The sequence below is a fragment of the Micromonospora sp. NPDC047527 genome (genome assembly GCF_040643015.1).
Taxonomy (GTDB): domain Bacteria; phylum Actinomycetota; class Actinomycetes; order Mycobacteriales; family Micromonosporaceae; genus Micromonospora.
Genome location: NZ_JBEYTK010000006.1, coordinates 226,203 through 282,628 on the forward strand (window position 1 = coordinate 226,203; position 56,426 = coordinate 282,628).

Below are 56,426 nucleotides of genomic sequence, written 5' to 3' on the forward strand. Positions count from 1 at the left end.
CCAGGCCGATGGCCCGCGCCGGGGTAGTGGCTACCATCCGAGCTGCGTCGGCCATCGGGATGCCGGCGTCCACGGCGTGCCGCAGCGCTGCGTCCATGGTCAGGGTGCTGCCGGCGATCGCGCCGTCGCGGGCGAGCCGGGCCACCCCGTCGGCCACGGTGACGGCCTGGCCACCCAACTCGTACTCGCCGTCGGCCATCCCGGCGGCGGCCATCGCGTCGGTGATCAGCGCCGCCCGGTCGGGGCCGACGGTCGCCGTGGCGAAGGTCAGGATGCCGTCGTGCAGGTGCACCCCGTCGGCGACCAGCTCACAGATCACGGTGGGCGCGTCGAGCAGGGCCACCACCGGCCCCGGCTCACGGTGGTGCACCGGCCGCATGCCGTTGAACAGATGCGTACCCACGCTCGCGCCAGCGGCGATCGCCGCGCGGGTCTGCTCGTAGGTGGCGTCGGTGTGGCCCACGGCGGCCACCACGCGCTGGGCGGTGAGCAGCTTGATCGCCTCCAGCGCTCCGTCGCGCTCGGGGGCGAGGGTGACCATCCGGATCGCGCCCCGGCCCAGTTCGATCAGTTCGGCCAGTTCGTCGGTGGACGGGTCGCGGAGGTGCTCCGGGTTCTGCGCGCCGCAGCGGGCATCCGAGAGGTACGGGCCTTCGAAGTGGACACCCGCCAGCACACCCTCGTCGACCAGCGGCGCGAACGCCTCGGTGGCCGCCCGCATCACCGTGAACGGTGAGCTGACCAGGCTGGCCAGCAGGGTGGTGGTGCCGTGCGCCAGGTGGAAGCCGGCCGCCGCGCGGGCCTGGTCGGCGTCCCCGGTGGTGAAGGTGTGCCCGCCGCCGCCGTGCGTGTGCATGTCGACGAAGCCGGGCAGGATCCAGTGCCCGTCGCGGACCGACGGATACTCGGCCACGGCGGTGATCCGGTCACCGTCCCACTCGACGCAGCCCTGCCGGATCACACCGGTCGGGCTCACCACTCGGCCGTTCACCCGTGCCGTCATCGTTCCTCCTGATGGTCACCGACGCCGGCGGCGTCCAGGGCGTCCAGGGCGAGCAGGGCAGCGCCGAGGCAGCCGGCCTCGTCGTCGAGGGCCGCCGCGACCAGCCGCGGCTCCCGGTGGAAGGTCATCCGATCGTGCATCGCCACCCGCAGGGGGCCGAAGAGCAGGTCCCCGGCCTGGGCCAGGCCGCCGCCGAGCACGATCATCGCCACGTCGAACAGCGCCTGCCCGCTGGCCAGGCCGTCGGCGAGCGCGTCGACCGCCTCCCGCCATACCTGCCCGGCGAGGGGTTCGCCGGCCGCCGCCCGTTCGGCCACCACGGCCGCCGTCACCGCCGGGTCGGGTGTTCCGCCGGCCAGCTCCGCGTACCGACGGCCGATCGCGGCGGCCGAGGCCACCGCCTCCAGGCAGCCGGGCCGCCCGCAGCCGCAGCGCGGGCCGCCGGGGCGTACCAGGATGTGGCCGATCTCCCCGGCCGCACCGTGTGCGCCGACGGAGGCCACGCCGTCGACGACGTGCGCGGCGGCGATGCCGGTGCCGATCGCCACGAAGAGCACGTGGCCGGTGCCGCGCCCGGCGCCGAGCCGGGCCTCGGCGAGACCCCCGGCGCGCACGTCGTGGCCGAGCGCCGTGGGCAGGCCGAGGCGCGTCGCCACCAGGTCCCGCAGGGGTACGTCCCGGAAGCCCACATTCGCCGACCAGACCGCGACCCCGCGCGCCTCGTCCACGACCCCGGGAACGGCGATGCCGACCGCGACCGGGGTGAGCCCGTCGGCACGCGCCTTGGCGGCCAACCCTTCGGCGACGTCGAGGATGGTGTCGACCACGGCAGCCGGGCCGCGGGCGGCGTCGGTGGGGTGTCGCTCGGTGCGTACGGCCACGCCGTCCGGCCGGACCAGCGCGCACTTCATGCCGGTGCCGCCGACGTCCAGCGCAACGACCACCCGGTCGGCGCCGTCACTCACGGCGTTATCCCGGTTCGCGACTGCGGGGCTCGCAAACCCGGCTCACTCCTCGCGCTCACGGCGCCATCCTGGTTCGCGACTGCGGGGCTCGCAAACCCGGCTCACTCCTCGCGCTCACGCCAGCACCACGGACCGGCTGAGGTGCCGGGGCGCGTCCGGGTCGAGGCCGCGGCTCGTCGCCAGCGCGACGGCGAAGCGCTGGGCCAGGATCAGGTCGGCCATCGGGTCGACCGGGGTGCGGCCTGCCGACCAGCTGCCGAGCGCCGTGCGCCAGCCGTGCGTACGGCTGTGCACGAAGGCCGCGCCGGTGGCCGCCACGTCCTCGGGCAGCCCGTCGGGCAGCTCGCCGAAGGCCCAGACCAGCCGGCCGGGGGCGGCGACCGAGATGGGGCCGTGCCGGTAGTCCATGGCCGGGTACGCCTCGGCCCAGAAGGTGGCCGCCTCGCGGCACTTCAGCGCGGCCTCCTGGGCCAGGCCGACCGTCCACCCCCGACCGAGGAAGGTGACCTGCTCGATGGAGGCCGGGTCGATCGGCAACGGGGAGCGCACCGCAACCTCCGCGTCGGCGGCGAGTGCGGTCACCGGGTCACCGAGGTGGGCCCGCAGCAGGGCCAGCGCGGTGGTCGCGAAGCGGGTCTGCACGACCGACCGCTCGTCGGCGAAGGGCATCGTCACCGCGGCGGTGGCCAGCTCGACCGCCGGGGACGCCGGGTCGCCGACGATGACGGTGGTGGGCGTCTGCCCGCGCAGCGCGGCGAGCAGTTCCAGCACCTCGGTGGTGGTGCCGGAGCGGGTGATGGCGATCAGCCGGTCGTAGCGGCGGCCGGCGGGGAACTCGGACGCCTGGAACGCGTCGGTCTCGCCCTGGCCGGCCTGTTCGCGCCGGGAGGCGTACGCCATCGCCATGAACCACGACGTGCCGCAACCGACGACGGCGACCCGCTCGCCGGGGCGCGGAAGGTCGCCGTGTACCTCGCTCGACAGTCGGGCGGCTTCCCGCCAGCAGTCGGGTTGGCTCGCGATCTCCGCGTCCACGTACGTCATGGGAAACTCCTCGCAGGCCGACCTGTGCGCAATACGGCTCGTTACACCCGTATTTCGCGCGTTATTCTGCGCGAACCGGGGTGGCCGTGGCAACCGACTGGCCGATCGCGCAGTCCAGTCTTTTGCGCCGACCCAGTTTCGCGCACTAGTGTGCACGCAATCAATCACCGTTCGTGCAGTCACTGGGAGGGCCCCCGCGGTGGACCGCTACGCCAGATGGAACGCCCTGCTGGAGATGCTGACCGACAACGGCCGGGTCAGCGTCGAGGCGGCCGCCGAACGGCTGGACGTCTCCCAGGCCACCATCCGGCGTGACTTCGACCAGCTCGCCCAGCAGCAGATGATCACCCGGACCCGGGGTGGGGCGGTCGCCAACGGTGTCTCGTACGACCTGCCGCTGCGCTACAAGACCGCCAAGCATTCGGCCGAGAAGCAGCGGATCGGCACCGCCGCCGCCGCGCTCGTCACGCCCGGCACGGTCGTCGGCCTGAACGGCGGCACCACCAGCACCGAGGTGGCGCGGGCGCTGGCCGTACGACCGGACCTGAACACCAGTGCCGAGGGTGCCCAGCTCACCGTCGTGACCAACGCGTTGAACATCGCCAACGAACTGCTCGTGCGGTCCCGGATGAAGGTCGTGGTGGCTGGCGGGGTGGTACGCCCGAAGTCGTTCGAGCTGGTCGGCCCGCTGGGCGGGGCGCTGCTGCGCGAGGTGACGCTGGACGTCGCCCTGCTCGGCGTGGACGCGATCGATCCGCAGCTCGGCGCAGCCGCCCACCACGAGGGCGAGGCGGCCATGAACAACTTGATGGTGGCCCGCGCGAAGCGAGTCGTGATAATTGCGGATTCGTCCAAGTTGGGCGGTCACGCCTTCGCCCGGATCTGCCCGGTCGAGCGGGTCGAGACGCTGGTCACTGACTCCGGCGCCGCGCCGGAGGTGGTGGAGGCGTTCCGCGCGGCCGGCGTGCAGGTCGTCTGCGCCTGACCGGTCACGTTCCGTCGATGAAACACATCGATCGGCGCGTCGGTGTATACCGAGTATTGCACCCTCCTGCATACCGCGTATGGTGTCGGCTGTCACGCCCACCCATCGGGGAGGTGCAGCTTGCCAGCTGTCCTGGAGATCGAAGGTCTACGTAAGACGTACAAGAGTCGTCGGCGCGGCACCCGCAACGCACTCGACGGCTTCGACATGCGGGTCGAGGCAGGGCAGGTGCACGGCTTCCTGGGCCCCAACGGGTCCGGTAAGACGACCACGCTGCGCACACTGCTCGGCCTGATCCGGCCCGACGGCGGCCGGATGGCGCTGCTCGGTCACGAGGTGCCCGACGCGCTGCCCACCGTCGCCGGCCAGGTCGGCGCGATCGTGGAGAGCCCGCAGTTCTTCCCGCACTTCTCGGCCCGGGACACGCTGTCCCTGCTGGCCGGTGCGGGCGAGGTGCCGCAGACACGGGTCGACGAGGTGCTGGCGCTCGTCGGGCTGCGCGACCGGGCCGGCGAGCGGGTCAAGACGTACTCGCTGGGCATGAAGCAGCGGCTCGCCGTCGCCTCCGCCCTGCTGAAGAACCCGAAGCTGCTCATCCTCGACGAGCCGGCCAACGGCCTCGACCCGGGCGGCATCCGGGAGATGCGAACCCTGATGCGGACGCTCGCCGAATCCGGGATGACCGTGGTGCTGTCCAGCCACATCCTCGGCGAGATCCAACTGATCTGCGACTCGGTCACCATCATCTCGCTCGGTCGACGGGTCGCCTTCGGCCCGGTCGACGAGGTGCTCGCCCAGCACTCGTCCGGCGCGGTCCGGATCCGGCTGGAAGCGGTCAGCGACCTGCCGGCCGCGACCGAGGCGCTCACCCGGGCCGGCGTCCGGGTCACCGGGCACCCGGACCACCTGATGCTGGCCGGCGTCGACAAGCCGGCCACGATCACCCGGCTGCTCGCCGAGCAGAACCTCTACGTCAGCGAGTTGGCCCCGATCGCGGTCGATCTGGAGAGTGTCTTCCTCGAACTGACCGCCACCGCGCCGGTCCCCGGCCAGCACCGGCAGGTCGACGAGTCCACGAAGGTCGGTGGGACGGGCCAGCCCGGCACCGCCGCAGGAGGGTGGGGCGCGTGAGCCTCTATCGTACGGAGCTGCGCCGGCTCGCCAAGCGGCGCTTCACCCGCTACATGTCGCTGCTCGGCCTGCTGGTGCTGGCCGCTGTGGTGGTCGGTGTCTTCTTCACCAACCAGAAGATCGATGCCGGTCAGCTCGCCAAGGCCGAACGCCAGGCCGACCAGCAGCACCAGGAGCAGGTGCGCTGGAGCGAGCAGGAGCGCACCGCGTGCGAGCAGGCCAAAACGGCCGGCACGCCGAACGACGGCCGCTACCCCGACGACTGCTCGGTGATCACGCCGCCGACCCGCGACCAGATCGACGCGAAGTGGTTCCTGCCGTCGTCGTTCGACTTCCGGAAGACGTTCGACGAGACGCTGATCCCGTTCGCGGCAATCCTCGCGCTGGTCGGGTTCGTGGTCGGCGCGTCCTTCATCGGTGCCGAGTGGAGCAACGGCGGCATGATGAACCTGCTGCTCTGGCGGCCGAAGCGGCTCACCGTGCTGCTCACCAAGCTGGCCGCGCTGCTCACCGGCATTCTGGCGGTGACGCTGCCCGCCGCAGTGCTCTGGTTCGCCGGGTTCTGGGCCGTCGCGACGCTGCGGGGCAGCACCGACAACATGACCTCCGGGGCGTGGCAGTCGTTCGCCCTGACCGGTCTGCGCGGCGTGGCACTGGTGCTGGTGATCACCACCATCGGGTTCGCGCTGGCCTCGCTGGGACGACACACCGCGATGGCCCTCGGCGGTGTCGTCGCGCTGATGGTGGTCGGCCAGTTCGGGCTGGGCATCCTGCTGACGATGGCGAACGTGCGCTTCGCCGAGGCGTGGCTGCTGCCCACGTACGCCATCGCGTGGATGACCAAGAAGGTCACCCTGGAGGACTGGAACGCCTGCAACGCGACCTACTACGGCGAGTGCAATCCGGCCACGCTGGACATCACCTGGCAGCAGTCGTCCGTCCTGCTCTCCGTCGGCCTGGTGGTGATCCTCGGGGCGGCGCTCTGGACGATGCGGCGGCGCGACATCTCCTGACCGGCATCGACACGGCAACGAGCGACAACGGCGCGGCCGGTCCGGCCGTCGGGTCTTCCGACGTGCGGGCCGGCCGTGCCGGCTGCTGCGACCTTGGTCATCCCTGGTTAGGCTGAGCGCCATGCCCGCCGACGCCGCCCCGGCCGCCCCCGAGCCGTCCACCGACGCTCGTGCGGACGAGGCGACCGGCGGCCGCGCGCCGAGCGTCCCGACCCCCCGGCCGGCGCCGCCCGTCGAGAGCACCGACGACGTCGGTCCGGACGACGAAGACGTGGCCGAGCCCACCGCGCCGCCCGTGGGACTGACCACGCGCGAACGGGCGATCCTCGCGTTCGAGCAGCAGTGGTGGCGGCACGCCGGGGCCAAGGAACAGGCCGTCCGGGACACTTTCGGGGTCTCCTCGACGCGCTACTACCAGCTGCTCAACGGATTGTTGGACAATCCGGCCGCGCTCGCGGCCGACCCCGTGCTGATCGGCCGGCTCCGCCGGCTGCGCTCGTCGCGCGCCCGCAACCGCCGCCGCTGACCGGCGGAGCCGGGCCTTCCATGCACCCGCAGTGATGACGTCGTCGTGCCCGTCCCGAACCTGCCCGCCTGAGGGCCCGCGTCCTCGGTGCCCGGTCCGCCGTCGCCGATCAGAGAATGTCGCCAGGCACGACGGGTAGGCACCCCGAACACGGAGCCGCCGCTCAGGCGGCTGCGGTCTGACGGGGGGAGGGGTCATGACGGGTGCCAACCCGAGCCGGCCATCGCAGGGTGCGACCGGCAGTGGCCAGCAGGCTCGGCAGGAGGCGTCCCGGGTCGGACACCAGGCCGCACAGGCCGGCGGCCAGGTTGCCCACACCGCGGCTAAGCAGGGTGGGCAGGTAGCGGCCGAGGCGCGTCAGCAGGCCCGGCACCTGACCGGGGAGGCCACCAACCAGCTTCGTGATCAGGCCCGGTCGCAACAGCAGAGGGCCGCCGACGGTCTGCGTGACCTGGGCCAGGGGCTCAACTCGATGGCCGAACGCGACGGCGACTCCGGGCTGGCCGGCCAGGCGGTCCGCCGGGCGGCTGACGCCGCTCAACGCGCCGCCGGTTGGCTTGACGGACGGGAGCCCGGTGAGGTGCTGGACGACGTGCGTACGTACGCCCGACAGCATCCGGGCACCTTCCTCGCCGGCGCGGCGGTGGCAGGGCTGCTGGTCGGGCGGCTCACTCGTGGCCTGACCGCCAGTGGCGGCGTGGAGATGTCCGGCGGCCCACCGCCTCCACAGGGACAGGCGGCCGGCGCCGGGCAGCAGCAGCCCGACCAGCCGTACAGCGGAGTGGCGCGGGCACAGAACGTCTCGCCGGTCGGTCGGCCGGAGCGTGACCTGCCGGGCGGGGTGGCACCGTGAGCGCCCCGGAGAAGGAGCGGGCCCAGGCATCGGTTGGCGACCTGCTGGGCGACGTGACCCGGGATTTCTCCACGCTCGTGCGCAAGGAGGTCGAGCTGGCCAAGGCCGAGCTGCGCGAGGAGGCGAGTCAGGCCGGAAAGGCCGGTGGCATGTTCGGCGGGGCGGGGCTGGCCGGGTTCCTGGCCGTGCTGTTCGTCTCGTACGCCGCGTGGTGGGGGCTTTCCAACACGATGGACCAGGGCTGGGCGGCGCTGATCGTGGCGATCATCTGGGCAGCCATCGCCGGTGGCCTCTTCATCAACGCCCGAGCCCAGGTGCGCCGATTGCGTGCCGTGCTGCCACGGACGAAGCAGAGCGCACAGGAATTGCCGAATGCCCTGCGGGGTCGATGATCGAGTCGCGAGGGAGCAGATCATGTCCAGTGATCCGGATCGGATCCGGCGGGAGATCGAGACGACCCGCAACGAGTTGAGCAATGATGTCGACGCGCTGACCGACAGGGTGAACCCGCGTCGGATCGCCGGTGACCGCGTGGGCGAGGCCCGCGGCGCGCTCACCCGAGCGAAGGAGAAGGTGATGGGCAGCACGAGCCACAATGCTCAGCAGTCCAGCGAGCGGATGTCGCACATGGCCAGCTCGGTACGCGACGAGGCGCAGGGCAACCCACTCGCGGCAGGGGTGGTCGCCTTCGGGGTCGGGCTGTTGGCCGCGTCCCTGGTCCCGCCGAGCGGGCGGGAGCGGCAGTTGGCCGGCCGGGCCCGCAGCATGGTGAGCGAACACTCCGGTGAGCTGCGCGAACAGGCGAGCCAGGTGGGCCACCAGGTCCGGGACAACATGCGGGAGCCCGCGCAGCAGGCGGCGCAGTCGGTGCGGTCGTCCGCCGAACAGGGGATGTCGGCAGTCCGGGAGCAGGGCCGGTCCTCCGCCGGACAGGTACAGGGGCAGGCGCATGCCGCCGTCGACGACATCCGGCAGCGGTGACCCGTTCGGCCAGGCGGGGTCGGCGCCGGTGATGCGGGTCCGTTCCGCGTCCGCGCCGGCCCCCGGTCGCCCGGTCAACGAAGATCTCGTCTTCCAGTTCGGCCCGCTGGTCGGCGTCCTGGACGGCGCGACAGTGCCGGAGGGCTTCGACACCGGCTGTGTGCACGGGCCGGAGTGGTACGTCCGGCACCTGGCCGCCCGGATCGCGGTGGCCGAGGCGGTGCGTCCGGCGGCCCGCCTGACCAGCAACCTGGCCGCGGCCATCCTCGCCGTCCGCGCCGACCACGGCGGGCAGTGCGACCTCGACCATCCCGGCACCCCGTCCAGCACCGTGTGCCTGCTGCGCGACTGCGGCGACCAGGTGGACTACCTGGTGCTCTGCGACAGCCCGCTGGTGCTCGACGAGGGCGGGCACATCAGCGTGGTCACCGACGATCGGCTGGACGTGGCGATGGCCGAGCTGCGGCAGACGGTCGCCATGGTGCCGGCCGGGGCGTCGGACCCGGTCACCCGGTTCCGGCACGCGGTCGGCGTACAGCGGGAGCGGATGAACCGCACCCACGGCTACTGGGTCGCGGCGGCCGACCCCGACGCGGCCTTCCACGCGGTGACCGGGTCGGCGCCCCGGCAGGGCCCGAGGGCTCTGCGGCGGGCGGCGCTGCTCAGCGACGGCGCGTCCAGCGCGGTCGAGCAGTTCGGGCTGACCGACTGGCCGGGGCTCATGGACCAGTTGAGCGCCGACGGGCCGGCGGCGCTGCTCGACCGGGTCCGGGTCGCCGAGCGCGACCACCCGGATCGGCTGCGCCGGCACAAGTCCACCGACGACGCGTCGGTGGTGTTCTGTGAGTTCGGGCTGACCGCCTGAGCATCGGGCCATCCCGACGGGTGACGACGGAGCGTGAGGAGGAACACTCAAGCGTCCGACCGGCCGGTACCGGTGGCCGGACCGCCAGTGCAAGCCCAATGGGGTGGACTTCGGCCGATGAGGACGGCAGACTGCGGCACGTGCCAGGTGCGGTCCGGCTGGAGCCGGTGGACGAGCGGAACCTCGAGTCGTTGCTCTCAGTAGCGGCTGCTGAAGCCGAACCCGATGACGTGATGCCCCCGGTCGAGGCTCCCGCCGGTTGGTCGCTCGCCCGCCGGGAAGCGTTCCGGGATTACCACCGGGCAAGCTTCGGCGGCCTGGACGGCCCGACCGGCTCGCAGATGTACGCCATCCTCGTCGGCGGCGAGGTGCTGGGAATGGTCCGGATGACTCGCTGTGACGATCCCGGCACGGTGGAGACCGGCATCTGGCTGGGCCGCTCGGCGCGCGGGCAGGGGATCGGCGCGGCCGCCCTGCGCGGGTTGCTCAACGCCGCCGCCGGGGCCGGCATGCGGTTCGTGGTGGCCGAGACCACGCGGGACAATGCGGGCGCGGTCGCCGTACTTGAGAAGTGTGGTGCGAAACTGCGCGAGGACGGCGGGAAGGTGTACGCCGAGATCTGCCTCGATTCGACGCCACCCGCGCTCTGACAGCCCGTGTGACCCGCCGAGCCGGTCACGCCCGCTCGGCCGCGTACCCGGCGAGCCAGGCCACCTGGGCCGGGTCCAGCGACGGGCGGACCCGATCCCGCGCGGTGGCCACGTGCGCGGCGGTGACGGTGGCGGCGGCCAGCGACTCCCGCATCGCCGCGAGCGCCGCCTCCCGGACCAGCGCCGCGCAGTCCGCCGCCGAGAAGCCGGTCAGCTCCTCGCCGAGGGCGGCCAGGTCGACGTCCGGCGCGAGCGGCACGTGTCGGGAGGCGGCCCGCAAAATCTCCGCGCGTGCCGCCCCGTCCGGCGGCGGCACGTAGATCAGCCGCCCCAACCGGCCCGGTCGCAGCAGCGCCGGGTCGACCAGGTCCGGCCGGTTCGTCGCGCCGATGACCACCACGTTGCGCAGGGTCTCCACCCCGTCCAGTTCGGTGAGCAGCGCGGCGACCACCCGGTCGGTGGTGCCCCCGTCGGTGGCCTGGCCGCGTACCGGTGCCAGCGCGTCCATCTCGTCCAGGAAGATCAGCGTCGGCGCCGCCTCGCGGGCACGGCGGAACAACTCCCGTACGGCGCGTTCGCTCTCGCCCACCCACTTGGAGAGCAACTCCGCGCCCTTGACCGAGAGCACGTTCGCCCGTCCCGTCCCGGCCAGGGCTGTCACCAGGTACGTCTTGCCGCAGCCGGGCGGGCCGTAGAGCAGCACACCGCGCGGCGGTTGCACGCCGAGGCGGGCGAAGGTGTCCGGGTAGGTCAGCGGCCAGAGCACCGACTCGGTCAACGTCTGCTTGACCTCGTCCAGGCCACCGACGTCCTCCAGAGTCACCGAGGCCAGCTCCAGAGTCGACGCGGCCATCGTCGTGGGCCGGACCACCTCCAGGGCAGCGGTGAAGTCGGCCATCGACACCGTCGGCGTCTCGGCGGACTTCTGTCGCAGCGCGGCGCGTACCCCGGCCTCCCGGACCAGCGCGGCCAGATCCGCCGCGACGAACCCGGGGGTACGCCCGGCCACCTCGTCCAGCCGGACGTCGTCGGCGAGCGGCACCTGCCGGGTCAGCACGCCGAGTTGCTCGCGGCGCAGCGCCGGGTCGGGCAGCGGGATGCTGATCCGCAGCGACAGCAGGTCGGGTGCGCGCAGCGCCGGGTCGACCGCCTCCGGCCGGCTGGTGGTGCAGACCACGGCGACGCCAGCCCGGACGCTCTCCGCGAGCACCTGCCGGAACACCGTCGCCAGCGGGCCGGGCTCGTCCGCCGGGGCGAGCGCCTCCAGGTCGGTGACCAGCAGCACCGCCGGCCCGGCGGCGCGGGCCGCCGTCGCCGTGGCCCGCAGCCGGTCGGCGGCGGCCTGGTTGCTCAACGCGGCCACCTCGGGCGCCCACAGCGGGTGTACGCGGGCACCCACCCGGGCCGCGACGGCCCGGACCAGCGCCGACTTGCCGGAGCCGGCCGGCCCGCCGATCAGCACGCCCAGCGAGATGGTGGTGCCCAGCCGGCCCAGCACCTCCCGATGGTGGAAGCCGAGGTCCAGCAGCTCGGTCAGCTCCTCGGCCTGGGCCCGCAGCCCGGGCAGCTCGTCCACGTCGGGCGCGTCGGTCACGTCGAGGGCGTCGACGGCCGCCTCCGGCGGGGGAGCTGTCGCGCCCCGCCGGGCCGGGGCGACATCGGCCGGGGCGGAGAGCCGGCCGGCGGCCGGGCCGTGGGTGGCGCGGCCGTGCTCCCAGCCGGCCAGGGTGTCCATGGTGACCAGCGACCCGGCGGACGGCTCGACGGCGACCACGCTGAGCAGGGTGCTCGTCCAGGCGAAGCCGATCGTGGTGGAGAGGCTGCGGCGGGCCGCCTCGACCAGGCTGCGCACCGAGGCGTCCGGCAGCACGTCCTGTGGCAGTAGCGACACGTCATCGCCGGCGGTGAGCACCTTGCCCAGCAGGGCCAGTCGGAGCATCTCCGGGCTGACCGCCGCGACCACCTCCACCGGCCCGGCCAGGGTGACCCGGCCCGCCGGGGTCAGCGGCACCGGCGACACCCGCACCTGGCCGCCGTCACGCAGCCCCAGGTTGCCCAGGGTCAGGTCGTCGGCGTACAGCAGGGCACTGCTCGCTCCCGCTCCGGCCGCCGCGACGATCCCGGCGGTCTCCCGCCGGCCGGCCAACCGGACCGGGTCGCCGGGGCGCAGCCCCAGCGCCGTCAGCGCCTCCGGGTGCAGCCGTACGATGCCCCGTCGGGCATCCAGCGCCGCGGGCCGCAGGCTCGCGATCAGAGTCAGGTCGGGTTGCGCCACCGCCCGACCGTAGCCGCCGACGGCCAGTCTCGGCGATCAGCGCCGCGGATCCAGCTCGTCCAGCAGCGTCGGGTCCCGCCGGATCAGCTCCGCCAGGCGGGCCGCCGGGTCCGGCGTCAACCCGTCCGGGCCGGGCGTCCAGCCCGCCACCGTCCGGCCGGACAGCGGCCAGGCCGGCGGAGGATCCACCGGGGCCGCCGACGGTTCCGGGCCGACCGTGACGTCCTGGCCGTCCCAGTGGACCCGCAGCGGGTACGTCCGACCGTCGTGTTCGACGTGCACGGTCACCGCGAGCCCGGGGTGAGCGCCGACGACCTCGCGGACTGCCTCGGCCACGGCCTCGACCGGACCCCACCCGGCGACGTCGGCGGGGTCGTCCCGGCCAGCGTGTCGCGCGTCGTGGCGGCCCGGCCCGGCGTTGTGGGCGTCGGCGCGCCCGCCCGAGCTGTGCTCCGGGCCACCGACCGGAGCCGGCGGCGGTGCGGTGTCGTCACGATCGCTGGTCCGCCGGCGCAGCGCTTCCTCGCGCCGGGCCAGTCGGGCCAGCGTCTCGTCCAGGTCGCCCCTCACCAGATCACCCCTTCCCGCCACGGCCGGAGCCGGTCGGCTCAGGCCCTACCTGTCTCGGGTCGCCCGGTCCAACGCGCGGTCCAGGACGACCAACAGGGCGTCCCGCACCGAGAGTCGATCCCGGGCATCGAACTGCACCAACGGCACGTGGTCACCGATGGCCAGCGCCCAGCGGATCTCGCTCAACTCCAGGGCCAGCCGCCCGTCGAACGCGTTGACGCCGACCACGAACGGCAAACCGGCCTGCTCGAAGAAGTCGATCGCCGGGAAGCAGTCGTCGAGCCGTGAGCTGTCGACCACCACCAGCGCGCCGAGCGCGCCCCGGGCCAGGTCGTCCCACATGAAGCCGAACCGGGCCTGCCCCGGCGTACCGAACAGGTAGAGCTTCAGACTGCGGTCGATGGTCACGCAACCGAAATCCATCGCCACCGTCGTGGTGGTCTTGGTCGAGCGGATGCCCGGATCGTCCACGCCGATCCCCGCGCTGGTCATCTCGGCCTCGGTGGTCAGCGGAGCGATTTCGGAGATCGCCCCCACGGTGGTGGTCTTACCCACCCCGAACCCGCCGGCAACGAGGATCTTGACCGGTACCGGTGGCGCCACCGGCGGCCGGCCGGACGGCGGCGTCGGCCCGGCACCCGCCTGGGGCCGGTAGGGCGGTGGCGGCGCGGTCGGCGGCGGGCCGGGGCGCCCGAGCGCCGGGTCGGTGCCCGGCGGCGTGCCGTAACGGGCGGCGGCGCTGTTGCCGGCGAGCCCCCCGATCGGGGCGACCGGCCATTCAGGAGATCGCACGAAGTCCATCAATCACTCGCAGGATGAGGTCGGGGTTGAAGGCGTCGTTGCCGTCGGTGACGTGCACGTCCAGGTGCCCGGCGGCCCGCAGGTCGCCGACCAGCACCCGGGTCACGCCGAAGTGCAGCCGGGTCCGGGCCGACAACTCGGCCACGGAGATCGGCTCGGCGCAGAGCGCGATGATCGCCTGAAGCTCCGGCGCCAGCAGGGCGGTCGACGTGCCGGTCCACCGACCGTCGTCGGCGCGCAGGGTCACCTGCGTCTCCAGCCCGATCGCCGGGTCCACGCTCTCCACCCGTCCGGAGGTGAGCACGAACGGTCGTGGACCCGCCGGACGGCCGTCCTCCGGCTCCGGCTCCGGCGCCGCCGGCGTGCCGCCCCCACCCGGGTGCGGCGTGCGCAGGTAGGGGCGGATCCGGACCCGCGGCTCCGGGTCCGGATCCTCGCCGGCGACCTCCGGGGTCATTGCTGGACGGCGTTCTTCAGCTCGACGATCAGCCGCGGGGTGAGCGCCCCACCGGCCCGCCCCGCGAAGAGCGTCATCTCGTACGCGACGGTGCCCAGGTTGGCCGACCGGTCGGCGACGACGCCGAGCACGGAACCGCTGCTGATCGCGCTGATCAACAGGTAGCCGTCGGCCATGTCGACGATCACCCGGTTCAGGCCGCCGAGCGCGTACCAACTGGCCGCCCCGCCAGCGAGGCTGGTCATGCCGGAGACCACGGCGGCCAGTCGCTCGGCGTTGGACCGGTCCTTGATGGCCGACATGGCCATCAGCAGCCCGTCCGAGGAGACGGCGATCGCCTCCAGCACCCCGGCGGTGCTGGAGGTGAACGAGTCGAGCAGCCAGTTGAAGGTGCGAGCCTCGGGGCTGAGGTCCCCGGCGGCGGGCTGGCTCTGGTGGTCGACGTTCTCGTGCAGGAAGGGGCTGGTCACCGTGATGATCCTTCTTCGTTCCGGCGGTCTGGGCTGACTTCACGGAGGGCGCGGGCGACGCCCGCCTCGAACTCGGTGATGAGGTTGCGGACCTCGGCCGGGTCGCCGGGGTGCGGGCTGGTCGGCGGGCAGGGCGGGGTGACCGTGAGGTTCGCTCCGGGCACCCGGCGGCTGAGGTGGGGACGGTCCAGTGTGGCCTCCGTCGGGCCGACGGTGTGAACCACCAGGGGGTCGGTGCTGTCCGGCGTGGCGGGCAGGTCGATGGTGACGGTCTGCTCGGCCCGGCGTACACCGGCCTGGAACGCCTCGACCAGCGCGCGGGCGGCGGTCGGGTCCGCGCTGGTGGCGTCGACCGGCCCGACCGGCGTGCCGGCGGCGGCGAGGCTGGCCCCGGGCACCCGTTGCCGGACCCGAGGGCCGGTGGGGGTGCCGGACGGCTCCCGGCTCTCCAGGGCGGTGGCCGTGCGCGGCTGCCCGACGCCCGCCGTTCCCCGGGCCGGCCGCCGGGGCAGCCCGGCGTTGGTATCCGTCAGGGCCGTCGGGGCGTGTGCCGCGTCGACGGTGGCCGCCGTGTCGGCTGGCTCCCGGGCACCGAACGCGTCCCAGGACTGGCCGGACTCCAGGCTGCGGGTGGCCCGGCTGAGCAGGTCCGTGTCGAGGCTGGCCGGCGCGGCGACGACGGCGCTGGAGCGGGCACTCGGAGCCGAGTCGATGGCGGCGGACGGGCGTCGACTCCGGTCCGGCACCGCGGCCCGGGCCACGGTGGCCCCGGCCCGGTCGGCGCGGCGCAGCACCAGCGACGCCGACGGGATCTCCACCTGTGCGGTCACCCCGCCGCCCACGGTGGCGGTCAGGTTCACCGCCCAGCCGTGGCGTCGGGCCAACCGGCTCACCACGAAGAGGCCGAGCACCTCGGTCGGCGCCAGGTCGAGGCGTTCCCGTCGGGTGAGGCGGGCGTTCTCCTCGAACAGCCGCTGCTCGGTCATGCCGATGCCGCGGTCCACCACGGTGATCCTGGCACCGGCGTCGGAGGCCTCACCGGCCACCAGCACCCGGGTGTGCGGCGGGGAGAACACTGTGGCGTTCTCCATCAGCTCGGCCAGCGCCAGGACGAGGTCGCCGACGACCGCTGGCGCGGCTGCGATGCCGGGCGGCACCTGCACGTCCACCCGGGTGTAGTCCTCGATCTCACCGAGCGCCAGCCGGACCACGTCCGCCAGCGGCACCGGCGCGGTGTGCGCGTCGGCTCCGGCCGAACCGGAGAGCACCACCAGGCTGCCGGCGTTGCGCCGCAACCGGCTGGAGATGTGGTCGAGCCGGTACAGGTGCTCCAGGCGACCCGGGTCGGCCTCCTGCTGCTCCAGCCGGTCGATCAGCGCGATCTGCCGACCCACCAGGTTCTGGGTACGCCGCCCGACGTGGCCGAACATCTGCGCCACGTTGCGCCGGCCCGCGATCTGCCGCTCGACCAGTTGGGCCGCCGTGTTCTGCACCCGGTCGAAGGCCCGGGCCAGGTCGCCGATCTCGTCGTTGGCTCGAATGTCCACCGGCTCCAACCGGACCGACTGGGTGCTCTCCGCCTCGTCGTCGGTGACCCGGACCAACTCGGCCTCGGCGACTCGGGCGACCCGGTCGGCGGAGCGGGTGAGCCGGGTCAGTGGCCGGGCAACCGTCCGCGCGACCGCCGCGCTCAGCAGCACCACCAGCGCCAGGATCAGCGCCGCCGCGCCGCCGACCAGGTACGCGGCGGTCAGCGCCCGCCGTTGTTCGGCGGTGACCTCGGCGAGTACGTCGGCGACCAGCTTCTTCTCGACGAACTGGCCGAGCCGGATCATCGAGCGGACCGAGGGGAAGAGCACCTCCAGCGGCACGTCGCGGACCGCGCCGTCCGGGTCCCGGGCACTTGTCACCAGGAAGTCGGCGCTGGTCCGCGCGGCGACCGCCGAGTCGAGGAGCAGGGCCACCTTGAGCTGCTCGGGTGTGATCAGGCTGCGGAAGCGCCGGCTGTCCACCTGGAGGGCGGCGACGCACGCCACGTACCGGGCGCTGGCCTGCGGTGTGCCGGTCGCCTTCACCACCACGCTCAGCGTGGCGCACGCACCCAGACCTTCGTCGGCGCGCAGCAGCCCGTCCAGGGCGAGCACCTGGCGGCCGGTCAACGTGTCGGTGTCCACGCCGATCGTCAACCGGAGCGATTCGATCATCGCGGTGTTGACGGGCCCGAACCCGTCCATCACCTGGCCCGGGTTCGCGGTCCCGGCCAGCACCGCCGTGCGCAGGTCGATGAGGCCGGACACCCCGTCGAGGGCACGATCGACCTCGTCGGTCAGCGCCTCGCCGCCTCCGAACCGCAGGTCGGTCACCCGGTCGTCCACGTCGACGGACTTGCGGATCAGTTCGGAGCGTTCGACCCGACCGAGGAGGAAGCCGACCGAGAGGACGCGCTCCTGCTGGAGGTCCTGGACCAGGCTGCCGACCTGGCTGGCGAGCCGTACCCGGTCGGTGATGTCACTGGCGCGTTGCGCGGCCGCCACCCGGTCGAGCACCACGGGCACGGCGAGGCCGACCATGCTGAGCAGGGGGATCACCACGAGGAGCGCGAGCTTGCCGCGGATCCGGAGCCTACCGAGAAGCATCGAATGGCCCCCAGTGCGCGATCTCCGGGTTCTGGGCCGCGCCGACGGGTTGCAGCGGTCGCTGGTCGGCGGGTCTACCCGTGCCACCCGACGGATGCCAGAGGTCGCCCGGTGGCGGGGTGCCGGGGCTGTCCACGTCCGCGGAGGGCAGCACGGCCGCCCGGCGTCGGGCCCGACGACCGGCGGCGATCAGCAGCGTGGCGAGCCAGGCCAGCAGCAGCAGGGCGACGGTCCCGGCCCCGGCGGTGACCCAACGCTCCCGGTCCAGCCCGTCGATCCGTTCGACGAGCAGGGCGTCCAGCTCGCCGAGGATGACCGGCTGGAGCTGCCGGGCGGCGTTGCGCGAGTTGAGCGCGGCTGCGGCCAGTTGGCCCTGGTCCACCACGCCGGTGTCGGGGGCCGGGGCCGAGTACGCGGCCAGCGCCTCCACCGACCGCTGGTAGGCGTCCAGTGGGGTCAGCACGTTCGCGCCCAGGTCGGTGCTCTCCGAGCTGTCCACCGCCGCGCGCAGGTTGTCCACCACGTCGTTGGCGGGGCCGAGGGCGGACACCCGCAGGCTGGTCAGTTCGACCATGCTGCGGGGTCGTTCGGCGGCCGGCCGGCGGCTGGCGAGCGTGCCCAGGTCGGCGAGCCGGCCGGCGGCCACCACCGCCTCGGGCAACTCCTCGCCGGCGCTGTCCTGGAGGAAGTACGAGTCGGCGCCCTGATCACGGATGAGCCCGGAGCTCGCCCGCACCTTGTCGTGCAGGTCGAGCAGCAGGTCGGTGACCTCGCCGTACGCGGTGTAGGCGGATTCCGGGTCGGCGGGGCTGCGGTCGCGCAGCGCCTCCAGTTTGGCCCGGAGACCGGCCCAGCGCTCCTGGCTCCGCAGTTCGGCGCCGATGCGAGCGTCCACGGTGGCGGCCTGCTCGACCGCGCGGGTCAGCGGCTCGCCGGGGACGGGCCGGCCGCTGACCGCCGCCGACTGGGCCTCCACCAGCGCCTCGGTGACCGGGGCGAGGGCGCGCAGGTACTGCACGCCGAGCCGTTCCCGGGCGGTCAGGTCCCGTTCGTCGCCGGTGTGCCGCCAGCTCTGGGCGAGCAGCAGACCCAACGGTGCCAGTAGCGCGGCGACGAGCAGCAGCGGCAGCAGCCGACCCATCATGGACGTCCGTCGACGGACCCGCGGCGCGGGGACTGTCATGGTGTGTCTCCTCCGGCGTCGGGTGGGGGATCGACGCGGTTGCGGGTCGCCGACGAGTCCCGTCCGCCGGACCGGAAAACTAATCGACGCTGCCGGGGTGGAGCCGCTGCCAGCGAGTCAGGTTCGCGTCAGTTCGAGCGATGTCACCATTCGTCCGGGTTGTCGACACGCTGTGTGGCATTGGCGGGTGTGACATGAAGGGATCGAGGTGGATATCTGAGGAAGATCGGAATTCACAGGATCCGAACTCAACTCACTGGCACGCGCCGGACGATGGGCGGTCGCACCCCACCCGATCACCGATCGGGGCAACCGGACGGACGTACGGCGGATCTCAGCCAGCGCTCAGGCTGTGGGCCGTACCGTGTGCCGCATGAGATCGCCATCGCCGGCCGCGTGGTTCCGGCGTGCCCTGCCCACCCGCCGTCGCGTGATCGCCGCGGCGGCGGTCGTCGTGCTGCTGGCCGCCGCCGTCACCTGGGCGGTGTGGCCACGGGAATCGGGCGTACGCACCCAGAGCGCGATGCTCACCGTCCGCTCCGGACCGTCCGGTGACGAGCCCGTCGACCTGGACACCACTTTCTACCTGCCGGCCGAGGCGTCGTCCGGTCGGAAGGTGCCGGCGGTGCTGCTGGCGCACGGGTTCGGCGGCACCAAGGAGTCGGTGCGCTCCGACGCGAAGGAGTTCGCCGGGCGCGGGTACGCGGTGCTCACCTGGACCGCGCGGGGCTTCGGCCGCAGCGGCGGCGAGATCCACCTGGACAGCCCGGACTACGAGGTGCGCGACGCCGAGCGGCTGCTGGACTGGCTGGCCGCCCGGCCCGAGGTGCGAACCGACGCCCCCGGCGACCCGAAGGTGGGCGTGGTCGGCGGCTCGTACGGCGGTGGGCTGGCGCTGCTGCTGGCCGCCCAGGACCCCCGGGTGGACGCGATCGTCCCCATGATCACTTGGAACGACCTGTCGCGTGCGTTCCTGCCGGAGAGCACCGGCCGGGAGCCGACCGAGGGCGTGTTCAAGAAGGGCTGGGCCGGCCTGTTCTTCGGCGGGGGTGGCAACGTGGGTTCCGGCCCGGCCGGGATCTCCGGCGGCACCTCCGAGCAGCCGCAGGGCGCACCGGAGTCGGCCGGCCCGCCCAGCCCGGGGCCGGGCGCCGGCCCGGGCACCGGTCCCGGTGGGGCTCCGGCCGGCGCGGCCGACCCGTCCTGTGGTCGGTTCGCCGCCGACGTGTGCGCCGCGTACCTGCGGATCGCCACCACCGGCCAGGCCGACCAGGCCGCCGTGGACCTGCTTCGCCGTTCCAGCCCGGCGGGCGTGCTGGACCGGATCAAGGCGCCCACGCTGCTGGTGCAGGGCGAGGCGGACACCCTCTTCCCGCTCGGCGAGGCCGACGCCAACGCGAAGGGCATCGCCGCCGCCGGCACCCCGGTGCGGGTCGCCTGGTTCACCGGCGGCCACGACGGCGGCGCCGGCCCGAGTTCGGATTCGGACCGGGTGAAGTTCCTGACCGTCCAGTGGCTCGACCACTACGTCAAGGGCGAGGGCGACGCGCCCGGCGACGACTTCACCTGGTCGCGCATCGCTGGCTTCGACGCCCTCGACCGGGGTCTGGTCGCCACCGGCTTCCGTACCGCCGACTACCCGGGCCTGGGCGGCGACAGCCGCCGCGAGATCACGGTCGCCGGCCCGGCCCAGTCGATCGCGAACCCGCCGAACGGCAACCCGGCGGCCATCTCCTCGATCCCGTTCGCCGGTGGGCTCGCCTCGCTGCTCGGCGGAGTGGCCGGCGACGTGCCCGGCCAGCACGCCCGGTTCGAGTCGACGCCGCTGACCGACGCGGTGGACGTGGCGGGCGCGCCCACCGTCACCCTGCGGGCCGCGTCGCCGACGGGTGAGGCGGTGCTCTTCGTCAAGCTCTACGACGTCGACAAGGACGGCGCGGCCACCCTGCCGAACGGGCTGGTCGCCCCGGTCCGCCTCACCGGCCTGCCGCAGCGGGTGCAGGACGCCCGCCCGGTCACCGTGACACTGCCCGGGATCGTCCACCGCGTCGAGGCCGGGCACCGGCTGCGCCTGGTGGTCGCCACCTCCGACCAGGCGTACACCACGCCGGCCCAGCCCACCGTCTACACGGTGGCGGCGGACGGCGCGGTCAGCCTGCCCACGATCAGCGGCGAGCCGATCCCCACCGCCGCGACCGTGTGGCGCTGGGTGCTCGCCGGCCTGCTCGCCGCCATCGCGATCGGGCTCGTCGTGGTCGTCGCCGTGGTCCGCCGCCGGCACCGCCGCCAGGACCGTTCGGTGCATCCGGAGTACGCGGACACGCCGCTGGCCGTGCGCGCACTGCGCAAGGAGTACGCGGACGGCTTCGTGGCAGTGTCGAACGTCGACTTCGAGGTGCACCCGGGTCAGGTGGTGGGCCTGCTCGGCCCGAACGGTGCCGGTAAGACCACCACACTGCGGGTGCTGATGGGGCTGACCCAGCCGACCGCAGGCGAGATCTACGTCTTCGGTCGTCGGCTGGTGCCCGGCTCGCCGGTGCTCTCCCGGATCGGCGCGCTGGTGGAGGGGCCCGGTTTCCTGCCGCACCTCTCCGGGCTGGACAACCTGAAGGCGTACTGGAAGGCCACCGGGCGCCCGGCGGAGGACGCGCACTTCGACGCGGCGCTGGAGATCGCCGGACTGGGCGACTCGGTGCACCGGAAGATCAAGAACTACAGCCACGGTATGCGTCAGCGGCTCGCCATCGCCCAGGCCATGCTCGGGCTGCCCGAGCTGCTGGTGTTGGACGAACCGACCGACGGGCTCGACCCGCCGCAGATCGCCGAGATGCGCCGGGTGCTCCAGCGGTACGCCACGGACGGCCGCGCGGTGCTGGTCTCCAGCCACCTGCTGGCCGAGGTGGAGCAGACCTGCACGCACGCGGTGGTGGTGAACAAGGGTCGGATCGTGGCGTCCGGGCCGGTGGAGGAGATCGTGGGCGAGTCGCCGAGCGTGCTGTTCGACGTCAGCGACCCGGCGGCGGCGCGGGCGGTGCTGGACGGCCTGCACGGCGTACGGGTGCTGCCGGAGAGCGACGGGCAGTTGGTGGTCGACACCAACGGCACGGCCCGCAGCGAGGTGGTGGCCGAGCTGGTGCGCGCCGGCATCGGAGTGGACCGGGTGGTGCCCCGGCGCCGCCTGGAGGACGCGTTCCTCGCCCTGGTGGGCGAGAACTCTCGGGGAAGCGGTGACCGGTGATGGCTGGCTCTTCCGTCGACACGCCGCTGGGCGTGACCGACCCGGCCGGTGCGGCCCGCGGTTACCGGCCGTCGGCCACCATGCCGTTCGCGGCGGAGTTCCGCCGGCAGGCGTCCCGGCGGCGGACCCAGCTGGCGCTCGGGTTCATGGTGCTGCTGCCGCTGATCATCCTGATCGCGTTCCAGTTCGACTCGGGCGGCGACGACGACAACGGCCGCAACGAGTTCTCCAGCCTGGTCGAGTTGGCCACCTCCGGTGGGCTCAACTTCACCCTGTTCTCGATCTTCGTGTCGGCGTCGTTCCTGCTGGTGGTGGTCGTCGCGCTGTTCTGCGGCGACACGGTGGCCAGTGAGGCGAGCTGGGGAAGTCTGCGCTACCTGCTGGCGATCCCGGTGCCCCGCGCCCGGCTGCTGGCGGTGAAGCTGGTGGTCGCGCTCGCGTACTCGGGATTGGCTCTGCTTCTGCTGGCCGGCACCGCCCTGCTCGCCGGCACCCTGCGCTACGGCTGGTCGCCGCTGCGCAGCACGGTCGCCGCCGAGCTGGAACCCACCGAGGGGCTGCTCCGGTTGCTGGCCGTGCTCGGCTATCTGGCGGTCGTCCTGCTGGTGGTGGCCGGGCTGGCGTTCCTGCTGTCGGTGACGACGGACGCCGCGTTGGGCGCGGTCGGTGGTGCGGTGCTGCTCTGGATCCTGTCCAGCATCCTGGACCAGATCACCGCCCTGGGCGCGGTGCGTGACTTCCTGCCCACCCACTTCAGCACGGCCTGGCTGGGGCTGCTCTCCACCCCTGTGCAGACCGACGACGTGGTACGCGGATGCATCTCCGCGATCAGCTACGCGACGCTGTTCTGGGGGTTGGCGTTCTGGCGTTTCACCCGCAAGGACATCACGTCATAGCCGGCTGATCTCGTTGCCGGCCGGTCTCACAGCCGGCTGTCGGGTGGGCTCACCGAGGACGGCACCGCGCTCGGCGCCGGCGGCGGGGCCGGCCGCGTCGGCGCTGGCGTCGACGGCTCGGCCTTCTTCCAGGCGCTGACGCCGATCCGGCCGGTGTTACCCAGGTCGATCGGCCCCTCCGGGTCGACTTCCTGGGCCGGCTGCCCGGCAGCGGGCGCGACCATCAGGTACGCCCCATTGGTCGCCACGACTGTCGAATCCGTGACCAGGTTGCGCCAGAGCACCACGGCGGTGGCCCGCTCACCGGTTCGCAGCGTGACCTCGTGGGGCGGCTGGTCGAAGCCCATCGTGATGTCCTTCGCACCGTTGACCACCCGCAGAACGATCGGCTGGCGCTCCTCGTCCAGCACCTGCAACCCCGGGTAGCCGTTGAGTCGATAGGGCTGCTCGCCGCAGTTCACCAGCTCCAGGCCGAGGGCACGTAGGCCCATGGCCGCGTCTCCGCCGGTTGCCCGGATCCGGATGCCGGATTCCGGGCATTCGGCCAGCGGGTCGCCGCTCGCCGACGGGCTCGGTGCGGTCCGGCCGTCCCCGCCCTGGCCCCGATGGTCGCCAGGAGTGCAGGCGCCGAGCAGGAGAACCACCGCGAGCGCCGCGCCGATGCGTCGCCGCGCTGCCCTGTCGTGCGAGATCATCCGCTGATCATCGCTCATGTCGACGTCCCACCACTGCCCACGGCCCGGCATCCCTCCAGGGCCCGGCATCCCTCCGCGGCCCGGCCTGCCCGAGGTCCCTCTGCGGCCCGGCTTGCCCGCCGCTGCCTGGCCTGCCGGCTGCCTGCCGCCCGCCTGTCCGGGCCCTCCTGGCGTGCCTTTGGAGCTGAATCGTTCGCGACATCGCCCGCCTGCTCGCCTATCGCCGTCTGTTGATCCACTCCATTTCGCCGACATTGCGGCATCCCGCGACCTGGTCACCCCAATATCGGGGATATGGAGTTGACCATGCATGCGCAGGGTCTGCGAGCCGTAGCGGCCCGCATGTCGGTCGGGGGGAGTTGGCGGATCGGCGGGTGGACGCAGCCCGCGCTGGTTTGCCCGGACAGGCCGGTCGCGGCGGCCATGGCGAGGCACGGGTTGATTCTGTGCTGTGGGGTGACGACGACAAGCCGGCCGTGGTGAGTCGAGGCGGGCGCGGGTCGGCGCGATGGGCAGTTCAACAAGCTGTACGGGCAACTGAACAGGCTGTATCTTAAAGTTCGGGAGCGCTCCCACGACGCCAAGTTGGTGGGGCGTGCAGCTCAAGTTCTTGCATAGGTGCAGCTGGCGGGGCGTGGGTGCCACGCATCTGCCGCTAGGAAGGCTCTCGGCCGCGAACACTTTTCCGAGATGTTTTCGGCCAGGATCTTCCCACTAGCAAGGAATTTATATACTTCAATCCCTTCCTGCCTCATCATTGACGGGTATCTATCTCTGTCGATGGAGGTCTCATGAACTTGTCTCGGCTCGGCGGGCCGATCCTGTCCCTGTTCCGCATCGTGACCGGCCTGCTGTTCGCGTTGCATGGCCTGTCCTCGATCTTCGGGTTGTTCGGCGGCAACCCCATGACCGGCAAGGCGATACCCTTCGGCACCTGGCCGGGCTGGTGGGCAGCGCTGATCCAGCTGGTCTGCGGCGCGCTGGTGCTGGTCGGGCTCTTCACCCGACCCGCCGCGCTTCTCGCGTCTGGCTCGATGGCGTACGCCTACTTCGTCGTGCATCAGCCTGAGGGCCTGCTGCCGCTGCACAACGGCGGTGAGCTCTCGGCGCTCTTCTGTTGGTCGTTCCTGCTGGTCGCGGCGCTCGGGCCGGGCTCCTGGGCGCTCGACACGCTGCTCGTCGGGCGTCGCGCCGATTCTCCATCGGCGCCAGCACCTGCCTCGTCGGCCGAGCCCAGCTCCGTACCCGTCTGACCGCACACGTGCCGCGCGCTGCCGGAGCCTCGATGGGGCGGCTCCGGCAGCGCGCCTGGCGAGGGGTCATTCCTTTGCTGATGTCGCAGACGATTCAGCTCCATAGCGTGCGCCGGTGACATGTCCCACCTGCCCGGCGCTACGAGCGTGCTGACGGGCGGGGCGACGCGGCGTCAGGCCGGCGGCGAGGGCAGCGCGGCGAGTGCGCTGGCGGGCAGGGGCAGCGTGGCGTCGGGCTGGCGAACGAGGGTGGCGCGGCGAGTGCGCTGGCGGGCGGGGGCGGCGCGGCGTCAGGCCGGCGAACGAGGGTGGCGCGTCAGGCTGGCGGGCGGGGGCAGCGCGGCGTCAGGCTGGCGGGCGGGGGGTGAGAACGGCGTCCAGGAGGCCGGGGTAGAGCTTGTTCAGCTCATCACGGCGGAGGCGGACGTAGCGGCTGGTGCCGGCGGCCCGGGTGCGGGTGATGCCGGCCTCGCGCAGCACCTTCAGATGGTGGCTGCGGGTCGCCTTGGAGACGCCGATATCGAAGGTGTTGCAGGCGTGCTCGCCGCCCTCGGCGAGTGCTCGCACGATCTGTAGCCGCACGTCGTCGGCGAGCGCGGCCAACACCGCGGTGACCGGTACGGCGGTCAGGTCCGGTTCGTGCAGCTCCACGTGACCAGTGTAACCGTTGTTCGACAATCCTCGAACCAGCTCCTATGGTCGGTGCCGTTGGTTCGAAGATACTCGAACATTGGAGCTGACGATGCGATCCCGTGCCGCCGCCTATCCGCTGCTCGCCGTGCTCAGCTGGGGCGCGATGTTCCCGATCCTGGCTACCGCTCTGACCCGGGTGGACCCGCTCAACCTGACCACCGTCCGGTACCTGCTGGCCGCCGTCATCCTGGTCGCCATCCTGCTGCTCCGGGAGGGCGCGACCGCGCTGCGGCTGGGCGGTCGGACGGTCGAGGTGGTGGCGCTCGGCGTGATCGGCTTCGCCGGCTTCAACCTGCTCACCAGCCTGGCTCTCGACCATGCCGCCCCGCAACAGATCGCCCTCTTCGTGGCCACCACCCCCGTGATCACCCAACTGGTCCGCTGGGTCCGCGACGGCGTACGCCCAACGCCGCTCTTGCTGGCCCTCTCCCTGGTGGCGCTCCTCGGAGTCGGCCTGGTGATCACCCGCGGGAGCCTGGCCGGTCTCGGCCAGTTCGGTCTCGGCGGGCTCATGATGATCGGCGCGGTGCTCGGCTGGGCGATCTACACCCACGGTGCCAGCCGGTTCGGCGACTGGTCGCCGCTGCGCTTCACCACCCTGACCGCGGTCACCGGCACGGCCGCCATGCTGGCCGTGAGCATCGGCGCCGACGCCGTCGGGTGGCAGCACGTGCCGGCCGCCGCCGACCTCGTGGCGGTCACCCCGCAGTTGGCGTACGCCGTGATCGTCGCCGCCGTCATCGCGGCGCTCGCATGGAACACCGGTGTGCAGCGACTCGGTTCCGCCAACGCGGCCCTGTTCATGAACCTGGTGCCGGTGGTCACCTTCGTGGTGCAGATCGCCCGCGGCTACCGGCCGGAGCCGGTCGAGCTGGTCGGGGCCGCCATCACCATCGCCGCTCTGGTCGCGGCGAACCTCGCCACGCGCACCCGGCCCTCGGCACCGCCCCGGCCGGCGGCGGTCACCGACCCGGTCGCGGTGGTCGATCCGATGGCGGTGACCGCCCGCTGACCACCCGTCCTGACCTGGTCGACTAGCTCACAGCGTGGGATCCGCGCTGGATGCGACGGCCGGCGGTGCCTAGACTCGACGGCACAACTGAATACCTCATCCAGAGGGGCTGAGGGATACGGCCCGACGACGCCCCGGCAACCACCCTGCGCGCTCACCGCTGAGCGACCCGCGGGGCAGGTGCCAATTCCGTCCCTGCCGCACCGTGCGATGCGGGGAAAGATGAGAGGACTCCCCGACATGACGTCGACCCTCGCCGCCTCCGGCATCGACACCTCCACCAGCCCCGCCCGCGCCCTGGTCTGTCGCGCCTGTTCGGCCCGCTACCCGCTCGCCGCCCAGCACGCCTGCTACGAGTGTTTCGGCCCGCTGGAGGTCGACTACGACACCGCTGCCCTGGCCACGGTCACCCGCGAGCAGATCGAGGCCGGCCCGAAGAACATCTGGCGGTACGCCGCGCTGCTGCCCGCCGGTCAGGACCCGGCCACCCGGGTCACCCTCGACCCGGGGCTGACCCCGCTGGTGGCGGCCCCGCATCTCGCCGCCGAGCTGGGCATCACCGCGCCGCTCTGGGTCAAGGACGACAGCGCCAACCCCACCCACTCGTTCAAGGACCGGGTCGTCTCGGTGGCGCTCACCGCGGCGAAGGCGCTCGGCTTCAGCCGGTTCGCCTGCGCGTCCACCGGCAACCTGGCCAACTCGGTGGCCGCGCACGCCGCCCGCGCCGGCACCCCCTCGGTGGTCTTCATCCCCAGCGACCTCGAGCAGGGCAAGGTCATCACCACGGCCGTCTACGGCGGTGAACTGGTCGCCATCGACGGCTCGTACGACGACGTCAACCGGCTCTGCGGCGAACTGGTCGAGACCGACGAGTTCGAGGACACCGCGTTCGTCAACGTCAACGTCCGGCCGTACTACGCGGAGGGCTCCAAGACCCTCGGCTACGAGGTGGCCGAGCAGCTCGGCTGGCGGATCCCGGCCCAGGTGGTCATCCCGATGGCCAGCGGCGAGCTGCTCACCAAGATTGACAAGGCGTTCTCCGAGCTGGTCGAGATCGGGCTGGTCGAGGCACCGGCCGGCGGCTGGAAGGTCTTCGGCGCCCAGTCGGCCGGCTGCAACCCGATCGCCTCGGCCCTGCACGCCGAGACCGACACGATCACGCCGGTCAAGCCGACCGGCATCGCCAAGTCGCTCAACATCGGTGACCCGGCCGCCGGCCTCTACGCGTTGGAGGCGGTCCGTCGTACCGGCGGCTGGATGGAGTACGTCGACGACGACGAGATCCGCGCCGGCATCCGGCTGCTGGCCCGCACCACCGGGGTCTTCGCCGAGACCGCGGGCGGGGTGACGGTGGCGGTGCTGCGCAAGCTGGTCGAGTCCGGACGGCTCGACCCGACGGCGGAGACGGTCGTCTTCAACACCGGCGAGGGCCTGAAGACCATCGACGCGGTGGCCGGTCAGGTCGGCCCGACGCACCACATCAAGCCCTCGCTGCGCGCCGCCCGCGACGCCGGCCTCCTCGGCTGACGCGCCCCCCGTCCCCAACCCCTCCCCACCCTCGGTTCCCCTCGCCGGCCCGCCGGCCTGCCCGCCCGCGCCTCACTCGTCGCCGGTCGCTTACCGGCCACGTGCTGGCGTGATCGACTCCGTTTCGCCGACATGGCGGTATCCGCCTCCTCGGAAACCGCAACATCGGCGATATGGAGTGGGTCATGCGCCGGGCCGGGCCGGGTGGGCCGGGGTCGGGCCAGGGCGGGTCGGGCGGGGGAGGGGGGATCGCCCGGACGGGGGATCGGGTCGATCCGCCGGGTAACTGGCTTTTCGCGGTGAGTGTGGAAAACCCGCCGCTGCGGACTTGACGGCAGGAACCGGACGGCGCAAGATGCTCCGTGCGGGAGGGCATTTCGCCGGAGACTTTTGAAGTTCTTGCGACCCAACGCCGGAGGCGTTGTGCGAGTGTCCCTCCCGACCACGTTCGATCGGGCCACCGGATTAATTCGGTGGCCCGATCGCTTTTCCGGGTGCCAGGCTCGCCGGCATGAGCATCACGATCGTGTCGTTCGACGGCTCCGACCGGGCCGCGATCGACCAGGCGTACCGGATTGGCGCGGCGGCCAACGACGTCGACCTGCCGTATCTCCCGCCGTTCTGTCGCCGTCGCTTCGACGCGCTCTTCCACACGCCGATGCCCGGCACCGAGTCGCTCTGGGCGCTGGCCCGGCTGGATGGCGTGCCGGCCGGCTACCTCCAACTGGATCTGCCCCAACTCGACAACACCGACAACGCGTCCGTCGAGCTGACGGTGCATCCCGAGCTGCGGCGTCGCGGCGTCGGCCGGGCACTGCACGAGTACGGGGTGCGCCTGCTCCGCGAGCGCGGACGCAAGCGGGTGGTCGGAATGACCGTCCGCGCGCTCCCCGACGGGCCGGCCCGCACGGGCGCCGGTGATGCGTTCGCCGCCACGACCGGAGCCCAGGCCGCGCTGGTCGAGGTGCGTCGCCGGCTGGCGGTCGACACCGTCGACCGGGTCGCGCTGAGGTCGGCGCTGGCCGAGGCACACGCCCTGGCCGAGGGGTACCGGTCGGTCACCTGGCAGGGTGCGACCCCGCCGGAGTACCTGGCGGACATCGCCTACCTGGACGGCCGGCTGCTCATGGACGCGCCGATGGGGGACGTGCAGTGGGAGCCGGAGCAGGTGGACGCCGAGCGAATCCGGGGCACCGAGCGGGCGTTGGAGGCCCGGGGTCGGCGGCGCTACCACCTCGGGGTGCGGCATGAGGAGTCCGGCCGGCTGGTCGCCTGGACTCTGCTGGACGTGGGTGCCAGCGCGGACTGGCACGCCTTCCAGCAGATCACCATCGTCGATCCGGCTCACCGGGGGCACCGGCTCGGCCTGCTCGCCAAGATCGAAAATTTGCATCACCTGCTCACCCACGAACCGGCGGTACGGGTCATCGACACCTTCAACGCGGCCAGCAACAGCTACATGATCGCGATCAACGAGCGGCTCGGCTTCCGCCCGGTGGACTCCTGGAACAACTGGCAGCTCACCCTCTGACGAGCAATCGGCGCTACTGCTCCTGCGATGTCCTCAGGCATGCGTCTCAGCCGGGCATTGGCGCTACTGCTCGCGGAGCGTCCTCAGGCATGATGGCGGGCATGACGGAGACCCCGCAGCCCCTGTACGACAGGCACGCCGACACCCTCAACCGCGCGCTGACCGCGATCACGGAGCGGGGCTACTGGTCCGCGTACCCCGAATCGCCCAGCCCCCGGGTGTACGGCGAGACCGCCGCCGCCGACGGCAAGGCCGCCTTCGAGGCGTACCTGGGTGGCGACTTTCCTCTCGACCAGCCGGGCACGGGCGGGCGGATCGCCACCGAGGCGAGCCCGTTCGGTGTGGAGTTGGCGGTGCGCTATCCGCACGCCAGCCCCGACGAGCTGATCGCCGCCGCCTCCGCCGCGCTGCCGGCGTGGCGCGACGCCGGCCCGCAGGCCCGGGTGGGCGTCTGCCTGGAGATCCTCGACCGGCTGCACAAGAACATCTTCGAGCTGGCCAACGCGGTGCAGTTCACCAGCGGGCAGGCGTTCGTGATGGCCTTCCAGGCCGGCGGCGCGCACGCGCTGGACCGGGCGCTGGAGGCGCTGGCGTACGGGTACGCCGAGATGACCCGGCACCCGGGCACGGCGGGCTGGGAGAAGCCCGCAGGCAAGGGCGACCCGCTGCGGATGACCAAGACCTTCCATGTGGTGCCCCGTGGAGTGGCGCTGGTGATCGGCTGCAACACCTTCCCGACCTGGAACTCGTACCCGGGGCTGTTCGCCTCGCTGGTCACCGGCAACCCGGTGATCGTCAAGCCGCACCCGCGCGCGGTGCTGCCCCTGGCCGTCACCGTGAAGTACGCCCGGGAGGTCCTCGCCGAGGCCGGCTTCGACCCGAACCTGATCCTGCTGGCCGCCGAGGCGCCCGGCGAGAAGCTCGCCAGTGACCTGGCCCTGCACCGGTCCGTGAAGATCGTCGACTTCACCGGCTCCACCGAGTACGGCGACTGGCTGGAGACGCACGCCCGGCAGGCGGCCGTCTACACCGAGAAGGCCGGGCTGAACACGGTGGTGATCGACTCCACCGACGACTTCGCCGGCATGTGCCGCAACCTCGGGTTCACGCTGACCCTCTACAGCGGTCAGATGTGCACCACCTCGCAGAACATTCTCATCCCGGCCGGCGGCATCGAGACCGACCAGGGGCACAAGAGCTTCGACGAGGTGGCCGGCGGGATCGCCGCGGCGGTCGGCAAGCTGACCGCCGACCCGGCCCGGGGCGTCGAGCTGACCGGCGCCATCGTCAACGACGGGGTGCTGGAGCGGCTGGCCGAGGTGACCAAGGTCGGCGCGCCGGTGCTGGAGTCGCGGGCCGTGGCACACCCGGCGTACGCCGACGCGGTGGTGCGTACCCCGACGATCGTGAAGCTGGCCGCGGACGACGCGGGCACCTACGGCCGGGAGTGGTTCGGGCCGATCTCGTTCGCCATCGCCACCGACTCCACCGCGCACAGCCTTGAGCTGATGCGCCGGACCGTCGGTGAGAAGGGCGCGCTCACCGCGGGGGTCTACTCGACGGACGAGGCGGTGCTCGACGCCGCCGAGGCGGTGGCGGTCGAGGTCGGGGTGCACCTGTCCTGCAACCTGACCGGCGGGGTCTTCGTCAACCAGTCGGCGGCCTTCTCCGACTTCCACGGCAGCGGTGCCAACGCGGCGGCCAACTCGGCTCTGACCGACGGTGCCTACGTCTCGAACCGCTTCCGGATCGTGCAGTCTCGGCGGCACGTCTGATTCTGGCTGCGGTTGGGGTTTCCGGGGCAGCCCGACCCGCTCCGGGCGGTCAGGCTTGATCCCCGCGCGGGTCGGGCCGCCCCGGAAACCCTTCGTGGGCACGCTGGTCGGGGCGCTGCCGGCTCTTGGGCAGCAGCTCTAGGCCGGTCGGCGCATTTGCAGCTCGGTCAGTGCCGGGACCGTGGGGTGTGGGACACGTACGCCGGTGTCGGTGAAGCCCAGCCGCTGGTAGGCGCGGTAGGCGCGGTCGTTGCCGACCACCACCTCCAGCATCAGCTCCGGCCGGCCACAGGCTCGGGACCAGGCCGCCACCTCGTCGATCAGCTCGCCGAGCAGCCCGCTGCCCCGCCGGGCCGGGGTGACGTACACGGCGTAGATGACGGTCAGCTCGGGCTCGTTCGGGGCGACCGTGCCACCGGCGTGCCCGACCAGCCGGCCGCCCGGGTCGGCGACGAACTGCGCCCTGTTGGGCCCGAGCGAGGTGTACGCGACCCGGGCGGCGTACTCGGCGTGGGAGAGCGCTGCGGCCTGGGCCACGGTCTCCAGAAAGGCCAGCGGTGCGTCGGCGAGCATCTCCAGGCGCAGCGCCCGCATGCGGGCGGCGTCCTCCGGGCGTACCCGACGGATCTTCGCCGGCCGGAGGCCTGGATCGGTGGTCATGCCCGCATGCCTATCACAGGGGTGGACGACGGTTTCGACGTCCTCGATCGCGTCGTCCAGGTACGCGCCTCCGCTGCGTGCCTGCGTCTGTTCCGCAACCTGGTCGCCAGGGCGGGATCGTCGCGGGCGACACGAGGCGACAGGTGCCGCAGCGCCGTCCGCAGCGCGCCGGTAGTTATGAGCATGGATTGCTTTGATCGAAAACAGGGGATGGCTCCTGCTGTCGGAAACGCGCTCGATGCCGCCCGTGATGTGCCCGATTTGCGGTAGTGCGCGGCCGTCACTCCTCGTGTAGCGTGCGATTTCGGTCACCCATTTCAGCGGTCGACGTCGATCGGTGAAGCGGTGGTCGGAAGGCGTTCGGCCCTGCCGTGCGCCGGGGCCAGGCAACGCCGCGCAGAGTGAGGAAGTGCACCGTGGCACAGGGCACCGTGAAGTGGTTCAACGCCGAAAAGGGCTACGGCTTCATCGCCGTCGACGGCGGTCAGGACGTGTTCGTCCACTTCTCCGCGATCGAGATGGACGGTTACAAGGCGCTGGACGACGGTCAGCGGGTTGAGTTCGAGATCGCCCAAGGTCAGAAGGGTCCGCAGGCGGAGCACGTCCGCGTCGTCGCCTGAAATTCTCGTCCGGCCGGCCGGTGAATCGCCTCCGGTCGTCGGAGGGTCGGGGCTGTGGTGGTGACGCCCACCCGGAAAGATCGTGAACCGTCCAGCCGATGCTGAGGAGGGTTCATGACCGACCAGCCACCCCCGCCCACCCCACCCCTCGGGCCGGGGGAGCCGGGTCCGTCCGACCCGACCTCGCCCGGCACGCCGCCTGCCTCCGGCGCGGCCCCCGGCATGCCGCCGGGCGCGCCCTCCGGTCCGCCGCCCGGCGCGCCCTCCGGTCCGCCGCCGGGCATGCCGCCGGGCGCGCCCTCCGGTCCGCCGCCCGGTTGGGATCCGGCGCAGGGTGGTTGGGGGCCGCCGCAGCAGCAGGGCTGGGTCTTCCCGCCCACCGGCGGCTACCCGCCCGGGGTGGGTCCCTACGGCGGGCAGCCGTGGTATCCGGGGCCACCGGTCGGCTGGTACCCGCCGGGTCACGGCTTCGACCCCAACGATCCCCTGGTCACTCCGCCCGGTGCCGGAATCTACGGCTGGCTCAACCGGGTCAACGGCGCGCTGCGTCGGGGTTGGCGGCAGTTGGTGCCGATCCTGCTGCTCACCCAGGTGCTGCCGTCGGCGGTCCTCTCGGTCATCTCGCTGGCCGTGGACCCGTCGGCCGGCTGGGAGGCGCAGGCCGATCTGGACCCGGCGGCCGGGCTGCCGGACAACTTCGCCGTCGACATGGCAACCCTTCTCGTGGCACTGATCGGCGGCAGCCTGCTCTTTGGTCTGGTACAGGCGGTGGGGTGGGCCGCCGGCAGTTGGGTGATCACGCAGCAGGCCGCCGGCAGGCCGGCCAGCATCGACGCGGCGCTGCGGTACGGCGTGCGTCGGGCGCTCGGTCTGTGGGGCTGGACTCTGCTGATCAGCGTGCTCGTCGGCGTAGGTGTCTGTTTCTGCCTGCTGCCGGGCATCTACCTGGCCTTCGCGCTGAGCATGGCCGGCCCGGTCTACCTCTTCGAACGGCGCAACCCGATCGGCCGGTCGTTCCGGATGTTCCACGACCGGCTCGGGCTGCTGCTCGGCCGGGTGGCGCTGGTGGCCGGGGTGGTGATCGTCGGCAGCATGATGGGCGGCTTCCTGGAGTCGCTCGGCATCGTGACGCTGGGCTCGGACCCGCTGGCGTCGCCGGGCGCCGCGGTCGTGGCGGTGGCCGTGATCGGCGTCACCGCGGTGCTGGTCCTGCCGGCCCACCTCGTCCAGTTGGTCGGCCTGCTGGTCACGTACACCGAGCAGCGGGCCCATGAGGCACCGGTGAACAGCGCCGGACTGGCGGCGGAACTCGGCTGAGCGCCCCCATCGTGCTTGCACTCGGCAGGGGAGAGTGCTAAACAAGTCATTGGCACTCGCATACCGTGAGTGCCAATGGTCGGGACGGTGGGGCCAGGTTGCACCGGCGTGGAGACGCCGGGGTGGCATGGCCGGTCGTCGCGGGCTATCCGGCCCGGCCGAAGGACGTCGTCGTCGCCAGGTGGCGACGTCCCAAGGTGCGTACACCAGGCGGCCCATCCGGGGCACACATCTCGGGTGGCCCGTGAGTGTCCAGGAGGACAACGCCGTATGGCCAAGATGATCGCGTTCGACGAAGAGGCTCGCCGTGGCCTCGAGCGAGGCATGAACCAGCTCGCTGACGCCGTAAAGGTGACCCTCGGCCCCAAGGGCCGCAACGTCGTGCTCGAGAAGAAGTGGGGTGCCCCCACCATCACCAACGATGGTGTGAGCATCGCCAAGGAGATCGAGCTCGAGGACCCGTACGAGAAGATCGGCGCCGAGCTGGTCAAGGAGGTCGCCAAGAAGACCGACGACGTTGCCGGTGACGGCACGACGACGGCGACCGTCCTGGCTCAGGCCCTGGTGCGCGAGGGCCTGCGCAACGTGGCCGCTGGCGCCAACCCGATGGCCCTGAAGCGGGGCATCGAGGCTGCGGTCGCGAGCGTCTCGGAGGAGCTGTCCAAGCTCGCCAAGGACGTCGAGACCAAGGAGCAGATCGCCTCCACCGCCTCCATCTCCGCTGGTGACAGCACCGTCGGCGAGATCATCGCCGAGGCGATGGACAAGGTCGGCAAGGAAGGCGTCATCACCGTCGAGGAGAGCAACACCTTCGGGCTGGAGCTGGAGCTCACCGAGGGCATGCGCTTCGACAAGGGCTACATCTCGGCCTACTTCATGACCGACCCGGAGCGCATGGAGGCCGTCTTCGACGACCCCTACCTCCTGATCGTCAACAGCAAGATCGCGTCGGTCAAGGACCTGCTCCCGATCCTGGAGAAGGTCATGCAGTCGGGCAAGCCGCTGCTGATCATCGCCGAGGACATCGAGGGCGAGGCCCTGGCCACCCTGGTCGTCAACAAGGTCCGGGGCACCTTCAAGTCGGTCGCCGTCAAGGCGCCGGGCTTCGGTGACCGCCGCAAGGCCATGCTCGCCGACATCGCCATCCTCACCGGTGGCCAGGTCATCAGCGAGGAGGTCGGCCTCAAGCTCGACGCCGTCGGCGTCGACATGCTGGGCCGCGCCCGCAAGGTCGTGGTGACCAAGGACGAGACCACCATCGTCGACGGTGCCGGCGACGCCGAGCAGATCCAGGGTCGGGTCAACCAGATCCGGGCCGAGATCGACAAGAGCGACTCCGACTACGACCGCGAGAAGCTGCAGGAGCGGCTGGCCAAGCTGGCCGGTGGCGTCGCGGTGATCAAGGTCGGCGCGGCCACCGAGGTCGAGCTCAAGGAGCGCAAGCACCGCATCGAGGACGCCGTTCGCAACGCGAAGGCGGCCGTCGAGGAGGGCATCGTCCCGGGTGGTGGCGTCGCGCTGGTGCAGGCCGGCAAGACCGCCTTCGACAAGCTGGACCTGGTCGGCGACGAGGCGACCGGTGCCAACATCGTCAAGGTCGCGCTGGACGCCCCGCTGCGGCAGATCGCCGTCAACGCCGGCCTTGAGGGCGGCGTCGTGGTGGAGAAGGTCCGTAACCTCGAAGCGGGTCACGGCCTCAACGCCGCCAACGGCGAGTACGTCGACCTGCTGGCCGCGGGCATCATCGACCCGGCCAAGGTGACGCGCTCGGCGCTGCAGAACGCCGCCTCCATCGCGGCGCTCTTCCTCACCACCGAGGCTGTTGTCGCGGACAAGCCGGAGAAGAACCCGGCTGCCCCGGCTGGCCCGGGTGGCGGAGAGATGGACTTCTGAGTCCAGTCCGACACAGAACGGGGCGGGCCGCTGACGCGGTCCGCCCCGTTCGTCGTCAGGTGGGCAGTGGGCGCTGGTTGCGCCGTTTCTTCGCCTGGTCGTACGGCGGAGGCAGTTGGATCGGCGCGTCCACCATCTCCTGCGACTCCTCGACCACCGATGTGCCGTCGGTGGTCATCTCGGCCAGTTGCTCGGCGTCGCCGTAGTCGAGTCGGTCGAACGGCAGTTGACCGGGGAGTTCAGCGACCGGCTTCCAGGTGATCGGCGGGCCGTCCTCGGTCTGGTCATCATCCGTGGTCATGGCTGCCTCCTCTACCGAAACGGTAGGGGGCGTCGATGATCGATGCGGGGCGAACGCGTTATCTGGGTCTATATCCCGTTCGCCCTTTAATCGACATCGAGTGTCCGCCGGTACAGGAAGAAGACCCGCTCGATCCGGGCACCCGCGCTGCCCGAGTAGAACGGCACCGGCCCCACCCAGCCGATCTGAGCCCGGTCCAGCCCCGCCGCCCGCTGGTCACGCAGGCAGCGCCGCAGCAGCACCCCACCGATGCCCGAACCCTCGGCGGCCGGCGCGGTGCCCATCGGCCCGAACCAGCTCGGTCGCGACGACCCGTACGCGGCGAAACCCAGCACCTCGCCGGCCTGCTCCGCGAGGTGGCAACCGGCGCCCTCGCGACCCACCGACCCGGCCAACTCGCCGTCCCACGTGCCACCGAAGGCGGACCGGGCGAACGCGGTCAACGCCGGCAGGTCCGCTGGCTCCGCTCGGCGTACGGTGATGCCCTGATCGGCCAGCCGCCGCTCCGCCGCCTCGGTGGACCGCAGCGCCGGCGACCCGTCGTACGACAGGTCGGCGGTCATGTTCCAGGCGGTCCGGTCCTGCCGGTAGCCCAGCGCGAGGGCGGTGCAGACCGCCGCCGTGTAGCGGACGTCGATGCCCGGCCACGCGTAGTACGGCGGGTTGCCGGCCAGCAGCACCTCGGTCACGCCGCGCTCGGCGAGCACCCGCTCGGCCCGACCCAGCAGCGTCCGGCCGACACCCCGGCGACGCTGGTCGGGCAGCACCGCGAGCAGGTCGACGTGCCCGGTGGACGGGTCGCTCGACGACACCGAGCAGAGCAGAACCCCGACCAGATCAGCATCCCGGTACGCGCCAAGCGCGACCACCGGACGGTCGGCGGCGGCCCGGGGCCAGAGCACGTCCACGATGGCAGCGGCCTCGGCGGCGTCCTCGGGCAGGTCGAGAGCCCGCACGCAGAGCCGTACCACGGTGGAAACCAGGTCGGGGGTCAGCTCGGTGACGGTGATCTCGACGTCCATGGTGGCCGACCCTAGATCACCGTGTGCCGAGCCGCGCTCCCGCCCATCGAGCCGAAACGACGTCCCGCCTATCGCCGAGCGGCCTGGACGGCGGCGTAGGCGTCGACCTGGCCCGCGCCGGTGACGTTGGCCGGGCCGCCACAGGCGTCGGCCGGGTCGCGGGAGCTGTAGGTCGGCTCGGCCGATGTGGCGGTGTCCCGCAGGATCTGCCGGGTCCGGGGCAGGTCACCGACGAGCGCCGGGTTCGCCGACCACATCAGCGCGACCACTCCGGCGACCTGCGGGGTCGCCATCGAGGTGCCGTCCAGCGCGGCGTACCCGCCGCCCGGCATCGCCGACACCACACCCACCCCCGGTGCCAGCAGGTCCGGTTTGCCCGCACTGCCCGGCACCGGACCGCGCGAGGAGAACTCGGCCACTCGCCGCTGCGCGTCGACCGCGCCCACGGTCAGCACGTTCGAGTACGGCGCGGGCGGGTCGTCGATCGACCCGCACCACGGGCCGGTGTTGCCGGCGGCGGCGACCACGAAGATCCCGGCGGCATCCAGAGCCGTGCTGGCCGGCAGCAGCGCGCCCGGGTCGCAGCCCTCGATCGGCGGGCAGCCCCACGAGTTGGTCAGCACCTGCGGGGCGCGCTCCGGCCGGCCGTCGGTGAACGGGTCACCGCCGGTCGGGAAGGGGGCCAGCATGAACTGGAGGCAGTCCAGGTAGTGCCCGGGGCTGCCCAGGTTGCGGTCCAGGTTGACGCAACCCACCCACTGCGCGTCCGGCGCCACCCCGATGCCGTCCCGTCCGACCGCGCTTCCGACCGTGTGGGTGCCGTGCCCGCCCTGGTCGTTCGGGGCGCGGGTGCCGTTCCACGGGTCGTACCAGGAGTCGTCCCCGCCGCGGAACCCGGCCCGCAGCGTCGGATGGCCTCCATCCACTCCGGAGTCGGAGCTGCCGACCACGATGCCCGCTCCGGTCACCCCGAGCTGTGACCAGACGCGGTCGGCGCCGATCTGCCGGATGTTCCACTCCGGGCCGGTGGGTGCCGGCGCGGTGCCCCGGGTCTGCCCCGCCGGGGCGGGCAGTGGCCGCAGGCGCTGGCTGACCAGCACCCGGGCCACCTCGGGCCGACGCGCCAGCCAGGCCCGCACGAACGGGCCGCCGTCCACCTCGACCGCGTTCACCAGGTAGTACGGCACCGGGTCGAGTCGTAGCCGGGTCACGTCCCGGCGCAGGTCGGCCTGGCTCCGCTCGGCGGTGGCCACGAGCCGCCGGTAGACCTCGGCCGCCCGGGCGTCGCGTCCGGCCTGCCCGGGTGTGCCGGCCGGCAGACCGGTCAGGTCGGCCTGCTCGCGCAGCACCACCAGCAGCCGCTCGCCGTGCAGCCCGGGTTGTCCCGGCCCGACGTCGACGACGACCGCCGTCACCAGCAGCACCGCCGCCGTCAACGCGGCTACCCGACGGCTCGGCGTCCGCGCCGCCGGTCGGGCCAGCAACACCCCGTACCCGATGGCGACCAGGACCGCGACGGCGAGCCCGGCACCGGCGGCGACCGCCACCCAGAACGGCACGTCGCGGGTGCCGACCAGCAGCAGGGTGATCTCTTCCGGGTCGGTGAACGCCAGCGGTCCGAGCACGGCCAGGCCGACCAGCCATCCGGTCGCGGCCCGGCCGGTACGGGAGGCGTCCGTCGCCGCCTCGGAAGTCGGCCGCAGGATCGCGGCCCAGAGAGCGGCCAGCGCGAAACCCGCCGGTGGCAGCGTCAGCAGGGCGGGCAGTTGTGCGCCGGACTCGCCGACACCGGCGGCGAGCAGCAGCAGCGCCACCCCGGCGACCAGGCCACCGACCAGCACCAACCGGGCCGGGCGGGGCGGCCGGCCGATCGCGAACCGGGACCAGAAGGTGGCGTCCAGCAGTGTCGCCGCCAGCACGCCCAGGGCGGCGGCGGCCAGCGCCGCGAGCGCGGTCTCCAGCAGCCCGCCGAGCGCGCCCAGCCAGGCCCAGGGCAGCAGGAGCGCGAGCCCGGCGGCGACCGCGAGCAGCGGCACGGGTCGGCGCATCGCCCGGCCGCGCCCGGCCGGCTCCGGAGCGCCGACGACCCCGGCCGCCCCGCCGTCGGCGCTGTCGGCCGCCCCGCCGCCAGCGCTGTCGGGCGCAGCCCCGCCGCCGCTGTCGGGCGCGCCCCCGGCTGCGGCGTCGGGGCCTGGCCTGCTGCCGCCGCCCGAGCGGGTGGACGCCGACCGGCGTGCCCACCAGCGCAGGACGAGCGTCGTGAGTGCCGTCGCGCCGGCCAGCACGGCCAGGTACGCCTCGTGGTGCACCGGCGGCACGATCCGCACCAGCGTCAGCACCGCGAGCGTGAGTGCCGCGCCCAGCCAGGCCCGCCCGGTGGCCCGGACGGCGGCCGAGCGGGGCAGTAAGGCCAGCAGCACGGCGGGAGTGCCCACCAGCGCGGCGGTGAACAGGCCCAGCACCGGCCAGAGCCAGCCGACCCGGTCCCGCCCGAAGCTCAGCAGCACCTGGTCGGTGAGCCAGCCACCGGACTGGGCAACGACGGTGACCGCCACCGCCCAGCCGCCGGCCAGGACGGCCGCGACCACCGGCCACGGGTTGGCCCGGGCCGTGGCCCACGGCTGGTGGGGCGGTGGTTGACCAGCGGGTGACGCAGAGCCGACCTGCATGACTCGCACAGTACGGGGCGAGCGCCGCATGTCGACCGGTGACCATGGCGGCTACGGTGGACAGGTGCGTGATCCGAATGTCTCCCGAGCCGTCGCCGGCCAGCTCTCGCCGGTCCGCCGTGCCTCCGACCTGCGCCGACTGCGTGCCGAGCGCTTCGACGTGCTGGTCATCGGGGGCGGCGTGACAGGTGCCGGTGCCGCTCTGGACGCCGCGTCCCGAGGGCTGAAGGTGGCCCTGGTCGAGGCCCGCGATCTCGCCTCGGGCACCTCGAGCCGGTCCAGCAAGCTCATCCACGGTGGGCTGCGCTACCTGGAGCAGTTGGAGTTCCATCTGGTCCACGAAGCGCTGACCGAGCGGGGTCTGCTGGCGACCCGACTCGCGCCGCACCTGGTTCGCCCGGTGCCATTCCTGGTGCCGCTGCCGGCGGGTCGGGGTCTGCGGGACCTACCCGCCCGGATCTTCCGCCGCTCGTACTACGGCGCAGGTGTGGCCACCTACGACGCCTTCGCCGGTCTATTCGGTGGCGGCCGGGGCATGCCGCTGCACCGGCACCTGACCCGGGAGGGTGCTCGGCGGATCTTCCCGAGCCTGCGGGCCGACGCGCTGGCCGGGGCGATCCGCTACTACGACGGGCAGGTCGACGACGCCCGACTGGTGGTCACCCTGGCCCGCACCGCGGCCAGCCTCGGCGCCACGGTGGTCAGCAGCACCCGCGCTGTCGGGCTGATCCGGCAGGCGCGGGAGGTCACCGGCGTCCGGGTTCGCGACCTGGAGGCGCCGGCCGGGTCCCCGGACGCCGAGTTCGAGGTGCAGGCCCGCACGGTGATCGCCGCCACCGGTGTGTGGAGCGACGACATGTCCCGGATGCTCAACGACGTGGGGCTGCGGCCCGGCATCCGGGTGCGCGCCTCGAAGGGGGTGCACCTGGTGGTGCCCCGCTCGGCGATCACCGGTGAGACGGGGCTCATCCTGCGTACGGCGCGTTCGGTGCTCTTCGTCATCCCGTGGGGCGGGCACTGGATCATCGGCACCACGGACACTGACTGGCGCCTGGACAGATCCCACCCGGCGGCCTCGGCCAGCGACATCGACTATCTGTTGCAGCAGGTCAACACCGTGCTGGACCGGCCGTTGACCACCGTCGACATCGAGGGCGTCTACGCCGGGCTGCGCCCGTTGCTGGCCGGCGAGGCCGACTCCACCTCGAAGCTCTCGCGCGAGCACGCCGTATTCGAGCCGATGCTCGGGCTGCTGCTGGTCGCCGGCGGCAAGTACACGACGTACCGGGTGATGGCCTCGGACGTGGTCGACCGGGCGGTGCGCCGGTTGGGTGGCGCCCGCGCGTCGCGTACCGCCGACCTGCCGTTGCTCGGCGCGGACGGCTATCCGGCGCTGTGGCGGGACCGTGCCGACCTGGCCCGTCGGCACGGTGTGCCGGTGGGCGTGCTGGAGCACCTGCTGGAGCGGTACGGCAGCCTCACGCTGGACCTGCTCGCGATGATCGACGCCGATCCGCTGCTCGGCTCGCCGCTGGCCGGGGCTCCGGAATACCTGGCCGCCGAGGTCGCGTACGCGGCGCGGGCCGAGGGTGCGCTGCACCTGGAGGACGTGCTGACCAGGCGGACCCGGATCTCCTTCGAGACCAGTCACCGTGGCCTGGAATCGGCGGAGCACGCCGCCGAGCTGATGGGCGCGGTGCTCGGTTGGGACGCGGCGACCCGGGCCCGCGAGGTCGAGCACTACCGCGTGCGGGTGGAGGCGGAGCGGCAGTCCCAGTTGATGCCGGACGACGCGGCGGCGGACGCGGCCCGACTGGGCGCTCCGGACGTTCGGGGTTACGCCGCGGACCGGGGTGACGAAGACGATCAGGCTGAGTTGCGTCCGTCCGCTCGGTGATGAAAAATACGTTACCAAGGGGTAACTAACGATACCCCCCCGAATGGTGGTTTCGGACGCTACCTACGGTGGGGTAGGTTCCGCGCGTGCCTTACCGCGCGCACTCCCGCCCGCTCGCTCTCCTTCTCGCTGCGGTGCTCGCCAGCGCACTGACCGGTTGCGCGCCGCTCGACCGGGACGCGTCTGTGGAGCCGGCCGCGCAACCACCAGCCGGTGCGGCAGCGGGCGGGTCGGAGCCCGAGATTCCGACCACGATCGCCGTGGGTCAGGTCAGCCTGCTGCAACGGCTCGGCGCGGACGGCCCGATGCGGACCCTGAGCGTCCAACGGGACGGCAGTTGGCAGTGCCTCGACTGTGCCGGTGACGGGGTCACCTCCCGGGGCAGGCTCGCCCCGGAGTTGACCGAACGGCTCCAGGTGCTGCTGGCCGACCCGGCGCTGGCCAACGAGACCGACCAGGTCCGGCGGTACCGGGCGACCTGCATCGACGCCCTGACATCCAGCCTGCTCACGTCCTCCGGGCTGGTCACCTCACAGGACTGCCCGGGTGAGGAGCGAACGGCGGTTGCGGGGGAGATCCTGCTGCTGCTCACCCAGGCAACCCCGGCCGAGATCGAAGGCTGCCAGAGCCCTCGGGTCAGAGCACCTTGCCGGGGTTGAGCAGGCCGGCCGGGTCGAGCGCCGACTTGATCGCCTGGTGCACCCGGACGCCGACCGGGCCGATCTCCCGGGCCAGCCAGTCCCGCTTGAGCAGCCCGACCCCATGCTCGCCGGTGCAGGTGCCGCCCAGGTCCAGGCCGAGCCGCATGATCTCGTCGAACGCCCGCCGGCCCCGCTCCACGCTCGCCGGGTCGGCCCGGTCGACGACGATGTTCGGGTGCATGTTGCCGTCCCCGGCGTGCCCCACCACGCCGATCGGCACCTCGCACTCCGCCGCGATCCGGGCCACCCCGTCCAGCAGCGCGGCGAGCGCGCCGCGCGGCACCGCCACGTCGTCGATCACCAGGCCGCCATTGCCGCCCGGGTACGCGTCGGCGGCGAACTTCTCCATCGCCGGGTGGGCCAGCCGTCGGGCCTGCAACAACGCCGCCGCCTCCACCGCGTCGGTGGCCGCGTAGACCTCGTCGGCGCCGGCGGCCTCGCACACCTCGGCCAGGCCGGCCAGGTCGTCGGCCGCCCGGCTGCCGGTGTCGGCGGCGGCCAGCAGCAGGGCCTGCGCGTCGGTCCGCAACCCCATCGGTTGGTACGCCTCGATCGCCCGCAGGTGGGTCTGGTCCAGCAACTCCAGCAGGCTGGGGCTGAGACCCTGTGCGGCGATCTCCGCGACCGCCGCGCCGGCAGCCGCCGTGGACGGGAAGACGGCGACCAGGGTCAGCGATTCGGCCGGGGCGGGGCGCAGCGCCACCGTCACCTCCGTGATCACCCCGAGGGTGCCCTCCGAGCCGACGAAGAGCCGCGTCAGGTCGTAGCCGGCCACCCCCTTGGCGGTACGCCGGCCGGTGCGCAGCACCTCGCCGGAGGCGAGCACCACCTCCAGGCCGAGCACGTACTCGGTGGTCACCCCGTACTTGACGCAGCACATGCCCCCGGCGTTGGTGGCCACGTTGCCGCCGATGGTGGACGACTCCCAGGAGCCGGGGTCCGGCGGGTACCAGAGCCCCTGCTTGGCCACCGCCGCCGCCAGCGTCGCATTGACCACACCCGGCTGGACCACCGCGATCCGGCTCACCGGGTCGATCTCCCGGATCTCGTTCATCGCGACGGTGCTGAGCACCACCGCGCCGTCCACCGCGTTCGCCGCGCCGGCCAGCCCGGTCCGCGCACCCTGCGGCACCACCGGTACGCCGTGCCGCGCCGCCGCCCGCACCACCGCGACCACCTGTTCCGTGCTGGTCGGGCGGGTCACCACCAGAGGAGTGCCGGCGGCGCAGAGGTCGGCCTCGTCCCGCTCGTGCATGCGCAGCAGATCCGGGTCGGTGAGCACGGCGTTCTCGCCCAGCGCGGCGCGCAGGTCGTCGAGGAGTCCGGTGGGGGCCATGCAGCCGAGGCTAGGTCGCCGGCCGCCGATCATCAACATGATCGACTCTGCGGGCTAACTTGGGCACATGCTCTACCTGGACCGGCCAGCCTGGCCGTGGCGCGGCCGGCTCTGGTCACACCTGATCAGCGACGTCTCCTACGCCGAGCTGCACGCCTTCGCCGAGGCGCTGGGCGCACCCCGGCGCGGCTTCGACCGCGACCACTACGACATCCCGGCCGACCGGTTCGCGGCGGCGGTGTGGCTCGGAGCCCGGGTGGTGCCGAGCCGGGAGCTGGTCCGGTTGCTCCGCGACGCCGGCCTGCGCCGCCCGAAGCACCTGGTCAGCCCGCGAGCGTCGACGGCCCGCTGAGGCTGGCCAGCTCCCGGCGCAGGTTGTCCCGGGCCGGCTGCTCCCACCGGTCGGCGAGAGGGGGCAGCCGGAACAGCGCGGGCAGCGCCAGCAGCGCGGTGAGCACGCCGGCCCGACCCGTCCGGAAGGCCGGCTCGGGCACGTGCGCGTACTCCTGCCGGATGGCCGCCGCGTAGCGGTCGTAGGCGGCCGGCGGCGCGGCCAGCACGGCGAGGTCCGCGTCGCAGAGCAGGGCACCGTCCCGATCGTCCGGCGGCACCGCGTGCCCGGCGGTGAGCAGCACGAGCCGGCGCACCTCGGCCACCGCGGTCGCCGGCACCCCGAGCCCGGTGAGCAGGCTCTCGGCCAGCGCGGCGCTGTCCCGTTCGTTGGTGTCGCCGGGCGCCCGCGGGTCGTAGATTGCGTCGTGGCACCAGGCGGCCAGGCGGACCAGGTCGGGCCGGTCGGCCAGCGCGGCGTGCCCGTCCACCACGTCGAGTACGGCGGTCAGGTGCGCCACGGTGTGGTAGTGCCGGTGCGGCTCCCGCCACCGGGTGAGCAGTTGCTCCCCGGCCCGGGTCGCGGCATCGTCGAGCGTCACCCCGGCACCCCGGGCTGCCGCCCGCCACCGGTCCAGCAGGTCGGTCACCGCCCGAGTCTGCCGCATTCGTCCCGTGCGCGTGGGGCGGGAGGATTCAGCGGGCTCGCCTCGGGTAGTCGCGCCCATGGCAGCGGCCCGCGACAAGAAACCACCGATGGTGCGCCGTGCCCCGTTGCGGGAAGGACTGGTGGACGTCGACGGCGCGCGCATCGCCGAGGCCACCGAGGAGCTGCGCCACCGCGGGCGGGCCACCCTGCACGACCGGCTGCACCGGGTACGGATGGCCGGTGGGCTGGCCGTCCAGGCCGGGCTGGCCGCCGGGCTGGCGTACCTGATCTCGCACAAGCTGCTCGGCAACCCGCAGCCGGTCTTCGGGCCGATCTCCGCGGTCGGCACCCTGGCCGCGTCGGTCGGGCAACGGTTCCGCCGGACCGTGGAGCTGATCCTCGGAGTGGCGATCGGGGTGGCGATCGGCGACGTCCTGGTCTACCTGCTCGGCACCGGGGCGTGGCAGCTCGGCCTGGTGGTCACGGTGGCGATCCTGCTCACGATCTTCGCCGGGGCCAGCGTGGCCATCGTCATCCAGGCGGCGGCCACGGCGGTGCTGATCGTGACGCTGAGCCCTTCCACGGAGGATCTGGAGATCCCGCGCTTCATCGACGCGTTCCTCGGCGGCGGGATCGCGCTGCTGGTGACGGCGGTGCTGCTGCCGTTGAACCCGCTGCGGGTGATCAATCGGGCCGCCCGGCCGGCGCTGGACCTGCTCGCGGACCAGCTCGACGCCGCCGCCGACGGGCTGCGCAAACGGGACCGCGACGCCATCCAGCGGGCACTGGACCGGATGCGCAACAACAAGGAGGAGTTGGCCACCCTGGCCGAGGCGATCAAGGGCGCGAAGGAGACGGCCACCCTCTCCCCGGCCCGCTGGCACCGCCGCGGCGAACTGACCCACTACGCGGAGGCGGCCGACCCGATCGACCGGGCGATGCGCAACACCGGCACGCTGATCCGCCGGTCCGTCACGCTGGTCGAGGACGAGGAGCCGGTACCGGATCCGATGCCGGACGGGATCGAGCACCTCGCCGAGGCGGTCCGGCTGCTCAAACAGGAGTTCGCGGCGGGCCAGGAACCACAGAAGGCACGGGAGCGGTCGCTGCGGGCGGTCAGCGAGGCCGGCCGGGCGTACGGCGCCGGGGTCGGCTTCTCGGGCAGCGTGGTGGTCGCCCAGATCCGGACGACGGCGAGTGACCTGCTGGTGGCCTCCGGGATCGAGCAGGAGGAGGCGAACCGGTGGATCCGCACCGCATTCGGGGAGCAGGAGAGGCCGGTCGGTGAGCCGGCCGAGCCGGGCGAGGCGCCGAAGCCGCCCACCGCGCCGCCCATCGGCTGAGCGCTCAGCCCAGCGTGGCAAGCGCCGCGAGCAGCCGGTCCACCTGGGCGGCGGTGCTGCCCAGGCCGATGCTGGCACGCAACGCGGTGGGCGGAAGATCCCGCCGGCCGGTACGTCCCGCCGCCTCGGCGAGCAGCCGCCGGGCCAACGGGTGGGCACAGAACAACCCGTCCCGTACGCCGATCCGGTGCTCGGCGGCCAGCCGGGCGGCCACCTCCGCGGAGTCCCGGCCGGCGACCACGAACGAGACGATGCCGACCCGTGGCGCGTCCGGGCCGAAGGTGCGCAACTCCACCACGTGCGGCAGGGCGGCGATGCCGGCGCGCAGCCGGGCCAGCAGCGCCTGCTCGTCGGCGGCCAGCGCGGCCCGGTCGGCGTCGCCCAGCGCCTCACACACCGCCGCCAGCGCCACCGCGCCCAACAGGTTCGGTGTGCCGCCCTCGTGCCGTGCCGGGCCGGTCGTCCAGGCCACGTCGTGGGTGGCCGGCCCGACGTGGCTGGTCGCGCCGCCACCGGCCAGGTAGGGCGCGGCGGCGTCCAGCCAGTCCGATCGGCCGATGAGCACGCCCGCGCCGAACGGGGCGTACAGCTTGTGGCCGGAGACGGCCAGGTAGTCCACATCGAGCGTGAGCAGGTCGACCGGGGCGTGCGGGGCGAGCTGCGCGGCGTCGAGGACGATCCGGGCACCGTGCCGGTGGGCCACCCGCGCCAGCTCGGCGACCGGCCACCTCTCCCCGGTCACGTTGCTGGCACCGGTCACCGCGACCAGCACCGGCAGCGCCGGGTTGCTGTTCCGGCGCAGCTCGGTGAGGGCGGCGGCGAGGGCGCGTACCGCCTCGGCCGGGTCGGTGGGCACCGGCAGCCGGACCGAGCCGCGCGGCCACGGCAGCAGGTTGGCGTGGTGCTCGCCGGAGAAGGTGACCACCGTCGCGCCGGCGGGCAGGGCCCGAGCCAGCAGGTTGAGCGCGTCGGTGGTGTTCCGGGTGAAGATCACGTGATCGTCGGCACGGGCGCCGAAGAAGTCGCCGACCGTCTGCCGGGCTCGCTCGTAGCCCAGCGTGCAACGGCGCGACAGCGCGCCAGCGCCCCGGTGCACGCTCGCGTACCAGGGCAGCAGCTCGGTCACCGCGTCGGCCGCGGCCCGCGCGCACGGCGCGGTGGCCGCGTAGTCCAGGTTGATTTCGCCGGGTACGCCGAGCACGTCGAGCGGCGCCGCCGGAGCGGGCGCGGCGATCGTGGGCAGCGAGGGTACGAGGGTGACGGGCACGCCGGAACCTCCGGGGTCAGGGACCCCGGGCGTGATGTCGGGACGGGGTCCGCGCTTGCCCAGCACGCCGATCGGGCTGGGCCCGGTCATCACCCGGGGCACCCCACCGCGAACTGACGAGGGTTGCCGGCCAGCAAACCGGGGTTTGACGCTGGCGCTCGTGACCTGCGGAAAGCATAGCGGCTGTGGATGCGACCGGATCAGTCGGCACCGGATGGCTACGCTGACCGCATGGCCGACACCCCGCCCGGTGCACCCCTGCCGTCGTCGACGCCCGCGGCCCCGCCCGCCGGCGAGACGCCCCGGATGCCGCTGCGCCGACTGGGCTGGCGACGGTTCCTGGTGCTGGCCGGGGTGGTGTTGCTCATCGCCGCGTGCGCGCTGTTCATGGTCTTCACGCTCGGCCAGTCGCTCGGCGTACAGGCGCTGTTGGTCGGGGTCGTTGCCGCGATCCTGCCGGTGCCGGTGCTTGTCGCCTGCTTCCTCTGGCTGGACCGGTACGAACCGGAACCGCTGAAGTACCTGATCTTCTGCTTCGGCTGGGGAGCATTCGTCTCCACCGCCGCCTCGCTCACCGTGAACGAGTTCTCGGCCGCCCGGTTCGCCGACTGGGGTCTGCCGACAGCGCTCACCGGGGTGCTGGTGGCACCGTTCATCGAGGAGTTGACCAAGGCCCTCGGCCCGATCCTGCTGCTGGTGTTCCGTCGCCGGGAGTGGTCCGGGATCACCGACGGGCTGGTCTACTGCGGGCTCTCCGCGGTCGGCTTCGCCATGGTGGAGAACATCCTCTACCTGGGCGGGTACGGCTACGCGGCAGGCGCCGACCGGTACGGCCCGGCGACCGGCACCCAACAGGTCATCGCCATCTTCATCGTCCGGATCCTCCTGTTCGGGTTCGCCCATCCGCTCTTCACCTCGATGGCCGGTGTGGGGCTGGGCATCGCGGCCCGAACGGCCGACCGTCGGGTCCGGGTGCTCGCCCCCGTCGCCGGGCTGTTGCTGGCGATGATGTTGCACGGCACCTGGAACCTGCTGCCCACGCTGACCCAGGCCACCGGCGAAGCAGTGATCATGTTGTACGGCTTCCTCGGCCTGATGGTCCCGGTCTTCTTCGGCATGGTGGGGCTCGCGCTGTGGCTGCGCGCGTGGGAGGGCCGGCTCACCGAGCGGAGACTCCCGGACTACGTACGCGCCGGCTGGCTGAGCCCACCCGAGGTGGCCGCGCTGAGCAGCCTCGGCCGTCGGCACGCCGCCCGTAGCTGGGCGCGTCGGGTCGCCGGGGACGCCGGTGTGCGGGCGATGCGGGGGTACCAGTTCAGCGCCACCCGGCTGGCGCTGCTGCGCGACGGGACGCTTCGCGGCCTGGACCGCAAGCCCGCCGACCTGGAGCGGACCGCTGCCGAGGAGCGGCAACTGCTGGAGGCGATCACGGCGTACCGGTCGTTCTTCGTGGGTCGGGACCCGCAGGCTCCGGTGGGGGTCTGGGACGGTAGCCGCTACCACCTGCGCTTCCCGGACGGTACGCAGCGCCCGGTGACCGCACCCGACGAGCCGGTGGTGCCGATTCCGGTGGTGCTGGCCCCGCCGCCGCCCCCGATGGGCTATGCGCCGCCCGGCTGGCACGGCGTACGCCCCGCGACGCCCTGGCCGCCCGGTCACCCCTGACGGCGGTTGGTGGGGCGGGGCTCAGGTCATCAGGGTGGTGAGGAAGTCACCGAGCCCCTGGGCCATCGCCACCAGCATGGCCCCGATCGCCTTGAACATCTGCGCGGCGCCGTCCGGCCGGAACGCCATGAAGTAGATCAGGAACGCGACACTGCCCCAGGTCAGCAGCTTCTTAACGAATACCGGCATCGTCCCTCCCCAGGGCCACGGTCGCCGGCTGGCTTCCCGCCGTGCGGCCGGGCAAACGGCACGCGCCGCCGCCGGTGACCCGGGAGGCGCGTCCTAGAGGTAGAGGCCGGTGGAGTTGTTCTCGATCCGCTCGGCCGCCACGGCGTGCACGTCGCGCTCCCGCAGCAGCACGTACCCGCGGCCGTGCAGCTCGACCTCGGACCGGTCGTCGGGGTCGAAGAGCACCCGGTCGCCGGAGACGATGGCGCGGACGTTCGGCCCCACGCCGACGGCGGTGGCCCACGCCAGGCGCTTGCCGACGGCGGCGGTCGCCGGGATGACGATGCCGGCGGTGGAGCGCCGCTCGCCCTCGCTGCCGTCCATGCGTACCAGCACGCGGTCGTGCAGCAGGCGGATCGGCAGGCCGGCGTCGAAATCCTGGTCGGCGGTCACGGGGAGACGCTACCGTGTCGCCGGTGACCGGCTGCCGGTGGTTACGCCCGAGGTGGCTGGGGCATTGTGTGGCGGAACTGCCCTAGTGTGTCGGGAACGGACGTGCGCTGTCCGACCTCTCGCCGTGGGCGGGCTGATTCTTCTGCCAGGAGGTGCGCTTGAGCCGCTTCGAGCGGGTACGCGGGCGGCTGCGCCGCGCCTACCAGTCGACCCGGGAGTCGGTACACACCGGCCAGCAGAAGCCGAGTGACGCGCCGGAGACGCCTGGGCTGGCCTCGCCCGCCGTGCCGGGGCCCGTCGCCCCGCCGACGGCCACGGTCGTCGGCGCGGAGCCTCCGGTGGACCTGCACACGTCGACATCCAGTCGGGACGACGCCGACGTGCCGCACGGGCTGCGGATCGCCGCCGCCTGGTGCTGGCGACTGATCGTGATCGGGGTGGTCGCCTGGGCGCTGCTCCGGATCGTCGGCACGGTCAAGATTGTGATCATCCCGCTGGCCATCGCGCTGCTGCTGTCGGCGCTGCTCGCGCCGGCCGTCGGCTGGCTGCTGCGGGCCCGGCTGCCCCGGTCGCTGGCCACGGCGGTGGTGCTGGTCGGCGGTCTGGCGGGGGTCGTCGGCACGCTGACCCTGGTGGTCAACGAGTTCATCCAGGGTGTGCCGGAGCTGAGCGCGAAGTCCTCCGAGGGCGTCCGGCAGATCCAGAACTGGTTGAAGACCGGCCCCCTGCACCTCTCCGACAACCAGCTCGACCGCTACATCACCGAGGCGCAGGGCTGGATCAACGACAACACCTCGAAGTTCACCAGCGGTGCGCTGAGCACCGCCGCGACGCTTGCGGAGGTGCTGACCGGCACGCTGCTGGTCCTCTTCGCCACGTTCTTCTTCCTGCGCGACGGCAGCCGGATCTGGCGGTTCCTCGTACGGCTGCTGCCGGTGGCCGCCCGCTGGAAGGTCGACGACGCGGGCCGCGCCTCCTGGCAGACCCTTGTCGCGTACGTCCGCGCGACCGTGCTGGTGGCCTTCATCGACGCGGTCGGCATCGGCATCTTCCTGGTCATCTTCGACGTCCCGTTCGCGTTCCCGCTCGCGGCGCTGGTGTTCCTCGGCGCGTTCATCCCGATCGTCGGCGCGGCGCTCTCCGGCGGCGTGGCGGTCCTGGTGGCGCTGGTCGACAGCGGCCCGGTCACCGCGCTGATCATCCTGGGCGCCGTGATCGGTGTGCAGCAGGTGGAGGGGCACGTACTCCAGCCGCTGATCATGGGTCGGGCGGTGGCCATCCACCCGCTCGCGGTGATCATCGGTATCGCCGCTGGCGTGGTGCTCGCCGGCATCACCGGTGCGCTGGTCTCGGTGCCACTGATCGCCGTGTTGAACACGGCAGTGCGCCGACTGGCGGCCCGCACGGTGCCGGACACCCCACCGGACGCCGTCGTAGTCGCCGCACAAGCCCCCTGACGCACCGCGCCCGCGTCGCGGCGCTGCACGGGGCAGGGGCGTCAGGAGCCGGCGAGGCGTTCCAGGGCGCCGCGGGCGACCTCGGGGCGGGTCGTGTACCAGAACGGCGGCAGCGAGCGACGCAGGAACGGCCCGTAGCCCCGGGCTGTCTCCAGCCGGGAGTCGAGCACCGCGACCACGCCCCGGTCGCCGGTCGCCCGGATCAGCCGGCCGACGCCCTGCGCCAGCCGGACCGCCGCGATCGGCACGCTGACCGCCGCGAAGCCGGAGCCGCCGCCCGAGTCCACGGCCGCGGCACGGGCCGCCGCCAAGGGCTCGTCCGGTCGAGGGAAGGGCAGCCGGTCGATGACGACGAGCTGGCAGGCATCACCCGGCACGTCCACCCCCTGCCAGAGCGACATCACCCCGAACAGGCAGCTGGAGCGCTCCTCGCGGAACCGGCGGACCAGCAGCGGCAACGCCTCTTCGCCCTGCAACAGCACCGGCAGGTCGGTCCGTGCGCGCAGCAACTCCGCCGCCTGCTGCGCGGCCCGCCGGGATGAGAAGAGCCCGAGAGTACGCCCACCGAGCGCCTCGACGAGCCCGAGCAGCTCCTCCCCGGCGGCCTCCGGGAGCCCGGAGACGCTGGGCCGGGGCAGGTGCGCAGCGACGTACAGGATGCCCTGCCGCGCGTAGTCGAAGGGCGACCCCACGTCCAGTGAGCGCCAGCCCGGCCCCTCGGTGGCCGGCACGATCGCCCCCGGGTTGGTGTCGCCGGCCAGCCGACGGCCGGGCGCCTCGGCGGCCGGGCGGCCCGGCGCGGTGCGGGCGGCCAGCGCGGCGGAGGCCGGAGACGGCGGCGCGGGCGGGGGCGCGTCCAGGCCGAGGGCGCGGGCCACCGTGTCGAACCGGCCGCCGAGCGCCAGGGTGGCCGACGTGGCGACCACCGTGCGTTCGTCGTACAGGTGGGTGGCGAGGGTGCCGGCGACCGACAGCGGCGCGACCACCAGGGCTCGGCGGCTGCCGCTGTCGTTCTTCTCCACCCAGGCCACGTCGTGGTCGGCCTCTTCCAGCAGCCGCTGGGTGGTGGTGGAGAGGTCGTCCAACGCGGCCTTGGCCTGCTGCTTGCGGACCGGGTCGGGATCGTCGGACTTGACGTCGCCGATCGAGTCCAGGGCGGCGCGGGTGGCCGCGTCGAGCAGGGTGCACGCCTCCCGCAGCGGCGCCGGCAGCCCGGCGGTGAGCCGCCCGGCCGGCACCTCGGCCAGCCCGACGGCGAGCGCGTCGCCGGCGGCGGTGAGCGATTCGGCGGTCTCCGGCCGCAGCAGCGGGCGGGCGCGTCGGGTGGACCGGTCGATCAGCTCCGGCACCAGCTCGGCCTGGGCCGCCGAGGAGACCCGGTCGGCCAGCTCGTGCGCCTCGTCGACGATGAGCAGCTTGTGTGGCGGGACGATGTGCCGGTCGGCCAGCATGTCGACCGCGAGAAGGCTGTGGTTGGTCACCACGATGTCGGCCTCGCGGGCGCGGGCCCGGGACGCCTCGGCGAAGCACTCCGCGCCGAACGGGCAGCGGGTCGCCCCGACACACTCGCGGGCCGGCATCGACACCAGCCGCCAGGCCTGGTCGTCGACCCCCGGATCCAGCTCGTCGCGGTCGCCGGTGGCGGTCTTTTCGGCCCAGCCGCGCAGCCGCTCGATCTGCTTGCCCAGCCGACCCGCCTCGCCCAGCCATTTCGTCCCGCCGCCGGGTCGGGCGGCCGGGGCGTCGAAGAGGGTGTCCTCCGGCTCGTCCTCGGTGGAATTGTCCAGTCGGGCCAGGCAGAGGTAGTGGTGGCGGCCCTTGAGCACCGCGAACGTGGGTCGGCGGCCGAGTAGCGGCTCGACCGCGTCGGCCAGCCGGGGCAGGTCGTGGTCGACGAGCTGGGACTGCAACGCCAGGGTGGCCGTGGAGACCACCACCGGGCCGTCCACGGTGAGCGACGGCGCGAGATAGGCCAGCGACTTGCCGGTGCCGGTGCCCGCCTGGACGAGCAGGTGCTCGCCGCTGGTCACGCACTCCTCGATCGCGGTGGTCATCTGCTGCTGGCCGGGGCGCGCCGCGCCGCCGGGGACCGCGCCGACCGCCGCCGCGAGCAGCTCCGTGCCGCTGGGCCGGGCACCCCGCCGCCGGCTCCCGCCACGGGCCGACGGGGTGGCGGAACCGGTGGCGGTGCGGGGCGGAGTCACCGTGCGACGGTACCCGTCGCGGCCGACACCGGCTGCGCCCATCCGCCCGCGTGGCGCACAGCCGACCCGCAGGTCGGTTCGGTGCCAGCCGTCCGGTTACGGCAGCACTACGACGCGTGGGCAGTATCGGTTAGGGTGCGAATCATGCCGAGCGACGTGGTCCGAGTGATCTACCGCAAGTACGACGGCAGCGCGCACCGTGACTACCCGGCCCGTCGCCTCGCCGAGGACGACCTGGGCATCTGGCTCGGTGTCCCCTTCGGCACCGAGTCGGTCTACCACGGCCGGCCGTCGGTGGAGAAGATCCCCTTCGTCCTGCTGGTGCCGCACCACGCCTGGTGGACGTGCATGTTCAACCCGCCGCCGCGCACCAGCGAGGTCTACTGCGACATCGCCACCCCGGCCCGCTGGGAGTCCGACGACACGGTCCACCTGATCGACCTGGACCTGGATGTCGTCCGTCGCCGGGCCACCGGCCTGGTGGAGTTGCTCGACGAGGACGAGTTCGCCGAGCACCGGGCCCTCTTCGGCTACCCGCAGGACGTGGTCGTCGAGGCCGAGGCGGCCGCCCGGTGGCTGTTCGGAGCGCTCGGCGACGGCACCGAGCCGTTCGCCACCTCGTACCGCAAATGGTTGGCTCTGGTGGTCTGAGCCCGGCTCACCAGCGCGGCGGCCACGGGTCGTCGTCGCCCAGGGGCGGCAGGTCGACGAGCTTCTCCGGGTTGAGCTGGTTGAACACGCCCGTGATCCGGCCCTCGTGTACGGCGAAGGCGGCGATCATGCGGATCGGCCGACCGTCGCTGTGGACCGTCTCCATCTGTAGGCCGAGCACACCGTCCACCAGCACCGGCCGGGACCGCACCCGCTGCGCGTACCGGCCGGCCCGACCGAACAGGCCGAGCGTGAAGCGGCCCACCGCGTCCGCCCCGACCACCGGCCGGCGGGCCGCCGGGAAGTGGCCGCCCGAGTCGCCGAGGAGGACCACGTCGGGCGCGAGCACGCGCAGCAGCGGATCCAGTTCGCCGGACTCGGCGGCGGCCACGAACGCTTCGAGCACGCGCCGCTGCTCGGCCGGATCGGCGGTGTGCCGAGGCGCGTCCGGAGCGGTGACCGCCCGCCGTGCCCGGGAGGCGAGCTGCCGGGCGGCGGCCTCGGTGGTGCCGAGCACGTCCGCGACACCGGCGAACGGCACCGCGAACACGTCGTGCAGCACGAGCGCGACCCGCTGCTCGGGCGCGAGCCGCTCCATCATGACCAGCAGCGCGGTGCCGACCTGGTCGGTGCGGACCGCCCGCTCGGCGGGGTCGGGTGCGAACCCGTCGGTCGGCGGCCCGGCGTCCAGCGGGCTCACCACCGGCTCCGGAAGCCACTGCCCGGGGTACGCCTCGCGCCGGACCCGCGCCGAGCGGAGCACGTCGAGGCAGATCCGGGCGCAGGTGGTCGTCAGCCACGCGGAGAGATCGCGGATCTCGCCGCGGGCCGCCGGGTCGGCGAGGGCCCCGGCGTAGCGCAACCAGGTTTCCTGCACCGCGTCCTCGGCCTCGCCGCGGCGGCCCAGCATCCGGTGGGCCACCGCGAGCAGGCGACCCCGCTCGGCCTCGAACTCCGTCGCCAGGTCCCGCACGACCCACCACCCTCCCCAGCCGGTACGTGTCCCGCGTCCATCCTCCCGCCAACCGGACGTGCCGGCAGCCCCGCAGGTGACGGTGGGATGGGCGACCCTCGACGGGCGGAAGGCCGCCGGGTGGGCGATGATCCGACGATGAGCGCACCCCAGCAAGGGCAGATCGTGGCGCCGGACGGCGGGTCCGTGCGGGAGTTGCTGCGGGTCACCGCGCCGGTGGACCTCGCTGCGATCGATCCCCGGTCCGCCCCCGGCCTGCCGGCGACCGAGAGGACCGGCGAGCGCCGCAAGGCCTGGGCCCGCGAGCAGGTCGAACTGGTCGGCGGCGAGTTGGGCCGGCAGCAGGAGATGCTCTTCGCGATGGCCAAGGCCGCCTCGGACCGCCCGGCGCACCGGGTGCTGCTGGTCCTCCAGGCGATGGACTGCGGGGGCAAGGACGGCACGATCAAGCGGGTGGCCGGTGCCATGAACCCGCTGGGCCTGCACATTCGGTCATTCGGTCCGCCGACGCGGCAGGAGTTGCGGCACGACTTCCTGTGGCGGATCCGCCGGGCGCTGCCACCGCCCGGGTACGTCGGAATGTTCAACCGGTCACACTACGAGGACGTGCTGATCGCCCGGGTCGGCTCGCTGGTGCCGGAGGCCACCTGGCGAGCCCGTTACGACGAGATCAACTCCTTCGAGCGGGAGTTGGTCGACGGCGGGGTGACCCTGGTGAAGGTGATGTTGCACATCTCGTACGCCGAGCAGGGCAAGCGCCTGCTGGAGCGGCTCACCGACCCGCGCAAGCACTGGAAGTACAACCCGTCGGACGTCGACTCCCGGTCCCGCTGGGACGACTACCAGGCCGCGTACGCCGAGGCGCTGAGCCGGTGCGCGACGGACGCCGCACCCTGGTTCGTGGTGCCGGCGGACCGCAAGTGGTACCGGGACTGGGCGGTGGCGCATCTGTTGCGTGAGACGTTCGACACGCTCGCTCTCGGGTATCCGGCTGCCGATTTCGACGTCGCGCACGAGCGGGAGCGCTTGCTTGCTGGGGGAGCGGGTGCGGGTGGGGCGCCAGAGATGAACAGCAGATGAACGAGCGATGAATGTGGTCTGACCAGGGGTGGGCCGCCGAATTCGCGGTTCTGGCGTTTCCTAGCATTCACCGGGCGGACGCCGACGGACGCCGCCACCTTCCACCGACGCGACGAGGTCTGTGCTGTGAAGTTTTCCTTCCGCCCCACCGAGGGCGCCTTCTACGAGCTCTTCACCAGGGCCGCGCAGAACCTGGTCCGGGGCACCGCACTGCTCAACGAACTGGCCCTGCCCGGCGTCGACGTGCAGTCCGTCAGCGAGCGGCTGACCGAGGTCGAGCACGACAGCGACCAGATCACCCACGAGTTGTACAAGAAGATCAACTCGACCTTCATTACCCCGTTCGACCGGGAGGACATCTACCGGCTCGGCTCGCTGCTGGACGACGTGATGGACCACCTGGAAGCGGTCGGCGACCTGCTCTACCTGTACGGGCTGACCGAGCTGCCGGCGCTGCCCCGCGAGCTGCACGAGATGGTCAACGTGCTCGACCAGCAGGCCAAGCTGACCGCCGACGCGATGCCCCGGCTGAAGTCGATGAAGGATCTCGAGGACTACTGGATCGAGTGCAACCGGCTGGAGAACGAGGGCGACCGGATCAACCGGCAGCTACTCGTCCGTCTCTTCTCCGGTGAGTACGACGCGTTGACGGTGCTGAAGATGAAGGAGGTCGCCGACGAGCTGGAGGCCGCCTGCGACGCCTTCGAGCACGTGGCCAACACGGTCGAGACCATCGCCGTCA

The 56,426-nt window shown here is 72.8% G+C and carries 51 protein-coding genes and 2 riboswitches (2 of these 53 cut by a window edge); of the genes, 28 read left to right on the plus strand and 23 right to left on the minus strand.

Annotation, left to right across the window (positions count from 1 at the left end; all coding sequences use genetic code 11):
• The 3 genes from nagA to ABZ808_RS23235 all read right to left on the minus strand — a co-directional run.
• Positions 1-1,003: the 5' portion of an N-acetylglucosamine-6-phosphate deacetylase gene (gene nagA, locus ABZ808_RS23225; RefSeq protein WP_357010107.1), read on the minus strand. Its footprint begins 107 nt before the window's first position; 1,003 of the gene's 1,110 nt are visible here — the first part of the coding sequence; the start codon lies at positions 1,001-1,003; its stop codon lies beyond the left edge, outside the window.
• A complete protein-coding gene (locus ABZ808_RS23230) occupies positions 1,000-1,968 on the minus strand; it encodes an ROK family protein (RefSeq protein WP_357010109.1) in 969 nt (322 codons plus the stop codon). Before ABZ808_RS23230 ends, nagA begins: the two co-directional genes overlap by 4 nt.
• A gap of 114 nt (positions 1,969-2,082) precedes the next feature.
• Positions 2,083-3,012, minus strand: a complete 930-nt coding sequence (locus tag ABZ808_RS23235; RefSeq protein ID WP_357010111.1) for a sugar isomerase — start codon at positions 3,010-3,012, stop codon at positions 2,083-2,085.
• 199 nt (positions 3,013-3,211) lie between these two features.
• On the opposite strand from ABZ808_RS23235, the gene ABZ808_RS23240 reads away from it, so the two are divergent.
• The 9 genes from ABZ808_RS23240 (at position 3,212) to ABZ808_RS23280 (ending at position 10,016) form a co-directional block, all read left to right on the plus strand.
• Positions 3,212-3,997, plus strand: coding sequence for a DeoR/GlpR family DNA-binding transcription regulator (locus tag ABZ808_RS23240; RefSeq protein WP_357010114.1), 786 nt, complete (start codon positions 3,212-3,214; stop codon positions 3,995-3,997).
• A 120-nt stretch (positions 3,998-4,117) separates the two neighbouring features.
• Complete coding sequence (locus ABZ808_RS23245) at positions 4,118-5,128, plus strand: ATP-binding cassette domain-containing protein (protein ID WP_357010116.1); 1,011 nt, start codon at positions 4,118-4,120, stop codon at positions 5,126-5,128.
• A complete protein-coding gene (locus ABZ808_RS23250) occupies positions 5,125-6,141 on the plus strand; it encodes an ABC transporter permease subunit (RefSeq protein WP_357010118.1) in 1,017 nt (338 codons plus the stop codon). Before ABZ808_RS23245 ends, ABZ808_RS23250 begins: the two co-directional genes overlap by 4 nt.
• A 121-nt stretch (positions 6,142-6,262) precedes the next feature.
• Positions 6,263-6,667 (plus strand): DUF3263 domain-containing protein, encoded by a 405-nt coding sequence (locus ABZ808_RS23255; protein WP_357010120.1) that lies wholly within the window; start codon positions 6,263-6,265, stop codon positions 6,665-6,667.
• A 196-nt stretch (positions 6,668-6,863) separates the two neighbouring features.
• Positions 6,864-7,520, plus strand: a complete 657-nt coding sequence (locus tag ABZ808_RS23260) for a hypothetical protein (protein ID WP_357010122.1) — start codon at positions 6,864-6,866, stop codon at positions 7,518-7,520.
• Positions 7,517-7,912: a phage holin family protein gene (locus ABZ808_RS23265; protein ID WP_357010125.1), complete on the plus strand. Its 396-nt coding sequence runs from the start codon at positions 7,517-7,519 to the stop codon at positions 7,910-7,912. Before ABZ808_RS23260 ends, ABZ808_RS23265 begins: the two co-directional genes overlap by 4 nt.
• Positions 7,913-7,934: 22 nt before the next feature.
• Positions 7,935-8,501, plus strand: a complete 567-nt coding sequence (locus tag ABZ808_RS23270; protein WP_357010128.1) for a DUF3618 domain-containing protein — start codon at positions 7,935-7,937, stop codon at positions 8,499-8,501.
• Positions 8,470-9,366, plus strand: coding sequence for a hypothetical protein (locus ABZ808_RS23275; RefSeq protein ID WP_357010131.1), 897 nt, complete (start codon positions 8,470-8,472; stop codon positions 9,364-9,366). The genes ABZ808_RS23270 and ABZ808_RS23275 overlap by 32 nt, the downstream gene beginning before the upstream one ends.
• 140 nt (positions 9,367-9,506) lie before the next feature.
• The gene (locus tag ABZ808_RS23280) at positions 9,507-10,016 is read left to right on the plus strand and encodes a GNAT family N-acetyltransferase (RefSeq protein WP_357010134.1); all 510 of its coding nucleotides are present in this window, start codon (positions 9,507-9,509) and stop codon (positions 10,014-10,016) included.
• A gap of 25 nt (positions 10,017-10,041) precedes the next feature.
• Here ABZ808_RS23280 and ABZ808_RS23285 read toward each other — a convergent pair whose 3' ends face one another.
• From ABZ808_RS23285 to ABZ808_RS23315, 7 genes are read right to left on the minus strand one after another with little or no spacing between them, the layout of a single operon-like run.
• The gene (locus ABZ808_RS23285) at positions 10,042-12,291 is read right to left on the minus strand and encodes an AAA family ATPase (protein WP_357010137.1); all 2,250 of its coding nucleotides are present in this window, start codon (positions 12,289-12,291) and stop codon (positions 10,042-10,044) included.
• A 36-nt stretch (positions 12,292-12,327) separates the two neighbouring features.
• On the minus strand, positions 12,328-12,861 hold the full coding sequence (locus ABZ808_RS23290; RefSeq protein WP_357010140.1) for a hypothetical protein: 534 nt from the start codon (positions 12,859-12,861) through the stop codon (positions 12,328-12,330).
• A 45-nt stretch (positions 12,862-12,906) separates the two neighbouring features.
• A complete protein-coding gene (locus tag ABZ808_RS23295; RefSeq protein ID WP_357010142.1) occupies positions 12,907-13,662 on the minus strand; it encodes an ATP/GTP-binding protein in 756 nt (251 codons plus the stop codon).
• On the minus strand, positions 13,640-14,119 hold the full coding sequence (locus tag ABZ808_RS23300; RefSeq protein WP_357010145.1) for a DUF742 domain-containing protein: 480 nt from the start codon (positions 14,117-14,119) through the stop codon (positions 13,640-13,642). The genes ABZ808_RS23295 and ABZ808_RS23300 overlap by 23 nt, the downstream gene beginning before the upstream one ends.
• Positions 14,116-14,589: a roadblock/LC7 domain-containing protein gene (locus tag ABZ808_RS23305; protein ID WP_357010148.1), complete on the minus strand. Its 474-nt coding sequence runs from the start codon at positions 14,587-14,589 to the stop codon at positions 14,116-14,118. The genes ABZ808_RS23300 and ABZ808_RS23305 overlap by 4 nt, the downstream gene beginning before the upstream one ends.
• Entirely contained in the window at positions 14,586-17,225 is a 2,640-nt protein-coding gene (locus ABZ808_RS23310; protein WP_357010151.1) for a nitrate- and nitrite sensing domain-containing protein, read from the minus strand. The genes ABZ808_RS23305 and ABZ808_RS23310 overlap by 4 nt, the downstream gene beginning before the upstream one ends.
• Positions 17,212-18,408, minus strand: coding sequence for a hypothetical protein (locus ABZ808_RS23315; protein WP_357010154.1), 1,197 nt, complete (start codon positions 18,406-18,408; stop codon positions 17,212-17,214). The genes ABZ808_RS23310 and ABZ808_RS23315 overlap by 14 nt, the downstream gene beginning before the upstream one ends.
• 373 nt (positions 18,409-18,781) lie before the next feature.
• On the opposite strand from ABZ808_RS23315, the gene ABZ808_RS23320 reads away from it, so the two are divergent.
• Positions 18,782-21,646: an alpha/beta fold hydrolase gene (locus tag ABZ808_RS23320; protein WP_357010158.1), complete on the plus strand. Its 2,865-nt coding sequence runs from the start codon at positions 18,782-18,784 to the stop codon at positions 21,644-21,646.
• Positions 21,646-22,542, plus strand: a complete 897-nt coding sequence (locus ABZ808_RS23325; RefSeq protein WP_357010160.1) for an ABC transporter permease subunit — start codon at positions 21,646-21,648, stop codon at positions 22,540-22,542. The genes ABZ808_RS23320 and ABZ808_RS23325 overlap by 1 nt, the downstream gene beginning before the upstream one ends.
• Before the next feature lie 26 nt (positions 22,543-22,568).
• On the opposite strand, the gene ABZ808_RS23330 is transcribed toward ABZ808_RS23325, so the two are convergent.
• Entirely contained in the window at positions 22,569-23,255 is a 687-nt protein-coding gene (locus tag ABZ808_RS23330) for a DUF4232 domain-containing protein (RefSeq protein WP_357010162.1), read from the minus strand.
• A 773-nt stretch (positions 23,256-24,028) separates the two neighbouring features.
• Here ABZ808_RS23330 and ABZ808_RS23335 point away from each other — a divergent pair.
• Positions 24,029-24,490 (plus strand): DoxX family protein, encoded by a 462-nt coding sequence (locus ABZ808_RS23335; RefSeq protein ID WP_357010165.1) that lies wholly within the window; start codon positions 24,029-24,031, stop codon positions 24,488-24,490.
• Between the two features lie 345 nt (positions 24,491-24,835).
• On the opposite strand, the gene ABZ808_RS23340 is transcribed toward ABZ808_RS23335, so the two are convergent.
• Positions 24,836-25,141, minus strand: coding sequence for a metalloregulator ArsR/SmtB family transcription factor (locus ABZ808_RS23340; RefSeq protein ID WP_357010168.1), 306 nt, complete (start codon positions 25,139-25,141; stop codon positions 24,836-24,838).
• Between the two features lie 91 nt (positions 25,142-25,232).
• Between ABZ808_RS23340 and ABZ808_RS23345 the strand changes: the two genes are divergently transcribed.
• From ABZ808_RS23345 to paaN, 4 genes are all read left to right on the plus strand, one after another.
• On the plus strand, positions 25,233-26,195 hold the full coding sequence (locus ABZ808_RS23345; protein WP_357010171.1) for a DMT family transporter: 963 nt from the start codon (positions 25,233-25,235) through the stop codon (positions 26,193-26,195).
• Positions 26,196-26,288: 93 nt separating this feature from the next.
• Positions 26,289-26,424, plus strand: a riboswitch (SAM riboswitch).
• An 11-nt stretch (positions 26,425-26,435) separates the two neighbouring features.
• Positions 26,436-27,722, plus strand: a complete 1,287-nt coding sequence (thrC, locus tag ABZ808_RS23350) for a threonine synthase (RefSeq protein ID WP_357010173.1) — start codon at positions 26,436-26,438, stop codon at positions 27,720-27,722.
• Between the two features lie 511 nt (positions 27,723-28,233).
• Positions 28,234-29,253 (plus strand): GNAT family N-acetyltransferase, encoded by a 1,020-nt coding sequence (locus ABZ808_RS23355; protein ID WP_357010176.1) that lies wholly within the window; start codon positions 28,234-28,236, stop codon positions 29,251-29,253.
• A 101-nt stretch (positions 29,254-29,354) separates the two neighbouring features.
• On the plus strand, positions 29,355-31,028 hold the full coding sequence (gene paaN / locus ABZ808_RS23360) for a phenylacetic acid degradation protein PaaN (protein WP_357010179.1): 1,674 nt from the start codon (positions 29,355-29,357) through the stop codon (positions 31,026-31,028).
• 138 nt (positions 31,029-31,166) lie between these two features.
• Here paaN and ABZ808_RS23365 read toward each other — a convergent pair whose 3' ends face one another.
• On the minus strand, positions 31,167-31,688 hold the full coding sequence (locus ABZ808_RS23365) for a GNAT family N-acetyltransferase (protein WP_357010181.1): 522 nt from the start codon (positions 31,686-31,688) through the stop codon (positions 31,167-31,169).
• A gap of 416 nt (positions 31,689-32,104) precedes the next feature.
• Between ABZ808_RS23365 and ABZ808_RS23370 the strand changes: the two genes are divergently transcribed.
• The 3 genes from ABZ808_RS23370 to groL all read left to right on the plus strand — a co-directional run bounded on the left by ABZ808_RS23370 (position 32,105) and on the right by groL (position 35,518).
• Positions 32,105-32,308 carry a cold-shock protein gene (locus tag ABZ808_RS23370; protein WP_053654337.1) on the plus strand — a complete coding sequence of 68 codons (204 nt, stop codon included), beginning with the start codon at positions 32,105-32,107 and terminating at the stop codon, positions 32,306-32,308.
• A 114-nt stretch (positions 32,309-32,422) separates the two neighbouring features.
• Positions 32,423-33,625: a hypothetical protein gene (locus ABZ808_RS23375; protein ID WP_357010183.1), complete on the plus strand. Its 1,203-nt coding sequence runs from the start codon at positions 32,423-32,425 to the stop codon at positions 33,623-33,625.
• A gap of 270 nt (positions 33,626-33,895) precedes the next feature.
• Entirely contained in the window at positions 33,896-35,518 is a 1,623-nt protein-coding gene (groL, locus tag ABZ808_RS23380; protein ID WP_357010185.1) for a chaperonin GroEL, read from the plus strand.
• A gap of 55 nt (positions 35,519-35,573) precedes the next feature.
• Here the strand turns inward: groL and ABZ808_RS23385 are convergent, their stop codons facing one another.
• From ABZ808_RS23385 to ABZ808_RS23395, 3 genes are all read right to left on the minus strand, one after another.
• Positions 35,574-35,819 carry a hypothetical protein gene (locus ABZ808_RS23385; RefSeq protein WP_357010188.1) on the minus strand — a complete coding sequence of 82 codons (246 nt, stop codon included), beginning with the start codon at positions 35,817-35,819 and terminating at the stop codon, positions 35,574-35,576.
• An 86-nt stretch (positions 35,820-35,905) separates the two neighbouring features.
• On the minus strand, positions 35,906-36,841 hold the full coding sequence (locus ABZ808_RS23390; RefSeq protein WP_357010190.1) for a GNAT family N-acetyltransferase: 936 nt from the start codon (positions 36,839-36,841) through the stop codon (positions 35,906-35,908).
• Between the two features lie 68 nt (positions 36,842-36,909).
• Positions 36,910-39,510: a S8 family serine peptidase gene (locus ABZ808_RS23395; RefSeq protein ID WP_357010192.1), complete on the minus strand. Its 2,601-nt coding sequence runs from the start codon at positions 39,508-39,510 to the stop codon at positions 36,910-36,912.
• A gap of 28 nt (positions 39,511-39,538) precedes the next feature.
• Here ABZ808_RS23395 and ABZ808_RS23400 point away from each other — a divergent pair, with 28 nt between their 5' ends.
• Together ABZ808_RS23400 and ABZ808_RS23405 are read left to right on the plus strand one after the other, a co-directional pair.
• Entirely contained in the window at positions 39,539-41,407 is a 1,869-nt protein-coding gene (locus ABZ808_RS23400; protein ID WP_357010194.1) for a glycerol-3-phosphate dehydrogenase/oxidase, read from the plus strand.
• An 86-nt stretch (positions 41,408-41,493) separates the two neighbouring features.
• On the plus strand, positions 41,494-42,066 hold the full coding sequence (locus ABZ808_RS23405) for a hypothetical protein (protein WP_357010197.1): 573 nt from the start codon (positions 41,494-41,496) through the stop codon (positions 42,064-42,066).
• On the opposite strand, the gene ABZ808_RS23410 is transcribed toward ABZ808_RS23405, so the two are convergent.
• On the minus strand, positions 42,044-43,444 hold the full coding sequence (locus tag ABZ808_RS23410) for an FAD-linked oxidase C-terminal domain-containing protein (RefSeq protein ID WP_357010199.1): 1,401 nt from the start codon (positions 43,442-43,444) through the stop codon (positions 42,044-42,046). The two genes, ABZ808_RS23405 and ABZ808_RS23410, sit on opposite strands and share 23 nt — an antisense overlap.
• A 67-nt stretch (positions 43,445-43,511) precedes the next feature.
• Between ABZ808_RS23410 and ABZ808_RS23415 the strand changes: the two genes are divergently transcribed.
• Complete coding sequence (locus tag ABZ808_RS23415) at positions 43,512-43,796, plus strand: DUF4031 domain-containing protein (RefSeq protein WP_357010202.1); 285 nt, start codon at positions 43,512-43,514, stop codon at positions 43,794-43,796.
• Here the strand turns inward: ABZ808_RS23415 and ABZ808_RS23420 are convergent.
• Positions 43,768-44,424 carry a metal-dependent phosphohydrolase gene (locus ABZ808_RS23420; protein WP_357010205.1) on the minus strand — a complete coding sequence of 219 codons (657 nt, stop codon included), beginning with the start codon at positions 44,422-44,424 and terminating at the stop codon, positions 43,768-43,770. The two genes, ABZ808_RS23415 and ABZ808_RS23420, sit on opposite strands and share 29 nt — an antisense overlap.
• A 106-nt stretch (positions 44,425-44,530) precedes the next feature.
• Here ABZ808_RS23420 and ABZ808_RS23425 point away from each other — a divergent pair, with 106 nt between their 5' ends.
• On the plus strand, positions 44,531-45,766 hold the full coding sequence (locus ABZ808_RS23425) for an FUSC family protein (RefSeq protein WP_357010720.1): 1,236 nt from the start codon (positions 44,531-44,533) through the stop codon (positions 45,764-45,766).
• Between the two features lie 4 nt (positions 45,767-45,770).
• Here ABZ808_RS23425 and ABZ808_RS23430 read toward each other — a convergent pair whose 3' ends face one another.
• Positions 45,771-47,033, minus strand: coding sequence for an aminotransferase class V-fold PLP-dependent enzyme (locus ABZ808_RS23430; RefSeq protein WP_357010208.1), 1,263 nt, complete (start codon positions 47,031-47,033; stop codon positions 45,771-45,773).
• Positions 47,034-47,079: 46 nt separating this feature from the next.
• A riboswitch (SAM riboswitch) is annotated at positions 47,080-47,199 on the minus strand.
• A 23-nt stretch (positions 47,200-47,222) separates the two neighbouring features.
• On the opposite strand from ABZ808_RS23430, the gene ABZ808_RS23435 reads away from it, so the two are divergent.
• Positions 47,223-48,698: a PrsW family intramembrane metalloprotease gene (locus ABZ808_RS23435; protein WP_357010210.1), complete on the plus strand. Its 1,476-nt coding sequence runs from the start codon at positions 47,223-47,225 to the stop codon at positions 48,696-48,698.
• A 21-nt stretch (positions 48,699-48,719) separates the two neighbouring features.
• Here the strand turns inward: ABZ808_RS23435 and ABZ808_RS23440 are convergent, their stop codons facing one another.
• The gene (locus tag ABZ808_RS23440) at positions 48,720-48,887 is read right to left on the minus strand and encodes a hypothetical protein (protein ID WP_357010212.1); all 168 of its coding nucleotides are present in this window, start codon (positions 48,885-48,887) and stop codon (positions 48,720-48,722) included.
• A gap of 93 nt (positions 48,888-48,980) precedes the next feature.
• Entirely contained in the window at positions 48,981-49,319 is a 339-nt protein-coding gene (locus ABZ808_RS23445) for a co-chaperone GroES (RefSeq protein ID WP_357010215.1), read from the minus strand.
• A 152-nt stretch (positions 49,320-49,471) separates the two neighbouring features.
• Here ABZ808_RS23445 and ABZ808_RS23450 point away from each other — a divergent pair, with 152 nt between their 5' ends.
• Positions 49,472-50,776 carry an AI-2E family transporter gene (locus ABZ808_RS23450; RefSeq protein ID WP_357010217.1) on the plus strand — a complete coding sequence of 435 codons (1,305 nt, stop codon included), beginning with the start codon at positions 49,472-49,474 and terminating at the stop codon, positions 50,774-50,776.
• Positions 50,777-50,817: 41 nt separating this feature from the next.
• Here the strand turns inward: ABZ808_RS23450 and ABZ808_RS23455 are convergent, their stop codons facing one another.
• Positions 50,818-53,022, minus strand: a complete 2,205-nt coding sequence (locus tag ABZ808_RS23455; RefSeq protein WP_357010220.1) for an ATP-dependent DNA helicase — start codon at positions 53,020-53,022, stop codon at positions 50,818-50,820.
• A 102-nt stretch (positions 53,023-53,124) separates the two neighbouring features.
• On the opposite strand from ABZ808_RS23455, the gene ABZ808_RS23460 reads away from it, so the two are divergent.
• The gene (locus ABZ808_RS23460) at positions 53,125-53,631 is read left to right on the plus strand and encodes a DUF402 domain-containing protein (RefSeq protein ID WP_357010223.1); all 507 of its coding nucleotides are present in this window, start codon (positions 53,125-53,127) and stop codon (positions 53,629-53,631) included.
• 7 nt (positions 53,632-53,638) lie between these two features.
• On the opposite strand, the gene sigJ is transcribed toward ABZ808_RS23460, so the two are convergent.
• Positions 53,639-54,604, minus strand: coding sequence for an RNA polymerase sigma factor SigJ (gene sigJ / locus ABZ808_RS23465; RefSeq protein WP_357010226.1), 966 nt, complete (start codon positions 54,602-54,604; stop codon positions 53,639-53,641).
• A gap of 138 nt (positions 54,605-54,742) precedes the next feature.
• Here sigJ and ABZ808_RS23470 point away from each other — a divergent pair, with 138 nt between their 5' ends.
• Positions 54,743-55,684 carry a PPK2 family polyphosphate kinase gene (locus ABZ808_RS23470; RefSeq protein WP_357010228.1) on the plus strand — a complete coding sequence of 314 codons (942 nt, stop codon included), beginning with the start codon at positions 54,743-54,745 and terminating at the stop codon, positions 55,682-55,684.
• Between the two features lie 126 nt (positions 55,685-55,810).
• Positions 55,811-56,426, plus strand: partial view of a DUF47 family protein gene (locus tag ABZ808_RS23475; protein WP_030327784.1) — the 5' portion only. Its footprint extends 11 nt past the window's final position; only the first 616 of its 627 coding nucleotides appear in the window; its start codon is at positions 55,811-55,813; its stop codon lies off the right edge, out of view.

Bases quoted from the DNA above. Each gene is read 5' to 3' on its own strand.
- ABZ808_RS23235 (WP_357010111.1), bottom strand. From the start codon at position 3,012: ATGACGTACGTGGACGCGGAGATCGCGAGCCAACCCGACTGCTGGCGG.
- ABZ808_RS23255 (WP_357010120.1), top strand. From the start codon at position 6,263: ATGCCCGCCGACGCCGCCCCGGCCGCCCCCGAGCCGTCCACCGACGCT.
- ABZ808_RS23260 (WP_357010122.1), top strand. From the start codon at position 6,864: ATGACGGGTGCCAACCCGAGCCGGCCATCGCAGGGTGCGACCGGCAGT.
- ABZ808_RS23270 (WP_357010128.1), top strand. From the start codon at position 7,935: ATGTCCAGTGATCCGGATCGGATCCGGCGGGAGATCGAGACGACCCGC.
- ABZ808_RS23275 (WP_357010131.1), top strand. From the start codon at position 8,470: ATGCCGCCGTCGACGACATCCGGCAGCGGTGACCCGTTCGGCCAGGCG.
- ABZ808_RS23295 (WP_357010142.1), bottom strand. From the start codon at position 13,662: ATGGACTTCGTGCGATCTCCTGAATGGCCGGTCGCCCCGATCGGGGGG.
- ABZ808_RS23300 (WP_357010145.1), bottom strand. From the start codon at position 14,119: ATGACCCCGGAGGTCGCCGGCGAGGATCCGGACCCGGAGCCGCGGGTC.
- ABZ808_RS23310 (WP_357010151.1), bottom strand. From the start codon at position 17,225: ATGCTTCTCGGTAGGCTCCGGATCCGCGGCAAGCTCGCGCTCCTCGTG.
- ABZ808_RS23315 (WP_357010154.1), bottom strand. From the start codon at position 18,408: ATGACAGTCCCCGCGCCGCGGGTCCGTCGACGGACGTCCATGATGGGT.
- ABZ808_RS23320 (WP_357010158.1), top strand. From the start codon at position 18,782: ATGAGATCGCCATCGCCGGCCGCGTGGTTCCGGCGTGCCCTGCCCACC.
- ABZ808_RS23325 (WP_357010160.1), top strand. From the start codon at position 21,646: ATGGCTGGCTCTTCCGTCGACACGCCGCTGGGCGTGACCGACCCGGCC.
- ABZ808_RS23330 (WP_357010162.1), bottom strand. From the start codon at position 23,255: ATGAGCGATGATCAGCGGATGATCTCGCACGACAGGGCAGCGCGGCGA.
- ABZ808_RS23335 (WP_357010165.1), top strand. From the start codon at position 24,029: ATGAACTTGTCTCGGCTCGGCGGGCCGATCCTGTCCCTGTTCCGCATC.
- ABZ808_RS23345 (WP_357010171.1), top strand. From the start codon at position 25,233: ATGCGATCCCGTGCCGCCGCCTATCCGCTGCTCGCCGTGCTCAGCTGG.
- thrC (WP_357010173.1), top strand. From the start codon at position 26,436: ATGACGTCGACCCTCGCCGCCTCCGGCATCGACACCTCCACCAGCCCC.
- ABZ808_RS23355 (WP_357010176.1), top strand. From the start codon at position 28,234: ATGAGCATCACGATCGTGTCGTTCGACGGCTCCGACCGGGCCGCGATC.
- paaN (WP_357010179.1), top strand. From the start codon at position 29,355: ATGACGGAGACCCCGCAGCCCCTGTACGACAGGCACGCCGACACCCTC.
- ABZ808_RS23365 (WP_357010181.1), bottom strand. From the start codon at position 31,688: ATGACCACCGATCCAGGCCTCCGGCCGGCGAAGATCCGTCGGGTACGC.
- ABZ808_RS23375 (WP_357010183.1), top strand. From the start codon at position 32,423: ATGACCGACCAGCCACCCCCGCCCACCCCACCCCTCGGGCCGGGGGAG.
- groL (WP_357010185.1), top strand. From the start codon at position 33,896: ATGGCCAAGATGATCGCGTTCGACGAAGAGGCTCGCCGTGGCCTCGAG.
- ABZ808_RS23385 (WP_357010188.1), bottom strand. From the start codon at position 35,819: ATGACCACGGATGATGACCAGACCGAGGACGGCCCGCCGATCACCTGG.
- ABZ808_RS23390 (WP_357010190.1), bottom strand. From the start codon at position 36,841: ATGGACGTCGAGATCACCGTCACCGAGCTGACCCCCGACCTGGTTTCC.
- ABZ808_RS23395 (WP_357010192.1), bottom strand. From the start codon at position 39,510: ATGCAGGTCGGCTCTGCGTCACCCGCTGGTCAACCACCGCCCCACCAG.
- ABZ808_RS23400 (WP_357010194.1), top strand. From the start codon at position 39,539: ATGTCGACCGGTGACCATGGCGGCTACGGTGGACAGGTGCGTGATCCG.
- ABZ808_RS23410 (WP_357010199.1), bottom strand. From the start codon at position 43,444: ATGGCCCCCACCGGACTCCTCGACGACCTGCGCGCCGCGCTGGGCGAG.
- ABZ808_RS23415 (WP_357010202.1), top strand. From the start codon at position 43,512: ATGCTCTACCTGGACCGGCCAGCCTGGCCGTGGCGCGGCCGGCTCTGG.
- ABZ808_RS23425 (WP_357010720.1), top strand. From the start codon at position 44,531: ATGGTGCGCCGTGCCCCGTTGCGGGAAGGACTGGTGGACGTCGACGGC.
- ABZ808_RS23435 (WP_357010210.1), top strand. From the start codon at position 47,223: ATGCGACCGGATCAGTCGGCACCGGATGGCTACGCTGACCGCATGGCC.
- ABZ808_RS23440 (WP_357010212.1), bottom strand. From the start codon at position 48,887: ATGCCGGTATTCGTTAAGAAGCTGCTGACCTGGGGCAGTGTCGCGTTC.
- ABZ808_RS23455 (WP_357010220.1), bottom strand. From the start codon at position 53,022: ATGGGCGCAGCCGGTGTCGGCCGCGACGGGTACCGTCGCACGGTGACT.
- ABZ808_RS23460 (WP_357010223.1), top strand. From the start codon at position 53,125: ATGCCGAGCGACGTGGTCCGAGTGATCTACCGCAAGTACGACGGCAGC.
- ABZ808_RS23470 (WP_357010228.1), top strand. From the start codon at position 54,743: ATGAGCGCACCCCAGCAAGGGCAGATCGTGGCGCCGGACGGCGGGTCC.